The 56,921-nt window shown below is 65.3% G+C and carries 54 protein-coding genes (1 of these 54 running past the window's edge); 24 read left to right on the top strand and 30 right to left on the bottom strand.

Annotation, left to right across the window (positions count from 1 at the left end):
• A protein-coding gene (locus FJY73_00865; protein MBM3319215.1) for a tyrosine--tRNA ligase crosses the window boundary here: on the top strand, positions 1–399 show its final stretch. The gene continues 873 nt to the left of window position 1, outside the view; 399 of the gene's 1,272 nt are visible here — the last part of the coding sequence; the start codon falls outside the window, past its left edge; its stop codon occupies positions 397–399.
• A gap of 69 nt (positions 400–468) precedes the next feature.
• Here the strand turns inward: FJY73_00865 and acpS are convergent, their stop codons facing one another.
• A complete protein-coding gene (gene acpS, locus FJY73_00860) occupies positions 469–864 on the bottom strand; it encodes a holo-ACP synthase (GenBank protein MBM3319214.1) in 396 nt (131 codons plus the stop codon).
• A gap of 56 nt (positions 865–920) precedes the next feature.
• Positions 921–2,228 (bottom strand): DUF5615 family PIN-like protein, encoded by a 1,308-nt coding sequence (locus FJY73_00855; GenBank protein ID MBM3319213.1) that lies wholly within the window; start codon positions 2,226–2,228, stop codon positions 921–923.
• A 106-nt stretch (positions 2,229–2,334) separates the two neighbouring features.
• On the opposite strand from FJY73_00855, the gene sixA reads away from it, so the two are divergent.
• On the top strand, positions 2,335–2,784 hold the full coding sequence (gene sixA, locus FJY73_00850) for a phosphohistidine phosphatase SixA (GenBank protein ID MBM3319212.1): 450 nt from the start codon (positions 2,335–2,337) through the stop codon (positions 2,782–2,784).
• Here the strand turns inward: sixA and FJY73_00845 are convergent.
• Positions 2,781–3,596: a metallopeptidase family protein gene (locus tag FJY73_00845; GenBank protein MBM3319211.1), complete on the bottom strand. Its 816-nt coding sequence runs from the start codon at positions 3,594–3,596 to the stop codon at positions 2,781–2,783. The two genes, sixA and FJY73_00845, sit on opposite strands and share 4 nt — an antisense overlap.
• A 237-nt stretch (positions 3,597–3,833) precedes the next feature.
• Between FJY73_00845 and FJY73_00840 the strand changes: the two genes are divergently transcribed.
• Positions 3,834–4,451: a peptidyl-prolyl cis-trans isomerase gene (locus FJY73_00840; GenBank protein MBM3319210.1), complete on the top strand. Its 618-nt coding sequence runs from the start codon at positions 3,834–3,836 to the stop codon at positions 4,449–4,451.
• Positions 4,452–4,519: 68 nt separating this feature from the next.
• Here FJY73_00840 and FJY73_00835 read toward each other — a convergent pair whose 3' ends face one another.
• Together FJY73_00835 and FJY73_00830 are read right to left on the bottom strand one after the other, a co-directional pair.
• Positions 4,520–5,110 carry a YceI family protein gene (locus FJY73_00835; protein ID MBM3319209.1) on the bottom strand — a complete coding sequence of 197 codons (591 nt, stop codon included), beginning with the start codon at positions 5,108–5,110 and terminating at the stop codon, positions 4,520–4,522.
• Positions 5,107–5,571, bottom strand: coding sequence for a MarR family transcriptional regulator (locus tag FJY73_00830; GenBank protein MBM3319208.1), 465 nt, complete (start codon positions 5,569–5,571; stop codon positions 5,107–5,109). Before FJY73_00830 ends, FJY73_00835 begins: the two co-directional genes overlap by 4 nt.
• Positions 5,572–5,822: 251 nt before the next feature.
• On the opposite strand from FJY73_00830, the gene FJY73_00825 reads away from it, so the two are divergent.
• The gene (locus tag FJY73_00825) at positions 5,823–7,076 is read left to right on the top strand and encodes a Glu/Leu/Phe/Val dehydrogenase (protein MBM3319207.1); all 1,254 of its coding nucleotides are present in this window, start codon (positions 5,823–5,825) and stop codon (positions 7,074–7,076) included.
• Positions 7,077–7,155: 79 nt separating this feature from the next.
• Positions 7,156–9,489: a PEP/pyruvate-binding domain-containing protein gene (locus tag FJY73_00820; GenBank protein ID MBM3319206.1), complete on the top strand. Its 2,334-nt coding sequence runs from the start codon at positions 7,156–7,158 to the stop codon at positions 9,487–9,489.
• A 15-nt stretch (positions 9,490–9,504) separates the two neighbouring features.
• Here FJY73_00820 and FJY73_00815 read toward each other — a convergent pair whose 3' ends face one another.
• Entirely contained in the window at positions 9,505–10,920 is a 1,416-nt protein-coding gene (locus FJY73_00815) for a glycosyltransferase family 39 protein (GenBank protein MBM3319205.1), read from the bottom strand.
• A 10-nt stretch (positions 10,921–10,930) separates the two neighbouring features.
• Positions 10,931–11,434, bottom strand: a complete 504-nt coding sequence (locus tag FJY73_00810; protein ID MBM3319204.1) for a PTS sugar transporter subunit IIA — start codon at positions 11,432–11,434, stop codon at positions 10,931–10,933.
• Between the two features lie 197 nt (positions 11,435–11,631).
• Here FJY73_00810 and FJY73_00805 point away from each other — a divergent pair, with 197 nt between their 5' ends.
• From FJY73_00805 to FJY73_00795, 3 genes are read left to right on the top strand one after another with little or no spacing between them, the layout of a single operon-like run.
• Positions 11,632–12,768, top strand: a complete 1,137-nt coding sequence (locus FJY73_00805) for a glycosyltransferase (GenBank protein MBM3319203.1) — start codon at positions 11,632–11,634, stop codon at positions 12,766–12,768.
• Positions 12,765–14,021, top strand: coding sequence for a glycosyltransferase (locus tag FJY73_00800; protein ID MBM3319202.1), 1,257 nt, complete (start codon positions 12,765–12,767; stop codon positions 14,019–14,021). The genes FJY73_00805 and FJY73_00800 overlap by 4 nt, the downstream gene beginning before the upstream one ends.
• A 60-nt stretch (positions 14,022–14,081) precedes the next feature.
• Positions 14,082–17,516 (top strand): fused MFS/spermidine synthase, encoded by a 3,435-nt coding sequence (locus tag FJY73_00795; GenBank protein ID MBM3319201.1) that lies wholly within the window; start codon positions 14,082–14,084, stop codon positions 17,514–17,516.
• Here FJY73_00795 and FJY73_00790 read toward each other — a convergent pair.
• From FJY73_00790 to FJY73_00770, 5 genes are all read right to left on the bottom strand, one after another.
• The gene (locus FJY73_00790) at positions 17,513–18,499 is read right to left on the bottom strand and encodes a peptidylprolyl isomerase (protein ID MBM3319200.1); all 987 of its coding nucleotides are present in this window, start codon (positions 18,497–18,499) and stop codon (positions 17,513–17,515) included. The two genes, FJY73_00795 and FJY73_00790, sit on opposite strands and share 4 nt — an antisense overlap.
• A gap of 147 nt (positions 18,500–18,646) precedes the next feature.
• Positions 18,647–20,086 (bottom strand): sulfatase, encoded by a 1,440-nt coding sequence (locus FJY73_00785; GenBank protein MBM3319199.1) that lies wholly within the window; start codon positions 20,084–20,086, stop codon positions 18,647–18,649.
• Between the two features lie 314 nt (positions 20,087–20,400).
• Complete coding sequence (locus FJY73_00780; protein MBM3319198.1) at positions 20,401–20,736, bottom strand: protein secretion chaperonin CsaA; 336 nt, start codon at positions 20,734–20,736, stop codon at positions 20,401–20,403.
• A complete protein-coding gene (locus FJY73_00775) occupies positions 20,733–21,839 on the bottom strand; it encodes a sulfatase-like hydrolase/transferase (protein MBM3319197.1) in 1,107 nt (368 codons plus the stop codon). Before FJY73_00775 ends, FJY73_00780 begins: the two co-directional genes overlap by 4 nt.
• On the bottom strand, positions 21,814–22,314 hold the full coding sequence (locus FJY73_00770) for a sulfatase-like hydrolase/transferase (GenBank protein MBM3319196.1): 501 nt from the start codon (positions 22,312–22,314) through the stop codon (positions 21,814–21,816). The genes FJY73_00775 and FJY73_00770 overlap by 26 nt, the downstream gene beginning before the upstream one ends.
• 327 nt (positions 22,315–22,641) lie before the next feature.
• On the opposite strand from FJY73_00770, the gene FJY73_00765 reads away from it, so the two are divergent.
• Positions 22,642–23,295 carry a PorT family protein gene (locus FJY73_00765; GenBank protein MBM3319195.1) on the top strand — a complete coding sequence of 218 codons (654 nt, stop codon included), beginning with the start codon at positions 22,642–22,644 and terminating at the stop codon, positions 23,293–23,295.
• A gap of 37 nt (positions 23,296–23,332) precedes the next feature.
• Complete coding sequence (locus tag FJY73_00760) at positions 23,333–24,127, top strand: inositol monophosphatase family protein (protein MBM3319194.1); 795 nt, start codon at positions 23,333–23,335, stop codon at positions 24,125–24,127.
• Positions 24,128–24,136: 9 nt separating this feature from the next.
• Here the strand turns inward: FJY73_00760 and FJY73_00755 are convergent, their stop codons facing one another.
• Complete coding sequence (locus FJY73_00755) at positions 24,137–24,547, bottom strand: Smr/MutS family protein (GenBank protein ID MBM3319193.1); 411 nt, start codon at positions 24,545–24,547, stop codon at positions 24,137–24,139.
• 185 nt (positions 24,548–24,732) lie between these two features.
• On the opposite strand from FJY73_00755, the gene FJY73_00750 reads away from it, so the two are divergent.
• The 10 genes from FJY73_00750 to FJY73_00705 all read left to right on the top strand — a co-directional run bounded on the left by FJY73_00750 (position 24,733) and on the right by FJY73_00705 (position 36,595).
• Positions 24,733–26,997, top strand: a complete 2,265-nt coding sequence (locus FJY73_00750) for an immune inhibitor A (GenBank protein ID MBM3319192.1) — start codon at positions 24,733–24,735, stop codon at positions 26,995–26,997.
• Between the two features lie 481 nt (positions 26,998–27,478).
• On the top strand, positions 27,479–28,396 hold the full coding sequence (locus FJY73_00745) for a sulfite exporter TauE/SafE family protein (protein ID MBM3319191.1): 918 nt from the start codon (positions 27,479–27,481) through the stop codon (positions 28,394–28,396).
• A gap of 239 nt (positions 28,397–28,635) precedes the next feature.
• Complete coding sequence (locus tag FJY73_00740; protein MBM3319190.1) at positions 28,636–29,004, top strand: hypothetical protein; 369 nt, start codon at positions 28,636–28,638, stop codon at positions 29,002–29,004.
• A gap of 186 nt (positions 29,005–29,190) precedes the next feature.
• Positions 29,191–30,327 (top strand): PQQ-binding-like beta-propeller repeat protein, encoded by a 1,137-nt coding sequence (locus tag FJY73_00735; protein ID MBM3319189.1) that lies wholly within the window; start codon positions 29,191–29,193, stop codon positions 30,325–30,327.
• A gap of 175 nt (positions 30,328–30,502) precedes the next feature.
• Positions 30,503–31,306 (top strand): NYN domain-containing protein, encoded by an 804-nt coding sequence (locus tag FJY73_00730; protein ID MBM3319188.1) that lies wholly within the window; start codon positions 30,503–30,505, stop codon positions 31,304–31,306.
• Between the two features lie 51 nt (positions 31,307–31,357).
• On the top strand, positions 31,358–32,053 hold the full coding sequence (locus FJY73_00725; GenBank protein ID MBM3319187.1) for a class I SAM-dependent methyltransferase: 696 nt from the start codon (positions 31,358–31,360) through the stop codon (positions 32,051–32,053).
• A 79-nt stretch (positions 32,054–32,132) separates the two neighbouring features.
• Entirely contained in the window at positions 32,133–32,480 is a 348-nt protein-coding gene (bamE, locus tag FJY73_00720; protein MBM3319186.1) for an outer membrane protein assembly factor BamE, read from the top strand.
• Between the two features lie 81 nt (positions 32,481–32,561).
• The gene (locus tag FJY73_00715; protein ID MBM3319185.1) at positions 32,562–34,613 is read left to right on the top strand and encodes a hypothetical protein; all 2,052 of its coding nucleotides are present in this window, start codon (positions 32,562–32,564) and stop codon (positions 34,611–34,613) included.
• A 415-nt stretch (positions 34,614–35,028) separates the two neighbouring features.
• Positions 35,029–35,919 carry a phosphate/phosphite/phosphonate ABC transporter substrate-binding protein gene (gene phnD / locus FJY73_00710; GenBank protein ID MBM3319184.1) on the top strand — a complete coding sequence of 297 codons (891 nt, stop codon included), beginning with the start codon at positions 35,029–35,031 and terminating at the stop codon, positions 35,917–35,919.
• 7 nt (positions 35,920–35,926) lie between these two features.
• Positions 35,927–36,595 (top strand): hypothetical protein, encoded by a 669-nt coding sequence (locus FJY73_00705; protein ID MBM3319183.1) that lies wholly within the window; start codon positions 35,927–35,929, stop codon positions 36,593–36,595.
• 182 nt (positions 36,596–36,777) lie between these two features.
• Here the strand turns inward: FJY73_00705 and FJY73_00700 are convergent, their stop codons facing one another.
• The 17 genes from FJY73_00700 to FJY73_00620 form a co-directional block, all read right to left on the bottom strand.
• Entirely contained in the window at positions 36,778–37,935 is a 1,158-nt protein-coding gene (locus FJY73_00700; GenBank protein ID MBM3319182.1) for a DUF819 family protein, read from the bottom strand.
• Positions 37,936–38,025: 90 nt separating this feature from the next.
• Positions 38,026–38,979, bottom strand: a complete 954-nt coding sequence (locus tag FJY73_00695) for a sulfurtransferase (GenBank protein MBM3319181.1) — start codon at positions 38,977–38,979, stop codon at positions 38,026–38,028.
• Between the two features lie 174 nt (positions 38,980–39,153).
• Positions 39,154–39,942 carry a TSUP family transporter gene (locus tag FJY73_00690; GenBank protein ID MBM3319180.1) on the bottom strand — a complete coding sequence of 263 codons (789 nt, stop codon included), beginning with the start codon at positions 39,940–39,942 and terminating at the stop codon, positions 39,154–39,156.
• Positions 39,943–39,951: 9 nt separating this feature from the next.
• Entirely contained in the window at positions 39,952–41,187 is a 1,236-nt protein-coding gene (locus tag FJY73_00685; protein ID MBM3319179.1) for a hypothetical protein, read from the bottom strand.
• 167 nt (positions 41,188–41,354) lie between these two features.
• Positions 41,355–41,528, bottom strand: coding sequence for a hypothetical protein (locus FJY73_00680; GenBank protein ID MBM3319178.1), 174 nt, complete (start codon positions 41,526–41,528; stop codon positions 41,355–41,357).
• A gap of 59 nt (positions 41,529–41,587) precedes the next feature.
• Positions 41,588–42,910 (bottom strand): saccharopine dehydrogenase NADP-binding domain-containing protein, encoded by a 1,323-nt coding sequence (locus FJY73_00675; protein MBM3319177.1) that lies wholly within the window; start codon positions 42,908–42,910, stop codon positions 41,588–41,590.
• Positions 42,911–42,947: 37 nt separating this feature from the next.
• Entirely contained in the window at positions 42,948–44,255 is a 1,308-nt protein-coding gene (locus FJY73_00670; protein MBM3319176.1) for a hypothetical protein, read from the bottom strand.
• 87 nt (positions 44,256–44,342) lie between these two features.
• Positions 44,343–44,987: a tetratricopeptide repeat protein gene (locus FJY73_00665; GenBank protein ID MBM3319175.1), complete on the bottom strand. Its 645-nt coding sequence runs from the start codon at positions 44,985–44,987 to the stop codon at positions 44,343–44,345.
• 18 nt (positions 44,988–45,005) lie between these two features.
• Positions 45,006–46,346: a PLP-dependent aminotransferase family protein gene (locus FJY73_00660; protein ID MBM3319174.1), complete on the bottom strand. Its 1,341-nt coding sequence runs from the start codon at positions 46,344–46,346 to the stop codon at positions 45,006–45,008.
• Positions 46,343–47,017, bottom strand: a complete 675-nt coding sequence (gene hypB / locus FJY73_00655; protein ID MBM3319173.1) for a hydrogenase nickel incorporation protein HypB — start codon at positions 47,015–47,017, stop codon at positions 46,343–46,345. Before hypB ends, FJY73_00660 begins: the two co-directional genes overlap by 4 nt.
• A gap of 53 nt (positions 47,018–47,070) precedes the next feature.
• Positions 47,071–47,424 carry a hydrogenase maturation nickel metallochaperone HypA gene (locus FJY73_00650; GenBank protein MBM3319172.1) on the bottom strand — a complete coding sequence of 118 codons (354 nt, stop codon included), beginning with the start codon at positions 47,422–47,424 and terminating at the stop codon, positions 47,071–47,073.
• Positions 47,425–47,442: 18 nt separating this feature from the next.
• Complete coding sequence (locus FJY73_00645) at positions 47,443–47,892, bottom strand: cyclic nucleotide-binding domain-containing protein (protein MBM3319171.1); 450 nt, start codon at positions 47,890–47,892, stop codon at positions 47,443–47,445.
• A gap of 7 nt (positions 47,893–47,899) precedes the next feature.
• Complete coding sequence (locus FJY73_00640; GenBank protein ID MBM3319170.1) at positions 47,900–48,394, bottom strand: hydrogenase maturation protease; 495 nt, start codon at positions 48,392–48,394, stop codon at positions 47,900–47,902.
• A 13-nt stretch (positions 48,395–48,407) separates the two neighbouring features.
• Complete coding sequence (locus FJY73_00635) at positions 48,408–49,703, bottom strand: Ni/Fe hydrogenase subunit alpha (GenBank protein MBM3319169.1); 1,296 nt, start codon at positions 49,701–49,703, stop codon at positions 48,408–48,410.
• Entirely contained in the window at positions 49,700–50,488 is a 789-nt protein-coding gene (locus FJY73_00630) for an NADH:ubiquinone oxidoreductase (GenBank protein ID MBM3319168.1), read from the bottom strand. Before FJY73_00630 ends, FJY73_00635 begins: the two co-directional genes overlap by 4 nt.
• Before the next feature lie 19 nt (positions 50,489–50,507).
• Positions 50,508–51,350 carry an FAD/NAD(P)-binding protein gene (locus tag FJY73_00625; protein ID MBM3319167.1) on the bottom strand — a complete coding sequence of 281 codons (843 nt, stop codon included), beginning with the start codon at positions 51,348–51,350 and terminating at the stop codon, positions 50,508–50,510.
• Complete coding sequence (locus FJY73_00620) at positions 51,343–52,389, bottom strand: 4Fe-4S dicluster domain-containing protein (GenBank protein ID MBM3319166.1); 1,047 nt, start codon at positions 52,387–52,389, stop codon at positions 51,343–51,345. Before FJY73_00620 ends, FJY73_00625 begins: the two co-directional genes overlap by 8 nt.
• 451 nt (positions 52,390–52,840) lie before the next feature.
• Here FJY73_00620 and FJY73_00615 point away from each other — a divergent pair, with 451 nt between their 5' ends.
• From FJY73_00615 to FJY73_00600, 4 genes are all read left to right on the top strand, one after another.
• Entirely contained in the window at positions 52,841–54,118 is a 1,278-nt protein-coding gene (locus tag FJY73_00615) for a glucose-1-phosphate adenylyltransferase (protein ID MBM3319165.1), read from the top strand.
• Positions 54,115–55,383: an NTP transferase domain-containing protein gene (locus FJY73_00610; GenBank protein MBM3319164.1), complete on the top strand. Its 1,269-nt coding sequence runs from the start codon at positions 54,115–54,117 to the stop codon at positions 55,381–55,383. Before FJY73_00615 ends, FJY73_00610 begins: the two co-directional genes overlap by 4 nt.
• A complete protein-coding gene (locus FJY73_00605; protein MBM3319163.1) occupies positions 55,380–55,853 on the top strand; it encodes a fibronectin type III domain-containing protein in 474 nt (157 codons plus the stop codon). The genes FJY73_00610 and FJY73_00605 overlap by 4 nt, the downstream gene beginning before the upstream one ends.
• A gap of 339 nt (positions 55,854–56,192) precedes the next feature.
• Positions 56,193–56,888: a transposase gene (locus FJY73_00600; protein ID MBM3319162.1), complete on the top strand. Its 696-nt coding sequence runs from the start codon at positions 56,193–56,195 to the stop codon at positions 56,886–56,888.
• The last annotated feature ends 33 nt before the right edge of the window (positions 56,889–56,921 follow it).

Raw genomic sequence — 56,921 nt, 5'->3', positions numbered from 1 at the left:
GCCGCGCAGAAACGCCTCGCCGAGGAGGCGACGCGGCTCGTGCACGGAGACGGGGCGCTTCGCGCGGCGGTCCGCGCCTCGGAGATCTTCTTCGGGGGAACGCTCGATGGGGTGGACGAGCGCACCCTCGCCGACGTCTTCGCGGACGTTCCCTCCGCCGTCCTCCCGCGCGCGCGCCTCGCGGGGGGCCTTGGGATCGTCGACCTTCTCGTCGAGAGCGGTCTTTCGACGGGAAAGGGGGCGGCGCGGAGGCTCATCGAAGGAGGCGGGGTTTATCTCAACAACGTGCGCGTGGAGAGCCCGGACCGCTCCGTCGGGCCGAACGACCTGGCGGCCGGATCGACGCTCGTCCTGAGACAGGGGAAGAAGAACTACCGCCTCGTTCGCTTCGAAGAATAGCCCCGATCCGACCGAGGCACGCCGGGTCTCTTCTCGGCCGGGTCGCGCAAGAAGCATCCCTCCGACGGATCAACGCTCACGCGACGGCTTCTTCATGAGGACGACGAACGCGGCGGCGATGTTCTTCTCATGAGTGAGCGTGAGATGCGAGGCGGCCACGTCGAGAAGGTCGGCCCGGCGCCTCGCCCCCCCGTGGAACAGGACGCGCGGCCCCTCTCCTCTCCGACGTGACACCTCGACGTGCCGGAAGAACACACCCCGCGACACGCCCGTACCGAGAGCCTTCATCGCCGCCTCTTTCGCGGCGAAGCGGGCGGCGAAGGAAGGGACCGGATCGCGCTTCGTGCGGCAGTACGCGATCTCTCCTTCCGTGAACACGCGCCTCAAGAAGCGATCGCCGAAACGATCGATCGCGCGGCGCATCCGCTCGATGAGGACCATGTCCATCCCGATACCGGCGATCATGACGCGATCCTCATTCGGCCCGCCGATCGGAAAACTACACCCGATCCTTCCATCCGTCAAGCGGGTCCGGCGCGCGCGGACGATCCGCCGGCGCGAAAGAGGCCGGGCGCGAGGATCTCCCAATCCTTCGGCGCCTCGCGAAGCCTCTCGTTTCCGCCGACCCAGAGAAAGCCGCCCGGCAGGAGCGTGGAGCGAATCTTCTCGAACACCCGAAGCCGCGCGTCCTCGCCGAGATACGTGAACACCCCGTTCCGCGCGAGGATCCAGTGGAACGGGCCCGGCCAACGGTCGCTTCTCCAATCGAACCGCTCGAAACGGACCGAGTCCGCGAGGGTGCGGTCGAGGATCCAGTTTCCGCCTTCGAGGCGGAAGTAGCGCCGCACGTACGGTTCGGGCACGTTGTGCACCGCGCTCGAGGGGTAAACCGCTTCGCGCGCGCGCCGGAGACACGATTCGGAAACATCCGCCGCGAGGATCTCGATCGGGATCTCGGACACGCTCGATTCATTCCAAAGCATTCGAAGGGTGAAGGGTTCCTCGCCCGACGCGCATCCGAGCGAGAAGACGCGGACCGGCCCCTTCCCCGCCTGTTCGACGAGCCGGGGAAAGAGGATCTCGGGGAGCGAGAGCCAGACGCTTCGATCTCGGAAGAACCGGGAGACGGTCACGTGAAGAAGGGCGCCGAGAAGGAAGCGCTCCTCCGGAGAGCGCGCGAGCGTCTCCCGGTACTCCCAGAGCGTGCGGAGCCCGAGCGCGCGGAGTCTTCTCCGGACGCGCCCCCGAAGCCCGAATCGGACGCGCCGGTAGCCGCGCCACGACAGGTCGAGTCTCGCGAACGCGTCTCGCAGAAAGGCGTCGAAGGCCGCCCGCTCGAACGGGGGAGGCTCCCCGCTCTCTTCCCCGCGACTCGCCTCGTCCAGCCTCCCCGCGATCCGCGCGAGCCGCTCCCGAATGCGCCGCGTGTGCGTCCCGAGCCAGAAGAGCCTCCCGCACTCCGCGCACCGGCGGAACGGCCCCGAGACCCCCGCCGGCCGGGCGGGCGGATCGTTCTCCTCGGCGAGCCGCCCGTTGCACTCCATGCAGCGGGAAAAGGAGCGCGCGAGAGGATCGAACGAGGGGAAATGGCGGAGCACCTCGACGAGCTGCTCGTCGAGATCCGCGCTCTCGAGGACGATTCGCTCTTCTTCTCCGCCGGGAAAGCGCGTGTCCCGCGTGAGGACGACCCGTCCCTCCCTGCGGGCCGATCGGAGAATCTCGTCGTCGGACGCGCCCCGACCGGCGTACGCCACGTCGAGCCCCGCCCCTCGGAGCCAGCGCGCCAGACGCGCGAGCATGTCGTCGGCCAAGAAACACGGATCGCCCATTCGGAATCCCGCCGCGCGGCGCGGCTCTTGCCCCGCCCTCGCCCCTTCGATAGAATCACGCGGGAGCGCCGGAACCAAGCGCCGACTTTCTCGCGAGGTGAATCCTATGCCGGACATCGTCATCATGCGCCACGGGCACGCGATGCCCTCCGACACGGACCCCGACCGGGGCCTCACCGAGACGGGCATCGCCGACTCGATCTACGTCGCCGATCAGCTCGCCGCGGCGGGCATCCGCGTGGAGCGGATCCTCCACAGCGGGAAGACGCGCGCCCGCCAGACCGCGGAGATCCTGACCGACAGGGTCGGGCGCTCGGCCGCGATCGAGGTGAGGAAGGGGCTCGACCCGAACGACGAAATTGACGCGATCGCGCAGGAGCTTTCCTCGATCGAAGAGGACATCGCCGTCGTGGGGCACTTGCCCCACCTCGAGCTTCTCCTCACCCGGCTCGTGGGGAAAGAGTACGCCCTGAAGCTCCCTCCGGCCGCCGCCGTTCACTTGAAGCGTGAAGGGATAGCCTGGAGCTTCCACGGCCGGTACAAACCGCATCGCTAGCCGAGGTCGAGCTCGTCGAGATCCTCTTCGTCCAACCCGAAGAAGTGTCCGAGTTCGTGGTAGACGGTGATCGCGATCTCCTCGACCAGGGTCTCGCGATCCGCGGCCGCCCTCTCGATGTTGTGGCGGAAGAGATGGATCGTGTCCGGGACCCTTTGCGAGCCGGCCTCCCGATCGGGAAGCGGGATCCCCCGATAGAGCCCGAGGATCGAGGGGTCGAAAGGAGGCTCCTCCTCGAGAAGGATCTCCTCCGGAGGAACCGGCTCGACGAGGATGGCGACGTTCTTCTCCCGGACCGCGTCCCGAAACCGCTCCGGAAGCCGGTCGATCGCCTCCTCGACCGCCCGCAGGAAGTCCTTCTCCGGAATTCGGAAGGGCCGCGGGAAGCCCTCCGGGTCGGCGCGGGCCGCGCGTTCCGCGAAGCGGTCCGCATCTTTGAGACGCCCCGCGCGCTCGGCGAGGCGGCTCAGCACGTCGAGCGCCTCCGCCCTCTCCTCGATCTTCAGCGCCTCCTCGGCGCGTCGCCTCGCGCCGAGGAAGTCCCCGAGCGAGAAGCGGATCCGCGCGAGCCCCGCGAGAAGATCCGCCGCGTCGGGGAGCATCTCGACGGCAAGCTCGTAGTCCTCACAGGCCGCGCGCACTCCCCCGAGCGCCCAGAGCGCGTCCCCGCGAAGCGCGAGGAGATCCGGCGCGTCCGGGAACTCCCGGACCGCATGGTCGGCGAGGCGGAGCGCCTCTTCCGCTTCCCCTTCGTCCAGCTTCTCCTCGATCGCCTCGATCTTCTCGGCGATCCTCCGGTCCGTTTCGTCCACGGGCGCACCTCGCGTGTTCGGGCGCGGGGATGAGTTCTCCCGAACGTTCGTTCGCGTCGCTCGACGGCCCCTTCCCCGCGAGGCCGGTCTCCGTTCAGCATAGCAGAGGCCGTGGCGGTGCACACTCCATGAGGGGCCATCCCGAGGATTGCCCCCTCCGGGAACTTCTGATAGTCTCCGGGTTCTAAGACTCGGGAGAAGGAAACGGAGACGAACCGACAAGGAAAGGGACTGCCGATGAGACGACACCTACCGACGATTTCCGCGCTGCTCTTTCTTGCGGCGGGCGCGGGAAGCGCGCAGATTTCGGAAACCGTTCAGCAATCGGTTGCCGAGGAGGTCCGAACGAACCCGATGGTTCTCATGAAGACCACGCTGGGAGACATCCGAATCGAGCTATTCGCCGACAAGGCGCCGATCACCGTAGAGAACTTCCTCTCCTACGCGGACGAGAAGTTTTACGATGGAACGATCTTCCATCGGGTGATCGAGAGCTTCGTCATTCAAGGAGGCGGCTTCACGAAGGATCTCGCGCGCAAGCCGACCAAACCCGCCGTCAAGAACGAAGCGGACAACGGGCTCTCGAACACGCGCGGGACGATCGCGATGGCGCGGCTCCCCGAGCCGCATTCCGCAACCAGCCAGTTCTTCATCAACGTCCAGGACAACACGAACCTCGATCACTTCGACGGCGAAGCTCGTTTCGGCTACTGCGTGTTCGGACGGGTGGTGGAGGGGATGGACGTCGTGGACAAGATCCGCGCCGTGAAGACCGGAGCGATGGGGCAGCTGCCGAAGGATGTCCCTCTCGATCCGATCGAGATCCTCTCGGTGAGGCGCGTATCGACCGAATAGCTCGGTTGGGGACAGGCACCTATTGAGACACGGGTGCCTGTCCCCGGCTTCCCGGCTTCCGGCTTTTCCTATCCGGCCTTCTTGATGAGCTCCAGACTGAACGTCAGCACCACCTCGTTCGCGATGAGCGGAGGCCGGTACTTCGTATCCTTCCAGCCGACGCCGAACTCCTCGCGCGTCAGCTTGAGCCGACCCTCGAACCCGGCGCGCGTCCCGCCCCACGGATCTTGGATCGATCCGAGGTACTCGAAAGGGATCTCGACGGGGCGTTCCATGTCCAGAATACGGAGCATGCCGCGCAGGACGTGACCTTCCTCGCTCTTCGCGACCCCGGTACTCGTGAAGACGATCTCCGGGTAGTTCGCGACATCGAAGAAGTCGGCGCCGCGAAGATGCTCGTCGCGCTTTTCGTTCTGCGTATCGACGCTCCCCGCCTTCACGCGGATCGACACCGATCCGCCCTCGAGCTTCTCCTCGTCGAAAGCCACCGACCCGGTGAAGTCGGTGAACATCCCTTTCACGTTCGAGATCCCGAGATGGCGGATCGTGAACGCGATCCCCGAGTGCGCGCGGTCGATCTCCCATTCCGCGGCCCCGGCCAGCCCCGGGATCAGCGCAAAGACGGCGACGAGCGCGAGCGTTCGACTCTGTGCCTTCATTGCTTCCTCCTTTCGGTCGTTTCGGTGCCCCCGTCCGTTCCAGGAGCGGGGAGCGGTTCTCCGTCCGCGACGAGCGGCCGGCGGATCTTGTCGAGCAGCGCAAGAAGCGTGTCGATCTCCTTCTCATCGAGGCCGCGCACCGCGCGCTCCGTGCTCGCGCCGATCGGGCCGTCCAGATCGGCGAGCACCCGAAGCCCTTCCGGCGTGATCCGGAGGGTGCGGATTCTCCCGTCGCGCGGAGAGCGGTTCCGGCGAACGAGCATCTTCCCCTCGAGCTTCGCGACGAGCCTGGCGATGTTCGGCTCGCGCGAGACCATGCGCGACGCCACGCGATGCGTGGGAAGCCCCTTCCCCCCCGCTCCTCGAAGGATCCGGAGGACGTTGTACTGCTCCCGGGAAAGCCTGAAGAGCCGGAGAGGCCGGTGGGCGACGTCGAGCGCGCGATCAAGCGTAACTTGCAAAGAAACAATCAGTTCCGTCTCCAGGTTTGGGAACGGTTTGGTCTGCTCGATCAGCGCCCGCAGGCTTCCATTCGATTTCATGCCTGTAGACATAAGAAGAAATTGTCAGCCATGGGAGATATTTTTCGCGCCCCCGCGCCCTTGCCGCGGCTTGACGAAAACGCGAATGCAGACCTAGAGTTAGGTGTTTTGCGTCAAGGGCCGGAAACGGCCGGATCCACAACCCACAAGGAACTGGGAGGTAGCTGTCCATGACATCCACCGGTATGAACCCGTTTGCCATCGCCCAGCAGCAGCTGGACGAGGCGGCGGAGAAGCTCGGCCTCGATCAGGCCACGCGGGAGTTTCTCCGCTGGCCCCTCCGGGAGTTCGTCGTCACGATTCCGCTCCGCATGGACGATGGAAGTGTGAAGATCTTCCGCGGGTACCGCGTCCAATACAACAACGCGCGCGGGCCGACCAAGGGCGGTCTTCGCTGGCACCCGGACGAGACGATCGACACGGTGCGGGCGCTCGCCGCGTGGATGACATGGAAGACGTCGGTTGTCGATATTCCGCTCGGCGGCGGCAAAGGTGGCATTACTTGCAACCCGAAGGATCTTTCCGAGGCGGAGAAGGAGCGGCTCGCCCGCGCGTACATCCGCGCCGTCGGCCGAATCCTCGGCGTGACGAAGGACGTGCCGGCTCCGGACGTCTACACCACCCCGCAGATCATGGCGTGGATGATGGACGAGTTCGAGACGATCGAGAAGGAGGCCCATCCGGGCGTCATCACCGGCAAGCCGCTCGCGCTCGGAGGTTCCCAAGGGCGCGGCGATGCGACCGCGCGCGGGGGCGTCTACTGCGTGCGAGAGGCGGCCAAGATGCTCGGCCTCGACCTCAAGGGAAAGACGGCGGCGATTCAAGGCTTCGGCAACGCCGGCCAGTTCGGCGCGATCCTCGGCCAAGAGATCCTCGGCCTCAAGATCGTGGCGGCGAGCGACTCCCGCGGCGGCGTGTACAATCCGGACGGCCTCGACGCGCAAGCCCTGGTCGACTACAAGCTGAGGACCGGCAAGATCGACGGCTTCAAGAACTCGAAGCCGATCTCGAACGAGGAGATTCTGGAGCTCGAAGTCACGGTTCTCTTCCCCTCCGCGCTCGAGAACGTCATCACGGGAAAGAACGCCGGCCGGATCAAGGCGAAGATCTCGTGCGAGCTCGCCAACGGGCCGACGACCCCGGAAGCGGACAAGATCCTTTATGAGAAAGGGGTCTTCGTGCTGCCGGACTTCCTTGCGAACGCGGGCGGCGTCACGGTCAGCTATTTCGAGCAGGTCCAGAACACGTACAACTTCTACTGGCCGCTCGAGGAAGTGCACTCCCGCCTCGACGAGAAGATGACCAAAGCCTTCCACACGGTGTACGAGATGCATAAGAAGGAGAAGGTCCACATGCGTCTGGCCGCATACATGGTGGCCGTCAACCGCGTCGCCGAGGCCTGCAAGCTTCGCGGATGGGTGTAGGCGACCGACGATCGCACAACGAGGCCGAGGGCCGGGCCGCCGCGTCCGGCCCTCGGGCGTCTACGCGAGGAGAGGGCGCATGAAGGAAGAGGCTCCTCCCCCCGCTCGCGGCCGCGCGACCGCCGAGCGGCTTCGCGAGCGGCTCGAGGAAGGCTCGGCGATAGCCGCGCGGATCTACAGAAACCTGCTCATCCTGCTCCACACAAAGGGCTGCGTCACGATCGACACGATCCACGACGAGGCGGGCCGCATGATCGAGGGGGAAGGAATCCCACGGGCCGCAAGCGACGATCCGAACCGCGGTCTCTCGATCCGCTGGGACTCCGGTCTCCGGGACGCCGTGTATGCTCTGGTCGAGCGGTACACCGCGGAGCACCTCACGCCCGAGGATGTGGACAACGCCGTCCATCAGGCGAGGCGCGCCGAGAGAGCACGCACCCTCGAGGAGATCGCGAACGTGCCGGGCGTCTCGTTTCAGCTCCTCGCCGACAAAGTCCGCGAGTATTGCGCTCTCCCCAAAGAGCCGGGATACGACCCGCTGCAAGAGGAGTCAACGGGGGTGCGGGTTGCGCTCATCCGCCACTTCCTGAGTGACCGTCTCGAGTTCATCGGGGTCGCGAAGCGCCATCTCGCGGTCGAGGATATGCTCCCGATCGTCGGAAACGCCATCGGCCCGCGCGCGGGGCTCGGGAAGGTGGGCGGGAAGGCGGCAGGGATGGTCCTCGCGCACAAGATCGTGCGGCGGCATTTCGAGAAGTCGGGGCGCGAGGCTCCCTTCCCGCTCGGCACCCCCGAGTCGTACTACGTGCGCTCGGATCACTTCACCGAGTTCGTGCAGCGGAACGGCCTCATGGATTATTACGACATCAAGTACAAACCGATCTCCGAGATTCGCCGTTCGTATCCCCTGATCCGCGAGATCTTCAAAAACGGACAGTTCGCGCCGTATATCATGCGGGAGCTGCGGGGTCTTCTCGAACGGGTCGGCGACTCTCCCCTCGTGATCCGCTCCTCGAGTCTTCTGGAGGACAACTTCGGCTCCGCGTTCTCCGGAAAGTACGAGTCGATCTTTCTCGGCAACCAGGGGCGGATCGAACGACGGTTGGAGCAGCTGATCGGCGCGATCGCGGAGGTGTACGCCTCGACGCTCGGCCCCGACCCGATCCTCTACCGGCGCGAGAGAAGTCTGATCGACTACGACGAGAAGATGGCGGTCCTCATCCAGAAGGTGGTCGGTTTCCGCCACGGCCGCTACTGGCTCCCCGCGTGGGCCGGGGTCGCTTTTTCTCAAAACGAGTGGCGCTGGAGCCCGCGCATCCGCAGGGAGGAAGGGCTCGCGCGGATCGTCCTCGGTCTTGGGACGCGCGCGGTCGACCGCGTGGGAGACGACTACCCGAGGATGGTCCCCCTCGGGAACCCGACTCTTCGCCCGGAGATCGGGGCGGAGGAGATCATCCGCTATTCGCAAAGAACCGTCGACGCGATCAACCTGGAGACGAACCGCTTCGAGCGGGTTCCTCTCCTCGATCTTCTCGGGGACGAATCCTTTCCCGATCTTCACCGCATCGTTTCGATCGCGGAGCACGGGATGATCGCCGCGCCGGCCTCAAGCCGGTTCGCGGCGAAGAAATCGTCCCTCGTCGTGACCTTCGACGGGCTCCTCTCCGGGCCGTTCCCGTCTTTTCTTCGCGAGATTCTCGAGGTTCTCTCGGCGGCCTACAATTCTCCGATCGACGTCGAGTTCGCGTTCGACGGGCGGACCTTCTTCATCCTTCAAGCACGCCCGCAGGCGGAGCGGATTCAAGCGTCCGAAGTCGCGCTTCCCGAAGACACGCCGGACGAGCAGAAGGTGTTCAGCGCTTCACGCTTCGTTCCGACCGGGAAGATCGTCGACATCGAGTACGTCATCTACATCGATCCTGTCGACTACGGGCGCGTCCCGACGGCGGAGAAGAAGAGCGCGATCGGCCGCCTCGTCGGACGCCTCAACGACCGGCTCGAGCACTCCCGCTTCGTCCTGATGGGGCCGGGGCGCTGGGGGTCGAACAACATCGACCTCGGCGTGCGTGTCCGCTACGCGGACATCCACCGGACGAAGGCGCTCATCGAGATCGCGCGCGCCCGCGGGGGATACACGCCCGAGGTCTCGTTCGGCACGCACTTCTTCCAGGATCTCATCGAGTCCGGGATCTTCTATCTTCCCCTCTATCCGGACGAGAGCGGAAATCTCTTCAACGAGCGTTTCTTCCGAGAGTCCCCAAACATGCTCGTTTCGCTCTTCCCCGAGGCAGCCGAAGAGGCGGAGGCGGTCCGTGTGATCCACGTGCCGAGCGCCAGGGGAGGCCTTTTCCTTCACCTCTATATGAACACGGACAAACAGAAGGCGCTCGCCGTCCTCGGCCCGAAGGTCTGAGGAAAGGGGGCGCGATCAGGGTCCGGCTTCCGGCGGCCCGTTCTTCTCGCTCCGCGGCAAGAAGGCAGGGTTCGCGTAGATCTCGAGGATCGGCCGGCCGTTCGCGAGAAAGCGCTTCTCCAATCGCCAGGTTTCGCGGATCTCGCGCTCGTGAACCTCGCCCCACGCGGCGCCGTCGAACCCGCGACGTTTGTAGTTCTCGAAGACCCAGGGGACGAGAAGTGCGAGGCGCCCCTCCCGATAGCACGCGAACCTCGCATTGCACGTGGACGAGTGCAGATAGAGCGGGCTTTCGAAGGGGAGCGCGTCGACGACCACGATCTCGTCCGGCGAGACGCGTTCGTTCGCGTAGGCGGCCGCCTCGTTGTAGATCCTCTCGGTTTCCCGGTAGATCAGGATCTCCCGCGCGCTCCGGTATCCTCCATAGAGGAGAATCGCCGCTGCGGCGGAGACGGCGAGGAGGGATCTTCGCCCCCCGACCCAAACCGCCGTCGCGTGGCCGGCGAGAGCTGCGAGCGGGACCGCGGCGGGGAGAAGCCAGTTCATCTGCCGGCGCCCCCAGAAAAAGAAGAGAAGCCAGAGAGCGAGAAAGAGAACCGGCCCCCGCATCGCCCGAGAGAAACTCGCGCGAAGGAGCGGCGCGAGGAGGGCGAAAACGAAGAGCGGCGCGGGAACGACGCGAAAGAGATCGGCCCAGTCGAACGGAAGGGATCTCCAGAAAGCCATCGCGCGGAGAAGAGCGCGGTCTTCTTCCCGGAGAAGGAGGAGCGGAAAGAAGGAGAGCGCCGCGAAGAGGACGATCTCGATCGGCGCGCGCCTTCTCACCGAGGCGCCGGATCGCACCCGATCGGCGAGGAGGACGAGCAGGAGCGCCGCGGGAAGCAGAAGAGAAGTGTACTTCGTCGAGACGGCGAGCGCGGCGAGCGTTCCCGCGGGAAATAGACTCCCGCCGCGCGTCTCGGCGCGCACGAAAGCGAGAAGGGCCGCGCCGACGAGCGCCGCCTGGAGGGGATCGACGAGGAGCGCCGAGCCGTAGCGGTGCGCGAGCGGCAGAAGAAGCGCGTAGAGCCCGGCGAGAATCCCGGCGCGCTCCCCGCCCGCCGCCCGCCCGATGAGATAGGCCCACGGAGCGAGAAGCGCGCTCGAAACGATCGACGGCAGCCGAAACACGGCGAACGACTCGCCCAGAAGTCCAACGAGAGTCCCATCGACCCAGAAGAAGAGGGGCGGATACTGCCAGCGCGTCGGATGAAGGAGCGCCGCCCAATCGCGGCTCGCGATCGCCTCCCTCGCGAGGCGCGCCACATCCGGGTGCCAGAGGAATTCGTCCCAGAAGACAAATTTCAGGTTTCGATTGATCGAGTAGGAAATAAGACCGGCCGCGAGAAAGAGAAGGAACGGGAGAACAGGCGCGCGCGCCCGGCCGCCCACCGCCGCCGGGTCAGAAGTTCCCGTCGAAGAGACGAAAGATCTCTCCCTCGGTGCTCGCTTCGAAGAGCCGTTCACGGATCCCATCGTAACGGAACATCCCGCTCACCGCTTTGTAGATTTTCAAATAGCGGTCGGGATCGTAGGCGGGGCCGACGATGACGATGAAGAAGTGGACCTTCTCCCCGTCCGGCGCGGCGAACTCGTAGCCTTCCCGCGAGCGGGCGAAGCCGAGGATGACGTCCTTGACCTGGCGGCTTCGAATGTGGGGGATCGCGATTCCGTGCCCGACCGCCGTCGAGGCCTTCTTCTCACGATTCCAGAGGTCGAGGAAGAGCTTGTTCGCGTTTCCTACGAGCCCGGTCTCCGCGAGAAGACCGGCCAGCTCCCGGATCACCGCCTGCTTGACTCCCGCGACGTACTTCTCCCAATCGAAGTCCTCCTCCTCGGGAGGATCCAATCGGGTCTCCAGCTCGAAGCGGATGAACCCTTGCTGAAGATAAGGTGAGAGCCGCACGTTTCGCGCTCCGCGTCAGCCGCAGTTCCGGTTTCATGTCCCGCAGCGGTCCCGTATTCATACCCTGAACCAGAATATCGGAAATCAGCCGCACTTCTCAAGCCCCCGCGGTTTCCGATAGAATGCCGGCTGCGGCGAGGCTCGCCGGCAACCGACGGACGACCGAGCTTCGGCGCGAACGGAAAGCGGGGCGCCGCATGCCGAGCAGTCTGAACATCCTCCTCCTCGTGAACTCGTTCCACACGGGCGGGTTCGAGCAGCTCATGCAGGAGATCATGCGCTCTCTCCCTCCGTCCGAGATCCGCTTTCGTCTCTGTTGCCTCAAGGAAGAAGGGACTCTCGCGCCCGAAGTCCGAAAGATCGGCGTCCGCGTGGACGGAGGCTTCCTCCGACACCGCTACGACCTCGCCGCCGTCTCCCGCCTGACGCGCGCTCTCCGCGGCGAACGGTTCGACATCCTCTTCGTCGAGCCGGGACGAAACGCCCTTCTCGTGGGCGAATGGCTCGGATGGTCGCTTCGTATTCGCAGGCGGATCTCCGCGATCCACGCGACGCGGCATTGGGGAAGGAAGAGGATGTTCCTCTGGAGTCAGCTCCGCCTCCTCGCGAGGCTCGACGGGATCATCCTCGTCGCGCCGACGCAAAGAGACGCGCTCGTCCGCGAGGAAGGGCTCGACCCCGCGAACCTCGCCGTGATCCTGAACGGAGTCGATCACCGCGCGTTCCGCCCGCGAGACCGCGGCGGGCTTCCTCCTCTCGACGGCGGCCCGCGGCCGGGGGAGAAGGCGGTCGGCATCGTCGCATCCCTCACTCCCGAGAAGGGGCACGGCGTCTTCCTCGAAGCCGCGGCGGCGGTGCGAAGGGAGCTTCCTGATACGCGCTTCTACATCGTCGGCGAGGGCCCCGAGCGTCCGGCGATCGAACGAAAGATCGCCGCGCTCGGCCTCGGGGACGCGGTTCGCCTCACAGGGCGCCGGCGCGATCTCCCGGAGTTCCTGCCGCGGCTCGATCTCCTCGCCCTCTCCTCGCATCCCTATCGCGAGACGTTCCCCATCTCCACGATGGAGGCGATGGCGTGCGGCCTTCCGACCGTCAACACGGACGTCGGGAGCGTCCGCGATCTCGTCTCCCACGAGGAAACCGGGCTTATCGTTCCGGCCGGCGATCCAAGAAGCATGGCGGAGGCGTTCGCGCGCATCCTCCGCGACCCGGACCTCGCCCGCCGCATGGGTGCCGCCGGCAGACGACGAATCGAGGAGCGCTTCACGCTCGAGCGGACGGTCGAGGAATACCGGCGCTACTTCCTCTCGATCGCCGGGAGAACCGGGGCTTGAGAATCCTTCAGATCAATAAGTATCATTACTTGAAAGGCGGAGCCGAAAGGTATTATCTCGAGGTCTCCCGTCTTCTCGAGCGGGCGGGGCACGAGGTGATCCCGCTCGCGATGAGGACCGACCGCGATCTTCCGACGCCGCATCGCGCGCTCTTTCTCTCGGAGACCGATTACCGGAAGCGCGCCCCGTTTCTCCGGCGCGCCGCCGAGGCGGCGAAGGTCTTCTGGAACGAAGAAGCGTTCGCCCGCGTCGGAGAGATCGTCGAGCGGAAGCACCCCGACATCGCGCATCTTCACAACATTGCGCATCAGCTCTCCGGATCGGTGGTCGCCGCGCTCTCGTGGGCGGGCGTGCCGACCGTGCAGACCCTCCACGACTACAAGCTCGTCTGCCCCGCGTACCGGCGCTTCCGCGACGGGAAGCCGTGCGACAGTTGTCTCGGCCATCGCTACTGGGAAGCCGTGCGCCACCGCTGCGTTCTCGGGCGGCGCTCGGCGAGCCTCGTCGCCGCGGTCGAGACGGCGCTCTACAGCGCCTCCGGCCTCTATGAGAAGGGGATCGCGCTCTATCACGCGCCGAGCCGTTTCATCGAGGAGACGATGATTCGCTGGGGGATTCGCAGGGAGCGCATCGAGCATTTCCCTTACACGATCGACCTCGAGGGGTATCGTCCCGCGGCGAGCGCGGACAACGGCTCGTTTCTCTTTCTCGGCCGCCTGTCGCACGAGAAAGGACTGCCGGTGCTCCTCGAGGCGGCCGCGCGCGCGCCCGAGGCGCGCATCGTTATCGCCGGCGAGGGTCCGGAACGCGCCGCGATCGAGCGCGGGGCGGAGACGCGCGGTCTTCGCAACGTGCGATTCGCGGGCTATCTCGAGGGGGAGCCTCTCCTCGAGGCGATTCGATCGTGCCGCGCCCTCCTCCTTCCGTCGGAGTACGACGACAACTCTCCCCTCGTGATCTACGAGGCGTTCGCGCTCGCGAAGCCGGTCATCGCTGCGGAGCGCGGGGGAATCCCCGAGATGGTCCGCCCGGGAGAAACCGGATTCCTCTTCCCTTCGGGCGACGGGGCGGCGCTCGCCGAGGCGATCCGGACGCTCGATCGGGACGCGAGTCTCGCGCGCGATCTCGGGGCAAGCGCGCGCGCCTTCCTCGAGACCGAGTGCGGACCGGAGCGCCATCTCGAGACGCTGATCGGCTTCTATCGCCGCGCCGGGGAGCCCGGTCGCCTTGAGGGGAGAGCGCGGCTCCGGTAAGATCGGACCCTCGGCCCGAACAGGCCGCCGGCCGATCTTTGGGAGAAGGGAGACATCGGGATGAAGCGAAGCGTCGTCGGGACCTTGTTCGTCCTCTCGGGGGCGGCGGGGCTGCTCTATCAGGTCGTGTGGAGCCGCTCGTTGACCCTTCTCTTCGGGTCGACCACCCTCGCGGTCAGCACGGTCATCACGGCGTTCATGGCGGGTCTCGCGGCCGGCAGCTTCCTCTTCGGGCGCGTCGCCGATCGCGGCCGAAAGGCGCTCCTGCTCTACGCCGCGCTCGAGGTCGGAATCGCGGCGACCGCCCTTCTCTTCCCGTTCTTCCTCGAAGCGATGAAGCCCGTGCAGCTCTTCCTGCACAGGAACCTGCACGGCTCCTATCTTCTCTTCCCCGCGAGCCGCTTCCTGCTCTGCTTCGCGGGCCTCATCGTGCCGACCGCCCTCATGGGAGGGACGCTCCCCGTGATCACTCGCTTCTTCGTCAAGGAAAGGGAGACTCTCGGCGGGGACGTCGGCGCGCTCTACTCGCTCAACACGTTCGGCGCGATGGCCGGCTGCGCCGCCGCCGGGTTCTTTCTTATTCCCGCCCTCGGCACCCAAGGGGTCGTTTGGCTCGCGGTCGGCCTCAATCTTCTCGCGGCCCTCGGCGCGCTCGTCGTCTCACGGAGCGAGAAGGAGCGGGAAGCGCAGGTCGGCGAACCCGCAGTCATCGAACGCGCCCCGGCGGAGAACGCGCTCGACCCGCGCGCGGTCCTTGTCCTCTTCGGAGCCGCCGGCTTCGCGTCCCTCGCCTACGAGGTCCTCTGGACGCGCGCCCTTCTCTTCTTTCTCGGGTGGTTTGCCGTTTACGCTTTTACGATCATCCTATCAACCTTTCTCTTCGGCATCGCGCTCGGCAGCGCCCTCTTTCCGGTCGTCTTTCGCGGCGGGCGGCGGCTCGTCGCGGGATTCGCGGTGATCGAGATCGCGATCGGCGTCTTCGGGATGATCTCCGTGCCCGTTTTCGGCCGTCTGTTTGAGGTGATCCGGTCCCTCGAACGAGGTTTCATCGACGACAACTGGTGGAGGTTCATCTTCGCGCGCGCGGGCGGGAGTTTCGCCGTCATGCTCCTCCCCACGCTTCTCATGGGGCTCGCGTTCCCGGTCGCGGCCGCTCTCTACTCGCGCGCCGGTCGGGGCTATGGGCAGACGGTCGGGAACGTCTACGCCTCGAACACGGTCGGCGCGATCCTCGGCTCCCTCCTCGCCGGGTTTCTGCTGCTCCCGGTTCTCGGCGTTTCACGGAGCATCGCGGTGATCTCCCTCGTCAACCTCGCGGTCGGCGGGTTCGTGATCCTTCTCTCCTCGAGGCGGGGCGCCCGCAGGCTCGCGGGGGCTTTCGCTCTCCTCTCCCTCCTCGTTCTCGGAGGAGCCAACCTCTTCCTCTCCCAGTGGAGGCCGATGATCCTCGAGAGCCGGCACTTCAAGAACCCGGACCGCCCGATGGAGCTCCTCTACGCGGACGAGGGAGCCACGGCGTCGCTCGCCGTCCTTCGGGACAAGAAGGCCGGCCATCTCGAGCTCAACATCAACGGCGAATCAACGGCCTACACGACCTACACGGACATGCAGGTCCATCTCATGCTCTCGCACACGCCTCTCCTCCTCGCTGAGGAGCCGGAGAAGGTTCTCGTGATCGGTTTCGGGATGGGCGTGACCTGCTACGGAGCCGTTCTCTATCCTTCCGTCGAGCGGGTCGATTGCGTCGAGCTCGTTCCCAAGGAGGTCGAGACCGCGGCGTTTTTCCGGAGCGTCAACCGCGGGATCCTCGATCACCCGAAGTTCCGGCTGATCATCGACGACGGCCGCACGTTCATCTTCGCCGCCGAGGAGAAGTACGATCTCATTTCCTTCAACGCAATCCACCCGAGCCACAGTCCGGCTCTTTACACATCGGATTTCTATGCCGAATGCAGAGCCCGAATGACCGAGAAGGGGCTCATCTGCGCGTGGGTCCCGACGAACAGCTTCACCGAAAGGCAGTTCCAGATTCTTCTTCGGACGTTTCTCTCGGTGTTCCCGCACTCGTCGCTCTGGTACGTCAACCCGAACCATCTCGTATTGATCGGAGCTCTCGAGCCTCTTCGCATCGACTACGACGACTTCGTGCGCAAAGCGAGCCTTCCGGGAGTCCGCGAGGACCTGGCGCGTTACACGATGGAGGATCCGCTCCGTCTTCTCGCGTTTCACTTGATGGACGAACACGCTCTTGAACGATACACCCGCAGCGTCCCCGTCAACTCGGACGACAAACCCTACCTGGAGTACTCGCGCGAGCTCTACACGCGCCCCGAAATCATCGACGCGATGCTCTTCAATCGGACGAGCATTCTCCCCTATCTCACCATCGCCGAGAAGTTCGAGTCGACCGCGGAGGAGCTGGAGAGATACGAAAAGGCGGCGTTTCACCTTCTCGGATCGCAGGCGATCTCATGGATCGAGGCGTCCGCGCCCGATCCGGCGAGCACATCCTGGCGGGCGGATGCCGAGATCCGCGAGGCGTTCCGCTCCCTGCCGGGCGACGCGAATCTCCGGGTCATCGCGGGGATCACCGAACGGGACGAGAGCATCTATCGAAGCCGAATCGCGGCGAATCCCTTCGATGATGAAGCATGGGATCCCCTTTTTCGTCTCTACCGGCTTCGCGGCGATTGGGAGCGCGCGGCCGATCTCCTCGAGGAGATCCGAGGAACGCCGACCGACGAGGCGCACTTGACGCAGGCTCTTCTTCGTCTTCGGAAGGGCGAGCCCGCGATCGCGGAACAGGACTTCCTCAGGCTCGCAAAGTCCTCCTCGCCGTTTCGACGGGATCTCGGAGCGCGTTTCGCGGAGATCGCGCGCCTGGAGGCGAGGCGGCGCGCGGGCGCGCTCGGCATGGAGGAACTCCTCGCGCTCGCCGATCGGCTTTGGACGGTCGGCGAACGGGAGGCGGGGGAAGAGATCTTCCGCGAGGCGCTCATCCTTCACCCGGACCGGCCGCTCCCGCTGGTCGCCTTCGCTCATGCCCTCGAGCGGAGCATGCGCATCGACGAGGCGGAACCGTTCTACGCGGCCGCTCTCGCTTTCCCGGTCAAGAGAGACGAGTTCCGAGAGGCCGTTGAGCGCGGGCTGGAGAGAACGCGGACGATGCTGGCGCTCCGCGCGCATCCGAACGAGGAGAGCGCGATCGAGGGACCGGACGGATCGAGAATCCCCGTCGACCCGTGGTCGGCCGGAACGCGCGTCCGGCTCGGGGAGATCCTTCTCGCGGAGGGCTTCGGCGACCGAGCGTCGGTCGAGTTCCGCATCGCCGCCGCGCTCGACCCGTCGAACCCGAGCGCCCGCGAGGGGCTCGGCCGAGCCCTCGCCCGCCGGGGTCTCGTCCGCGAGGCGGCCGAAGAGCTTCGCCTCGCGATCCGTCTCGACCCGAGCCGAACCGCCGCGCGCGAAGAGCTGGAAAGAGTGCGGCGCCGCTAGCTCAAGATGCGGATGTCCGCTTTCTCACGAAGCGCGCGAAGGTAGCCCTGAATCGCCTCGCGGTGCGCCTCCCGAGTCACCTCGGCCGCGATCTGCTCGCGAACGTCCTCGAGCGGGATCTTGCGCGCAGCCGTTCGATCCGTCAGCTTGATGATGTGGTAGCCGAACTCGGTCTCCACGATCCCGCTTGTCTTGCCGGCTTCGAGAGCGAACGCGGCGTCCTCAAAAGCCTTCACCATCCGGCCGCGTTCGAACCACCCGAGGTCTCCCCCGCTCGCGGCGCTGGGGCACCCGGAATGCTCGCCCGCAAGAGCGGCGAAGTCGGCCCCCGCGGCAAGCTCCCCGCGGATCCTCTCGATGCGGGCACGCTTTCCTTTCTTGCTCTCCTCGGTGTCGTTTTGCTCGAAGAGGATCAGGATGTGGCTGGCGCGAACCTGCTCGTCCTGATCGAAGAGCCCGGGATTCGCCTCGTAGAAGCTCCGCACCGCCGCCTCGTCGGCGGAGGCGATGCTCTCCGTCCGTCGATCGAGGAGTTTCTCGATTCGGATCTCCTCGCGCACCTCGTCCCGGAACTCCTCGTCGGTCATGCCGAGCCCTTTCAGGTACTCGACGTACGCGCCCGTGTCCGGAAGGCTTCTCCGGAAGCCGGCGATCCTCTCTCCGAGCTCGGAGTCCTCGACGCGGATCTTCTCTTCCTCGGCCTCCTTGGCGAGGAGGATCTTGTGGATGAGGTTCTCGCGAGCCTGTTGCCCGAGCTGATCCTTCATCTGTTCGATTTGCTCGGGCGAGAATCGCTGGCTGAGATTGCGCGTCAGACGGGAAGTCTCGTGGGCGACGTCGACGGTCGTGATCTTGGTTCCATCCACGGTGATGACCGTCTCTCCCTCGGCTCCCTTCTCCCCGCCCTTTCCCCCGCACGAGAAGAGAAATAACGCCGAGGCCAACAGGGCGGGCGCCGCGGCGCAAATTCGTTTACCGTTCATCTTTCCTCCCTTCAACAAGGAAGAGCGCGGGGCGCATCGGCGGATCACCGCGCTCTCGTCACGCGTCCCGAAACCCCTCTGTCCGGCGAATGAGTCTATCTCCGGGATTCGACGTCGTCAAGCCGCGGCGCGACGGGGCCCCAGATCCTACCGCGGACCGCTCTCGATGTAGCCGAGCGCCTCCAGCCTCTGCTTTTCGTCCGCGGAGAGGACGGCGTCCCGCCCGGCTCCGTGCTCGGACGCGATCCGTTCCGCGCGACGCTTCCACTCGGCGAGCTTCTCCCTCCAGACCGCAAGATCGGCCTCGCGCCCCTCCGCGAGATCGAGGGTCTCTCCGGGATCGTCGTCGACTCGGTAAAGCCTCTCTCCCTCCTGCCGCGCTCTCTTCATGTACTTGAACATGCCGTCGGTCCCGGCATGCGAGTCGAAGGTCCTCGTCCCCAAGGACCCTGCCGCGATCGAAGGCCCGTAGTACGTGTGGCGAAGCTCGAAGAAGAGATCGCGGCTCGGCGGCGGATCGACGAGGAGAGAGAGCCCCTCGCGAGCGCCGCGCGGATCCGCCCCGGAGATTTCCGCGATGGTCGGAAAGAGATCCATCAGCGTCGCGAGCCGGTTGTCCGTCCGAGCGGGAACACGCCCGGGAAGCTTCACGAGAAGAGGCACGTGCAACGACTCCCGGTGCAGGTTGTTCTTGTGCCCCTTTTCTCCGTGCTCGAAGAACTCCTCGCCGTGATCGGCCGTCACAAAAATCGCCGTTTCGTCCCAGAGGGATGTCTCGCGAAGAACGCCGAGAATCCGCCCGAGCATCTCGTCGGTGCAGCGGATCTCCCCGTCGTATTGAGAAACCACGTAGCGGAGCCTCTCGTTGCTCATATCGGGGCGGATCTCCGGGTTTCGCTCGAAGCCTCGACAATCGAACCGCTCCATTTCGCGATCGGTGAAGAGCGTGTCGAAAGGAACGGGAGGAATGAAATCGTAGTGAACGTCCCAGAAGTACGCGAAGAGGAAGAACGGCCGCGGGGGAAGGGACCGCAGGAACGCCGAGATCTTCTCTTCCATCTCGGGGTTCGTGAGATCGCCGTGCGCGTTTCCGGTCGAGACCGAGGAGGGGCTGTCGTCGTACCGACTGAAACCTTGATGCAGATTGTACGGCGTGCGGAGGAAGGGACCGCTGACGAAGCCGATGCAGTAGTAACCCTCCTCGGAGAGAAGCTCGGCGAGGGTTTCGTACGAGTCGGCGAGGCGATGGTGCGGCTCGAGAACTTGCGCCGCCGTCGGCGGAAGGCCGGTGAAAAGAGAGGCATGCGAGGGGAGCGTCCAGCTCGTGACCGAGTACGCGCGGTCGAACCGCACGCTCTTCTCCGCCAATCGGTCGAGATTCGGCGTCGTCGGAAGCGGATATCCGTAGCAGCCGACATGGTCGGCGCGAAGCGACTCGATCGTGATGAGGAAGATGTTCGGCTTTCGCTCCTTGCCTCCCCCGCATCCGGAGAAGGCCAGCATCCCTGCGAGAAGAAGCGCGAGTCGGACTAAGCCCGCGGCGCGACGGTTCGCATGCGCGCGTCTCTCCTCGGGCCGACCGCTCATCCTGCTCTCCTTCTCCGCGCCTCGCCCAGCCGGCCTAGATCCGACAGAAACTCGACTGGTGTTTCCTCGGCCGGGCCTCGCAAGGAACACACTTCCGACGTCTCGACACTAACCTTGATCCGACAGAAACTCCACCGGTGTCTTCCCGGCCGGGACCCGGGGCGAGGGGGTGCCGGAAGAGACACCCCGAGCGCGCCGGGCTCACGACACGGTGCCGGGCCGGCAGGGCCCGGTGCGCTCGGGAACTCGCAGGTTCACCCCCTCACCCCGCGCCCCGGCGGCCCTGCAAGGAGCACACTTCTGACGTTTTGACACTAAACGACCGTCGCCCCGAGAGGCACGTCCGATTCGGGGGTCAGGTAGATCGCTTTCCCCTCGGCGTTCACCGCGCCGAGGATGAAGATCTCGGAGAGCTCGGGCCCCATGCGTTTCGGCTCGAAGTTGATCACGGCGACCACGAGCCGGCCGAGAAGCTCCTCTTTCGGGTAGTCCGCGTATCCCGCGACCGAGACCTTCGTCCCGATCTCTCCCCCGAAATCCACGGTCACCCGATAGAGAGGCTTTCTCGTTTCGGCGTTCTCCACGCGCACCACGCGTCCGACGCGCATGTCGAGCGCGGAGAAATGCGCGAAATCGGCTTTGTCCTTCATTCGTCTCGCTCCTCGATCGAGACCGCCGCCTTCCCCCCGTTCCGGTCCCGCTCGTCCGGGGCGGCCGTGTCCTCGGGCACGCCTGCGGTCTCCTCGTCCTCCCGGCCGTCATGAAGATAACCCAGCGCTTCGAGCATGCCGCGCTGCGCCTCGGTGAAGACAGGTCCCGGCCCTTTGGACGGTTCGGCCTCGTCGAGAGCCGCCGCCCACGCGGCGAGCGCCTCTTCCAGCCGGTCCTTCTCTTCCTCCAGCTCCTCGGCGACGTCCTCTTTCTCCTCCGGGTCCTTCTCGATCCGGAACAACCGTTCCTCTCCGTCGGACCAACGGATCAGCTTGAGGCTGTCGAGATAGACCGCGCGGATCTCCCGCTCCCACGGAGTCGGATCCCAGTGCGGACTGACGGCGAGAACCGTAGGGTACGGAGAGGAAAAGACGCCAAGGCACTCGCAGACGCGCTCCCGCTCGACGTCGGGCGCGAGCAAGCTCGTCCCCCTCTCCGCCAGGGCGGCCGGGAGCCCGACTGCGGCCAGCTCGTGCAGAGTTCGAAAAAGATCGTGCGTCATCACGGGGCCGCTCTCCCTCCCGGGATCGATCCGTTTCGGATAGTAGAGGACAAGCGGGACGCGGAGAAGGGGTTCGTAGAGCGAGTACTGATGGTCAAGTAGGTTCTTCTCGCAGAGATGCTCGCCGTGATCCGAGGTCACCACCACGACGGTGTTTTCCAGGAAGCCTTCCGCATCGAGCGTTTCGATCAGATCGCGAAGAAGATCGTCCAATTCCGCGATCGTCGCCTCGTACCTTCCGGCCATGATCTCGAGCTCGTCGTTCGTGTAGCTCTCGACACCGAAAGTATATCTCCAAAGCTTCGTCAACGACCGGTTCACCTCGTACGACCGCTCGACCTCATCCTCGGAAAGGACGCGCCTCCGGTACTCGACGGGCGGGACCCACGGCCGATGCGCCTCCATGTAGTTCAGGAAGGCAAAAAACGGCTTCTCTCGGTCGATTCGGCCAAGCCATTTCAACAAACTCTTCCCGGCCAGCTCTCCGCTCGCCTTGATGTCCCAGGGGCCGATCTTACCCGCTCGAATCTTCGCGGGCAATTCGCTGCTTTGATCGCTCGGAGCAATCTTGCGCTGGACGATCCGATAAGCCTCCGAACGGAGATCGGGACTCCAAGGATGCTTCTTTTCCTGGAACCCCTGGGCGAAACCCGTCTCGGCGGAGATGTGCGGGTTCGCCGAGCACAAGAAGGTCTGATAGCCCGCCTCGGCCAGCGACTCCGCGAGGGTCTTGTGGCACGAGTCGAGCCGGATTCGTCCGTTCTGCGCGCCGTGCTCGGTGGGATAGAGACCCGTGAAGAGCGAGGCGTGCGAAGCGACCGTGTAGTTGGCTGGAGAGACGCAATCCTAGAAAAACGCGGGCATCTTTCGCCCATTCGTCGAGGAAGGGGGTGGTCGGTTTGGCGAAACCGTAGAGGCCGAGGCGGTCCGCGCGAACCGTGTCCCACAGGACGACGAGGATGTTCGGGCGCGAATCCGGTCGGCCCGAGCACGAAGCGAGGAGGGCGACGAGCACGAGAACCGATCGAACAAGAACGCCGCTGGGGGAGCGGTAACGTCCATCGAGCGTGTTTCCTCCCGGTGAAGAGCCCGCGAGACACGCGGTCCGAAACCGCGCGCGCCTCTCTCCCCCGCCGCGCTCGCCGAGCCGCCCGAACTTCCGCGTCGCCAAAGACGCCGGTCCGAGCGTCCGCCCCCGCGTATGCTACCGGCCCCGGCCGGTTCGGTCAACCGTCCCGAACAGTCCCGGGGGTCCTTGCGGGGCCGAATGGGGGCTGGTACGATGAGCGCGCTGGGCGGCATGCGGTCTTCCGACCAAACCGACAAAGGGGAGGAAAACACGATGTCTCAACATTTCGATTGGGCGGCGCGGATCGCGTGCGCGGCCGCGGTTCTCTTCTCAGCGGCGGGCGCCTCGCACGCTGCGGCCTCGTCGGGGATCACGATCGGGCTGAACTACGCATCCCTCGAGGACGTGCGCGTGGACGACGCGGAGACGACCTACGACAACCGGACGGGCACGCACTTCGGCCTGTACGCGATGAGCGCGCTCGGACCGCTCGGCCTCCGGGTGGGGGCGATCTATCTAAACGCGGGGCCGCTCTTCGAGGGTCTTTCGGACGGCCTCGACGATCCCGCGAGCCTCAACGACACGTTCGATGTCCGATACTTCGTCGTTCCGATCGATCTTCAGTACCGCCTCATCACTCCCGCTTTGAAGCCTTACCTCCTCTTCGGTCCGGAGCTCCGGTTCAACGTGACGTCCGCCGGCGACTTCGAGGACAACTTCCGGTCGACCGTTTGGGGGGGAAACGTGGGGATCGGCATCGAGTTCAAGCTCCCGTTCCTCGGTCTCTCTCTCGCTCCCGAGGCACGCTACACGTTCGACTTGACCGACGTGACGGACAAGGAGCTGAAGATCGGAAGCAAGAGCTTGAGCCTCGACGACGCGTACCGGGGCGGGACGTATCATCTCAGGCTGCACGTCGGGTTCTGACAGGGCGTCGCGGGAGGGTCTTGTGACTCGTGAGCTCATCGAGGAAGCGCGCGCGTTCGCGGCGCGCGCGACCGCCGAGGTCGGAGAACGCCTTCTCTCGTTTTTCGGACCCGTCGCGGCGGATCGGAAGGCGGACGGAACGCTGGTGACCGAGGCCGACCGCTGGGCGGACGAAACGCTCGTCTCGCTCGTGCGGCGCGCCTTCCCCGATCACCGGGTTCTCTCCGAGGAGGGGGACGCGACCTTCCGCGGGGGAGAGTGGTGCTGGGTCGTCGATCCCCTCGACGGAACGACGAACTTCGCGCGCGGGATCCCGGTTTGGGCGATCTCCCTCGGCCTCCTCCATCGGGGGACGCCGGTCTTCGGGCACGTGCGGGTTCCTCCGCTCGGGCGTCTCTTCGAGGGCGTGTACGTCGAGGGCGCCGACGGGACGGGAATCAACGGTTCGTATCTCAATCATATCCCGATTCGAACGAGCATGGACGAACCGGACAAGACGCGCTTCTTCACGATCTGCTCGCGGAGCACCGCGCTTCTCCGCAATCCATTCCCGACGAAGATCCGGATGCTGGGGTCCGCGGCGCACAACCTTCTCACGGTCGCCTCGGGGGCGGCCCTCGGAGGGGTCGAGGCGACGCCGAAGGTATGGGATCTCGCGGGGGCGTGGCCGATCCTCCGGGCAGCCGGCGGGGTGTGGACCCCTCTCGCGAACGCTCCCTTCCCTCTCGCCGAGGGGGCGGACTACACGCGCCGGTCTTTCCCCATGCTCGCCCTCGCGCGCGCGGACCTCCGCGATCTCTTCCTCCCTCTCGTCGAGCAGGCGCTCGCCTGAGAAGCGAGGTCACTCCCCCGGCGGCGCCTTCTCTCCATCCACCTCGAGGAGAACGCGTGCGATCGTCGCGCCCCATCCCCCGCGATCGGGCGGCGCCTGGCGGAAGTCAATCACGAATGGATGCTTCTCCAGGAACTCCCAAACCGCGCCGCGGAGAACGCTCTTCCCCTTGCCGTGCGCGATGCGGACCTCGCGGATCCCGAGAGCGCGCGCGTTCCGGAGGAACTCGTCGAGGATCTCCGGAACCTGCTCCGGAAAGAGGCCGTGAAGATCGAGATCGTCCGTGACAACGAAGGGGCCGGAAGGCAGGATCGCATCGTCGTCCGCCGAAGGACGGCCCGCGCGGGCGGGCGCGGAGCCCCGATGGGGGGACATGAACAGGAAAAGACGAGAAAGAAGCGCGCGAATCGACTTGCTCATCGGTTGCCGCCTCCGGTCCGAAGACGCGCCCCTGCGATTCGCGGACCTCTTCCGAATCGCCCGGTGACGGCTCCGGGAGAATCGGGTATAATCGAAGGCGATCCTGCGGGATTCGGCTCCCCCCCGCGCTCCCCGGCACAAGAATCGCTCTCCCGCCCAACGCTTGCAGAAAGGAGCGTAGCACCATGCATCGCCTCTCGCACGTCCTGTTCATCTCGGCGATCGTTCTCTTCGCGCTCGGCGCGCCTCCCGGCGACGCGAGTGCGGAAGGGAGGCGGCTGATCCGCGTGTACGAAGACGGAAGCGGGATCACGAGGGAGATCGTGCGCGAGAGATGGGATGTCGCCTCGTTTCGCCCGGGCGAGTATGCGGATCTCGTGGTCAGTCTCGAGGAGGCGGCCGCAATCGCGGGGCGCGCTGCCGCATTCGAGGTGCTGATCGAGGATCTCTCGGCGGCCTTCGCGCCCCTTCGCGCGGAGCGGGAGTTCGGCGCGTTCCACACCTACGCGGAAGTCGAGAGCGGATTCGACAGCCTCGAGGCGCTCTACCCGACGCTCGCGAAGGCATTCGATCTCGGCGACAGCCACGAAGCGCGCGACATCCTCGCCCTCAAGATCAGCGACAACGTCGAGAACGCCGAGGGGGAGCCGGAAGTTCTCTTCGTCGGGTGCCACCATGCGCGGGAAATCATCAGCGTCGAGATGCCGTATCTCCTCGCCGAGTATCTTCTCGAGAACTACGGAACCGACTCGCTCGTGACGGCCCTCGTCGACAGCCGCGAGATCTGGATCGTTCCGCTCCTCAATCCGGACGGACACCAGCACGTGGTGGATGTCGACGCGGGGTGGAGAAAGAACCGCAGAGACAACGGCGACGGCACGTACGGGGTCGACCTCAACCGGAACTATCCCTACTTGTGGGGCTACGACGACATCGGGTCGAGCCCATACACGGGAGACGGAACGTACCGCGGTCCCTCCGCCGGCTCGGAGCCGGAGCTTCAGGCGCTTCTCGGACTGTTCGAGGCGCATTCCTTCATCTTCGCGCTTTCGTTCCACAGCTACGGGCGGATGTACCTCTACCCGTGGGGTTACGTCCGCCTGCAGACCGAGGACGACGATCTCTTCGCGACGCTCGGGGACAGTCTCGCCGCGGGGAACGGCTATGCGGTCGGGAACGGCTACACCGGCCTCATCTACACGACGAACGGCGGCTCGGACGACTACGCCTACGCGGATCCCTCGAAGCCGAAGTGCTTCTCGATCACGCCGGAGATCGGGGATGAGTTCAACACGCCCGAGGCGATGATCCCGATTCACTTCGCCGAACAGCTTCCCGCGATGCTCCACATGCTGCGCTACGCGGACCGTCCCACCATCTTCGCGCGTCCCGGCGCGCCTTCGATCGCGGCGATTCCGGACGACGACGACGGCCTGTACACGGTCTCCTGGACGCGCGGCGACGGCGACACGAACGTGACGCGCTACGAGCTCGTCGAGGCGACGGGAGAGACGATCGTCCTCGAGGACGCCGAGAGCGGCATCGGCAATTGGATCACGGACACGTGGACCTGGAACAACGAGAAGTCTCATTCGGGGCAGTACAGCTTCTACTCGGGGACCGGGAACAAGTACAACGCCCCTCTCGAGGCGTTGCACCCGCTCGACGTCGCAGCGGGCGACTCGCTCGTCTTCTGGGCGTGGTGGCGCGTCGAGAACCAGTGGGACTACTGGTATGTCGAGGTCTCGATCGACGGCGGCAAGTTCTGGTCGACGATCCCGGGGAGCTTCACGACGAACGACAACCCGAACGGAAACAACATCGGGAACGGAATCACGGGAAACTCGAGCGGCGTGTTCAAGCGGTGCGCGTTCGATCTCTCCGACTCCGACGGCGAGAGCGTACGCATCCGGTGGCGGTACGCGACGGACGAGCTCGAGTACCTCCGCGGCGTGCAGATCGACGACATCGAGAACGTCCGTCTCTTCGCGAACACGGACACGCTCGCGAGCGATATCGAGGAGACTTCGTACCTCGTCGAGGGGCGCCTGAGCGGCGCATATTACTATTGGGTGCGCGGCTTCGATCAAGAGGAGAGCGAAGGCTATTGGAGCGGAATCCGCGCGGTGAACGTGGACATCAGCACGGAGGTCGCATCCGGGAGCGCACCGCTGCGCACGGTCCTCGGCGCGAGCGTTCCGAACCCGTTCAACCCGACGACCACGATTCTCTTCTCGCTCGCCGAGCGCGCGCCGGTCGAGCTCGCGATCTATGACATCTCAGGAAGGCTGATCCGTGTTCTCGCGAGCGGCGCGCGGGACGCGGGGAACCACGCGGTGGTCTGGGACGGAACGAACGCCGAAGGCCGCCAGGTCGCCTCCGGCATCTATCTCTACCGGATGAGCGCCCCGGGCTTCGACGACACAAAGAAGCTCGTGTTGATGAGATAGACCCAGGCGTTCGCGGCGCCGCACGATTCGAGATGCCCGATCTCTTCCGGGGTCGGGCATCTCGCGCGGACTTCCGCGTCGAAGAGAAAGTCGGTTCAGGTCGCCCCCGCTTCGGGCGTCATGGTGAAACAGGCCGCCGGCTTCCCGTCCGCCGGATTGCTCGACTTGCCGTCGTCCCCACAAGCGAGAATGAGGACCATGCAGCCTGAACCGACGAGAACGAGAAGGACTTCCTTCGCGATCGTGGCTCTTCCGTTGGCGTTAGATCATTCATGTATTCTATTACCCGACGGCGCTAGGCCGGAGCAAGGTCCACGCCGCCGTCTGTTTCGGGCCGAAAGATCCGCGTGGCGGCGAAGCCTGTCAAACCCGAAGACCCGGAGAGGCCGTGGGCGAGATTGACACGGAGCCATCGCCCTGCGAGTGTTGAGAGCGCGGGCGATGTGGCGGCACGGGAGAGCCCGAAGCGGCCGGGAGATCGATGGAAGCGCATGTTCCCTTTTCGGGCGCGTGGGGACACATCTGGTTGCCGCCGGCGATCGCGTTTCTCGTCTCGTTCGTGACCTCGATGGCCGGTGTCTCGGGGGCGTTTCTTCTCCTCCCGTTCCAGATGAGCGTCCTCGGTTTCGTCGGTCCCGCGGTGAGCCCGACGAACCTCATCTACAACCTCGTCGCCGTGCCGAGCGGCGTGCTCCGGTACGCGCGCGAAAGACGCGTCGTTTGGCCGCTGGCTTGGGTGCTCATCGGCGGGACGTTGCCTGGCGTCGTCGCGGGCGGATGGATTCGCCTCGCGTATCTCCCGGATCCCGCGCGCTTCAAGATATTCGCGGGGACCGTGCTCCTCCTTCTCGGCGCGCGGCTGCTTCTCGACGTGATCCGCCCGAGGGCGGAGAGTGCGGGAGAATCAGCAAGCATCCGATCGCAAACGATCGAGGAGCGTGCCGTGGGTTCCGTCGAGCTTTCTTGGCGGCGGCTCGCATACAGTTTTCGCGGCCGGACATACGGCTGCGGGACGCCCGGCCTCTTCGTCCTCGCGCTCGTCGTCGGGATCATCGGCGGGATCTACGGAATCGGAGGGGGAGCGATCATCGCCCCGCTCTTGGTCGGGATCTACGGCCTGCCGGTTCACACGGTGGCCGGCGCGACACTCGTCGCCACGTTCGCGACGTCGGCCGTCGGGGTCTCCTTCTACGAGCTCGCCGCTGGACACTACGAGAACCTGGGACTGGCGGTGCGGCCGAATTGGGCGCTCGGTCTTCTCTTCGGAGTGGGCGGAATGGCCGGCATGTACGCGGGAGCGCGGACGCAGAGGTTCGTTCCCGGCCTTTGGCTCAGGCTCCTGCTGATCGCCTTGCTCGCGTTCCTTGCCGCTCGTTACTTGACCGGCTTCCGGACGTGATGCCGGCGAAGCGAACGGATCGGGCTCTCGCTCTCCCGCCGGTTTCGGTGGCGGGCGACGCGCTCAGCGCGAAACCCGCCCCATCTCGTCGCCCGCCCGAAACGCCGGATTGCTGGACTTCTGGAACGAGTTGCGATAGAATGAGATGCAGTCGAAGTGGGGCCTCGTGTCGCCGCGGCGGGGAGCCCCTTTCGCGGGCCGCATCCCACCCCCCCACTCGCGGCCGAGGAGTCCAGTCGATGAACGAACACCCGGCACGAATGAAACGCCTCGCGCTCGCTGCGGCGCTTCTCGCATGCGCCGCAGCGGCGCGCGCGAACCCCGTCTTCGAGTGGCACGACCTCTACGACGGCGGTCTTTCGCAGCCCGACATCGCCGTCGCCGCCGCGACCGACGCGGAGGGGAATCTCGTGATCGCCGGATCGAGCACGGGCCCCGCCGGATCCGTCGACTGGCTCATCCGAAAAATCGATCGCGAGACCGGCGGCGCGATTTGGACCCGGCGCATCCCTTCGATCGACGGGAACAGCATGGTAGTGGGCGGCATGGTGCGCGACGGCGCGGGCGATCTTCTCGTCGGCGGAACGCGCGAAGGATGCTACGGCTGAGGTCAGGGAGACGATGTCGTCGTCTTCAAGCTGGACGACGAGACCGGAGAGGTTCTCTGGTATCGGTTCTACGGAAGCCCGGAAGGATTCAACGAATCGGTCTACGCGATCGCCGCTGACAGCGCGGGGAACGCCTTCGTCACCGGACGTCAGAGGAACGGCGGCGAGGAAGACGACATCCTCACCATGAAGCTCGCCGCCTCGAACGGCGACATTCTCTGGCGTGTCCACGCGGGCGGTCCGGCGGGGCTCGCCGATCGCGGGTGGGATATCGCCGTCGGCCCCGACGGCCATCCGGTCGTCACCGGCGTTCTCACGAACGCCGCCGACCCGGGTTACTTTTGCACCATTAAGTTCAACACATCAAACGGTTCGGAGATCTGGAACCGGAAGATCTTGGGCGCGGTCAACTCGATCAGCGCGAGGGCCGGGTGGCTCGCGGTTTGCGACGACGGCGACATCGTGATGGCGAACCGAACCTGGACGACGAGCACGAGCTACGACGTGGTGCTGCACCGCTACGCTGCGGCCGACGGCGCGACCGCATGGGCGATCCAGCATAACTCCTCGGGAACGAGCCCGGACGATCCTCGCGACATGGTCCGCGACGCGGCCGGGGACATCCTCGTGGCCGGGATCCGAAGCGGCAACTATATGGTTCTCAAGTTCGACCGATCGGACGGACATCTCTTCTGGTCCGGGAGCTACAACGGGCCGATCGGCGGCTACGACGGAGCGTCCGCGATCGTGGAGGGACCGGGCGGCGTGGTCGTCGCCACGGGGTTCAGCGACGGACAGGGAACCAATTGGGACGCGGCGACGGTCGGCTTCGATCCGGAGAGCGGTGCCCAGCTTTGGGCGGAGCGCTTCGACGCGGGCGATGCCCAATCGGACGAGGGTCATGCTCTTGCGGCGAGCGCCCAGGGCGATCTCTACGTCGCCGGATACGGCGATCGCTTCGCGACCGGAAGCGACATGCTGGCGCTCCGCTATCGGATCGAGAACCCGACGGGGATCGACGCGAGACCTCTCGCTGGAGAATCTGGTTCGTCTCTTCGTCTCTCGGCGCACCCGACCCCCTTCGTCGACCGAGTCTTCTTCTCCCTCGAGATGCCGCGCGCCGGGATCGCGCGCGTGGCGGTCTACGACGCGAGAGGGAGGCGAACGGGCGTCCTTTTCGAGGGCGCTCTTCCTCGCGGCGCGCACGACCTCGTATGGGACGGACGAGACGCGGGAGGACGACCGCTCGCCGCGGGGGTCTATTTCGTCCGCTTCGAGACCGAAGACGCTCGCGCCGTCCGGAAGCTGATTCTGAGCCGGTGAGACCTTCTTTTTCGGGGGCCATCTTTTTCGAGGGACGCCAAACCTATTTCCAGTTTTCGGAGACATCCTAGTTGTCTCACGCAACCCCCGGGAAATAGGTATGGTGTCCACGGAATCGAAGTGCAAGAATGGGCCGGGAGGATTCGGGCGACGATCCGGATCCGGGAGGTTCCCGATGGCCCAAACCGCGGCACCTGGCGCCTTGGCGCGCAATCTCGCCGTCTTCATCGACTTCGAAAACCTCGCGCTCGGCTTCACCGGGCGCAAGGGCGCGGCGTTTGACATCCATCGCGTCCTCGATCGGCTCCTCGAAAAGGGGAAGGTGCTCGTCAAGACCGCCTACGCCGACTGGGGAAGCTTCCGCGAGTACACGCACCAACTCCACGAGTCGGGGGTCGAGCTCATCGAGATCCCGAAGCGCTCGATGACCGGGAAGAACTCAGCCGACATCCGCCTCTGCGTCGACGCGATGGACCTGAGCTACAGCAAGGAGCATATCGACACGTTCGTCGTGGTTTCCGGAGACAGCGACTTCGCCCCGCTCGTCGCGAAGCTCAAGGAGAACGGCAAGTACGTCATCGGTCTTGGCATGAAAGGTTCGACCTCAAAGCTTCTCGCCGAGAACTGCGACGAGTTTCTCTACTACGAGGATCTCGGGGCGGCCGAAGAACCCGAACCGGCTCCCGCCGAGAGGAAGAAGATCCCGAAAGAGAAGCGCGAGGTCTTCTTTCTCCTCTTCGACGCCATCCGCGCCCTTCAGCGGGAGAACTACGGCGTGATCTATTCCTCGCTCGTCAAAGACACGATGAAGCGGAAGCGCCCTTCGTTCAATGAGGCGAGCCACGGCTACCGGAGCTTCAGCGATCTTCTCGAGGACGCGGAGAAGGCCGGCTACATCGCGCTGAAGACCGACGAGCGGAGCGGCACTTACGTGGTCACGCGGCTCGACTACGGCGGGGGGCGGAGCAGGCGCTCCTGATCCGCCGGCGGGGCCGCCGCCGGTTCGCCGTTCCCCTTCTGGAGTCCCCGCATGGGCGACCGACCAAACCCCTTCGCCGGCTACTACGCGAAGAAGCTCTCGGGGGAACGCCTCCGCGAGGTCTACTTGACCGCCCCTCCGCGCGCGCGCGCGTACCTCGAGGATGAGATCGCGTTCATCGAGAGGAGCGCCCCGCGCGAGGGCCGGATCCTCGAGCTCGGGTGCGGATACGGGCGGGTGCTTGGCGCCCTCGCGGCGCCGAGGCGCGCGCTCTTCGGGATCGACACATCGATCGAGAGCTTGCTCCTCGCCCGCGAGGTTCTTCGCGGCGAGCGGCGCGCGCGCCTCGCGTGTATGGACGCGGCGGGGCTCGGCTTTCTTGACCGCACGTTCGATCTCACCGTCTCGGCGCAGAACGGGATCGCGGCGTTTCACGTCGACCGAAGAGCGCTCGTCCGGGAAGCCGTGCGCGTCACGAGGCCGGGCGGGCGCGTTCTCTTCTCGAGCTACGCGGAACGCTTCTGGGAAGGGAGGCTCGAGTGGTTTCGCGCGCAAGCTGCGCGCGGGCTCGTCGGAGCGATTGACGAGGAGGCGACGCGGAACGGCGTCATCGCCTGCAAGGACGGCCTCCGCCTCGAGACGGTCGGGGCGGACGCCTTCCGGGACCTCGTCTCCCCTCTCGGTCTTCCGGTCCGCATCGAAGAGGTGGCAAGCTCGAGTCTCTTCTGTATCATCAGCGTCGAATGAGCCCCGAGTGGTTCGCTGCCCGGGATGGACCTTCTTCGACCCTCCCGCCCCGGTGCGGGAGGCATGAGGAGTCGCGTCGATGACGATGAGCCGCGCTCTCTTTCTCTCTCTCCTTGCCGCCTCGTTGATTGGATTGGCCTGCGCCAGCGTGGGCCGCGATTTCCCAAGCGATCGCGTGTGGAAGCTCCGTATCGGCGAGACGACCAGCGAGGAGGTCCGGCAGATGTTCGGCGATCCTTGGCGGACCGGGATCGAGGACGGGAACCCGACGTGGACCTACGGAAAGTACCGCTACTCTCTCTTCGGAGAGGACAGGACCAAAGACCTCGTGGTTCGTTTCGATGAAAACATGATCGTTCGATCGTATACGTTCAATACAACTGAAACCGAGGAGCCCAAGGGCGAATCCCCGCTTCGCAAGCGATAGCCTCGCGGCGTCCTCTTGTGATAGAATAGAGATCGGCTCCCCGACCAGTGACGACCGGTTTCTCCGGGAAAGGAGACCCCCATGAGGCGTCCCGCAGCCGTTCTCTTCGTCGTTCTTCCCGTCGCGCTCGTTCTCCTCGGCGCCGCCCTCGCCGCCGAGTTTGGAGGTCTCCGCCCCAAGGACCGCATCGTCGCGGGCGAGAGCCCGGGCGAAACGGAGAGGCTCTCCGCGCGGCTTGTCGAGGAGCGCGCGCGGGGGAAGGCGCTCCGGACCGAGCCGACCGCCTGCCCGGACTCCTTCGACGTCGTCCACTACGAGCTTCGCCTGAACGTGAACCACGCGGGCGGAACCCTCGCCGGCGACGCGTTCGTCACGATCGCGAGCCGGAAGGAAGCGCTCGAGTCGATTCGTCTCGATCTCAAGGATCTCGTCGTCTCGGGCGTCTTTCTCGGCGCGACGCCCCTCGCGTACACGCACGACGGCGACACCCTTCTCATCGCGTTCGACGAACCGCTTCCCGCGACCGACACGGCGGTCGTCCGAATCGTCTACGGCGGAGCTCCTTGGAACGAGGGGGCGGGCGGGTTCGGGGGCTTCTGGATCTACGACGCGCCGCCGATCACCGACTTCAGCATGGGGGTCGGGCTCTACACCGATCCGCCGTCGATGGGGAGAACGTGGTTCCCGGGCGTCGACCAGCCGTGCGACAAGGCGACCTCGGACATCATCGTCACCACTTCGCTCGCGAAGGTCGGTGTCGCGAACGGCACGCTCGACAGCGTCGTCGTCGACTCCGTCGCCGGAACGAACACCTGGTACTGGAGCGAGGACCATCCGATCGCCACCTACCTCATGGCGGTTTCGATCGCCAAGTACGACGCGATCCCCGACGGCGCCGACCCGCGCATCGTCTACTACGTCCACCGCACGCACGCCCACCTCGCCGGGGGCACGTTCCGGAACGTGGACCTCATGATGGCCGCCTTCGAGGATCTTTTCGGGCCGTATCCGTACCCGGGGGACAAGTTCTCTTTCGTGACGACCCCGATCGGCGACATGGAGCATCAGACGTGCGTCTTCCATAGCATCGCGCTGATGACGGGCGACACGCTCTATGACGACATCCTTTCCCACGAGCTTGCGCACCAGTGGTTCGGCGATTGCGTCACCTACGGCGACTGGCGGGACGTCTGGCTTTCGGAGGGCTTCGCGACCTACTGCGAGGCGCTCTGGCGCGAATGGGCCCACGGCGAGGCGAGCTACCGATCGTACGTCACGAACAGCATCATGCGGCCCTATCTCATGAACGCGCACAACCTGACCTACCCGATCTACGACCCGGATTTCCTGTGGGGGACGGTCTCCTACGAGAAGGGGGGCGCGGTTCTTCACATGCTCCGGCACGTCGTGGGGGATTCTCTCTTTTTCGCATGCCTGAACGCCTACCTCGCCGACCACGCGTACGGCGACGCGAAGACCCACGACTTCGTCGCTTCGTGCGAAGGCGTCTTCGGCGCCGACCTCGATTGGTTCTTCGACCAGTGGATCTATCAGGGCGGGCACCCGGTCTTCGACTGGGGGTGGATCGCCGAGGAAACGTCTCCCGGCGTGTTTCGCGTGACGATCGATACACGCCAGGTGCAGAGCGTCGGCCCGATCTACACGATGCCGGTCGACTTTCGAATCGAGACCGAAGGGGGCGACACGACCGTCGTCGGATGGGTCGACGCCGCCGTCAATCGCTTCATCTTTGAAGTGACCGCCGAGCCGAACGCGGTCCTCTTCGATCCGGAAGATTGGCTCCTCGACCAGGCGAACGAGGTGGCGACCTCCGTCGCCGGAGCGGCTCCTCCCCTCCGCCTCGCGATCAGCGCTCCTCGTCCGAACCCGTTCAACCCGGCCGCGACGATCCCCTTCTCCCTCCCCGAGAGGGCGCGCGTCACGCTCCGGGTCTATTCGCTCGACGGGCGTCTCGTGCGGACGCTCGCCGACGGCGAGCGTTCAGCGGGAGACCACGAGGCGCGTTGGGATGGAACAGACGACCGCTCGCGGCCGGTCGTGAGCGGCACGTACCTCGTCCGTCTTGCCGCCGGCGAGCGGAGCGACACGAGGAAGCTGCATCTCGTGAGGTAAGCCCTCCTCGCGGACACTTGCCGCGGTCACCCGCCGTGGCTCGGTCTTCGGACGGCGGGTCCTGTCGGCCACAGCCCGCTCGCGCTCCGGCCAGTCGCGCCTACGCACTTGGTGGCCTACGCGCGAGCAGGCGCCCGTGGCCGCCACCCGCCGTGGTTGCGTTGGTGGACGGCGGGTCTCACGCGCCCAGGTTTGTCTTGCTCCGGAGACGGGGGCGAGGCAGAGCGGCGAGTTGCCGCGCGCCGCGCGCGGCATGTTTGAGCAAGCGAGCCTCACCCTCGGCTCCGGAGCTTTCCGTTCCCACCCGATCGGATCCGTCCTCTTCTAGAACCGCCCCCCACTCACCGAATCTCGTTTACGAGCACCCCTTGGAGGTCTAGCATTGATCGGGGACCCCGTTGCCTGGAGGTGCACAATGAGAAGGCTCCCGATTCCTCTCTCCCTTGTTCTCAGTCTCGGCATTCTCGCCGCGCTTCCGCTCGACGCGAAGGAGAAGACGACCGTTCGTCTCGGGTTCTATCCGTCGCACAACCGCGAGCAGCTCTCCATCCTCGCAAAGGAGTTCTGCTCGTACATGTCCGAGAAGACCGGCTACGACTTCGAGCCGGTGGTCAGCCGGGATTACGAGGACCTCATCAACGGCATCACGAAGAACGAAGTCCATTTCGCTTGGCTCTCTCCGCTCAGCTTCGTGAAGGCGGAGCAGAAGAAAAACGCACGGGTTCTCCTCAAGTCGGTGCGCGGGGCGAACCCGTTCTATTGGGGCGCGATCATCGTCCGGAAGGGGAGCGGGATCGAGAGCCTCGCGGACCTTCGCGGGAAAAGAATGGGGTGGACCTACCCGAGCAGCACCGCAGGCTACATCTTCACGAAAGCGGCCCTGCACGCGGAGGGGATCGACACGGACACCTACTTCGCGAGCAACTCGTTCATCGGCGGATACGACGAGCTCGTTCGCGCGGTCGTGGACGGCGTGGTGGACGCAGGCGCCGTCTTCGCGAACGACACCGAGAACCAGCGGGGCGCCTGGACGCAATACCTGAACGCCAAGGAACGCCGCCTCGTGAAGGCGATCTTCTACACGAAGCCGATCCCGGGCGACACGATCACCGGATCGAAGGTTTATATCGAAGAGAACCCGAAGGTCACGAACAAGGTACTGGAGATCCTCCTCCGGATGGGCGAGGACGAAAAGGGGCGCAAGCTCCTCACCGATCTCTATCAGGTCGACTACCTCGTGGACGCGGAGAGCGGCGACTACGAGTCGGTCCGCGAGGCAAGCCTCCTCTTCCCCGACCGCCGGTAGGGGCGCGGTGGGTTCTTCAGTCTTCGGAGGGCGCGGGGAGAGCGCCTCCCTGGCGGGCAGCTTTCTTCCTCTCGCCGTTTTCGGAGCCGCGTTCGGTTATCTCGAGGCGGCGGTCGTCGTCTATCTTCGAGAGATCTACTACCCGGACGGCTTCCGCTTCCCGCTCCTTCTCGCATCCCTCGATCACGCGACGGTCGAGATCACGCGCGAGGCGGCGACGCTCGCGATGCTCGCCGCGGTCGCCCACCTCGCGGGAAAGACTCGCTGGGAGCGCTTCGGGCACTTCGCGTTTCTCTTCGGGGTGTGGGATATCGTCTTCTACCTCAGCCTGTTCGTCACGCTCGGTTGGCCGGGGTCGCTCCTCACGTGGGACGTTCTCTTTCTCATCCCGCTCATCTGGACGGGACCGGTTCTCGCACCGGTCCTCGTTTCGGTGTTCCTCATCGCGGCGGGCGCCGCGATCGCCGTTCGAGAGCGACGCGCCGCTCCGATCCGCGTGCGGAAGGTTCACTGGCTTCTCGGCGCCCTCTCGCTCGCCCTTCTCCTCTACGCGTTCATGGCGAACCACCCGCTCATCTACGCGGGTGGCGTCCCGATTTCGTTTCCGTGGATCCCCTTCGCCGCGGGGCTTCTCCTCGGCGCGGGCCTCGCGCTTCACCTGATCGCCGCGAAGTGATTTCCAAGAGACGGGTGACCGGGATTCCCCTCGAACGCCAGAGGCTCCGGAGCCGAGAGGCGGGGCTCATCTGTATTCGGTACCTGATACCCTATTTCCGATGCCCTATTTCCGAGCCATGACTCGACCGTTGGGAATGCTTCCTGGGGGAAATGGGGTATCAGGTACCGAATTCCCCCCGGCTATCCCCTGACCCAGAAGCAGAGCTGCGCGGCGACGATCGCGCAGTAGTTCCCGATCGCGTATCCGATCAGCGCCATCAGGATCGAGACCGGCACGAGCGTCTTCTTGTGGTGCGCCGCGACGATCGGGGCGGACGCGATCCCGCCGATGTTCGCCGCCGAGGAGATCGCCGCGGTGTGCGCGTCGACGCGGAAGATCCGCGCAGCGATCACGATCACGATCCCGTGAACGAGGATCCAGATATAGGCGCCGGCGACGAACCACGGCGCGCGACCGAGCCCCGAAAGCTCCGCCCGCGCCCCCATCGACGCGACGAAGAGATAGACCATCGCCATCGCGAGCGGCTGGCTCCCCGCGATTCTCCTCGCGGGCGTAAACGAGAGAAGGATCCCGAACGTCGTGACGAGAAGAATCTCCCACGTTCCCTTGGAGAGGACCGGCTCGTACGCGGGAACCCGGCCCGCGATCCCCTTCGCCGCCCACGCGACCGCGAAGCCGAGCGTCGCGAGAAGGAGAAGATCCCGCATCCCGAGCGCTCCTTCCTCCCTCTCGATCGACTTCGCCGCCTCCTCCATGCGCGAGAGACGCTCCTCTGGAACGCCGGTGAACCGATTGAAACGATCCGCCCAGTTCTTTGAACCAAGAAGAATCGGCAGCCAGATCACGTAGACGAGGTTGTCCGCGAGGACCGCGAGCCCCATCTCCTCCGGGGGCGTGTCGAGTGCTCCCGCCACCGCCGCGAGGTTCCCCGTTCCGCCGATCCAGCTCCCCGCGAGCGCGCCGAAGCCCTTCCATGCATCCGGAGAGAGACCGCCCTTCACGATCGCGTAGCTGATCGGCGCGCCGATCACGACCCCCGCGCTCCCAAGAAGCATTACGAAGATCCCTCGTCCCATCACGCGCACCGCCTTTCGACAGTCGAGCGAGAGGAGCATGAGCGTGAGGAAGACGGGGAGCATGATCGCGCGCATCCCGGAGTAGACCGGGCTCTCGGTCGGGATCACGCCCGTGTTCGAAAGGACCACCGGGATGCCGTAGATGAAGAGGAGGGGCGGCGCGTATTGAAAGAGACGCCACCTCGTCCGCGCTTCAAGCCAAAAGAAGAACGCCGCGAGCGCGGAAAGAACCGTGAGAACGGCGGCCGGCGACGAGATCACGCGCTTCCCTCCCTCGGGTTTCCGCCGATCTTAGCGGAGGGCGAAGCGGGACGACAAGCGCGATCGCCGCGCGGACCGCCGCGCTTGTTCCTATCCGCCCGCTTTCGAAGCCGTGCGCCTGCGGGCGAGCGAGAGCGCCATGTGGACCATGCCCATGAGCCCGAGGCTCTTGCCCATCGAGAGCTCGCGATCGAAGATCGTGGTAACGATGTCCGGAGAGACGCCGGCGATCGTCTCGGGCGGCTCGCCCGACAAACCCTCGTCGAGGATCACCGCGAGCGCCTTCGCGGAGATTCCCTGCGGGTTCTCCACCGCGAAGATGATGTCGTCCGTCTCCGAAAGACCCTTCTCGTCGACGTAGATCTTCCGGAGCTCCTCTGCGCTCTTGAACGTTCCATCTTCGGGATGAGCCGCGCGGGACCAGGGAATGCTGAACGCTCCCGGGATGTGCCCTCCGCGGAGCGCCCCCTCGTTCGGATAGTCGGGCATGTGAAGACGCTCTCCCGAATACTCTTCGGGGCTCTGCACGTCGACGAGCGCCTTTCCCGCCTCGATGTGCGCGAGCACCTCGTCGCGGAAGGCTCGATGCACGGTATCGTCCCGCTCGGGCGCCTCGTACTTCGCGGGCGCGATCGACGGGATCTCCTTCGTCATCGGACGTCCCTCTCTCTCCCACTTCGGCCTTCCTCCGTCCATGATCCGCGCGGTCGGATGGTTGAAGAGCTTGAAGATCCAGTAGGCGTAGCACGCCCACCAGTTGCTCTTGTCGCCGTAGAAGACCACGGTCGTATCCCGCGTGATTCCGACACGGCCCGCGAGCTTCTCGAAGCCGTCTCGCCTCAGATAGTCGCGAACGATCGGATGGTTGAGATCGCGGGTCCAGTCCACCTCGACCGCGCCGGGGATGTGCTTCGCGCGATAGAGGAGCGGGTCTTCGTTCGATTCCACGATGCGGACTTTCGGGTTGTCCAGGTTCGCGGCAACCCACTCGGTCGAGACGAGAACCTCCGGGAACGCGTAGCCCCGGGTCCAGTGTTCGTTCATGCAGACCTCCGTGTCGATCCATGAGCCGCCGCGCCGCGGGTTCGGCCGGCCATCTCGGAGCGCACGGCCCGCGGCGCCCGCCGGCGGAGGAAGATCGGTTCAGAGGGTATTCGTAATCAATGCAAAGCCGCGCCGCCGGTCGAGCGGGCGCGCCGGGGGAGACGGACCGATCCGTCAGATGATGCCCGAGCCGAGAGCGAGGGCGATGACGAGAAGAAGGATGCCGGTCAGCGTCCGCACCGCACTCATCGTGATCTTCGGCAAGAGGTTCTTTCCGACGAGAACGCCCGCGAAAGCGGCGAGAACGCCGGCGAGAACGAGCGACCGCTCTTCCGGTCCGATCGGGTTCTTCATCCCATTGAGAAGGAAGAGAGCAGCATAGGTCGCGATCCGCATCGCATCGACCAGAAACCCGATGACGGCGTTCGTTCCGACGAAGGCCTGAGTCGAGATCCCTGTCTGCACGAGAAACGCGGAACGAAGCGCGCCCTGATGTCCGGAGAAGCCGCCGAAGAACCCGGAGAGAACGCCGCCGAGCGCGAGGTACTTGCGGCCGAACTCGATCGCTCGAAACCGCGGGAGGAGCTCGAAGAGCGCGAAGACGAGCATGAGGATTCCCATCGCGAGCTTGACCGGAGTGACGATCGCCGTCCGCGCGCCGACCGGGTACTTGGCCAGCTCGCCGAAGCCGGCGACGTATCCAAGAAGCGCGGCGCCGGCGAGCGCGGCCGCGATTGCCGGCAGTCCGAAACGGAGCACGAGATCGCGGTCCGCATGCTTCCCGACGACGGCGATCTTAAGCATGTTGTTCGCCCCGTGCACGACGGCCGTGGCCGCGACGGCGACCTCGACGGGGAAGAAGAGGGCGAAGACGGGAAGGAGGAGCGTCCCAAGACCGAACCCGCTGAAGAAGGCGAGCGCGGAAGCGAAGAGAGCCGCGAACGAGACGATCGCGAAGTCCACCCGGACCTCCTACCGAATCCAGACGGCGAACACGGCCGCGAAGAGAAGGAACGAGATCCCAAGACCGGCGCGAGCGGCGACGAACGAATCGGCCGGCAAGCCGCGGCTCCATCGCGCCGCAATCCACCCTGCGAAAAACACGAGCGCGATCATCGCCCATCCGAGAACGGAGAGCTCGACGAATGACTTGGGAGCGGGAAGACCGCCCCCCGCCAGCCGGGCGAGCGTCTCGGTCCCGCGTGGATCGCGCATCGCGAGCGGGAGGAAGCCGCTCCACGAGGAGACTTTCGCCGCAGCTTTTCCAAGATGCGCGACGGCGACGATCGGGGCGGCGCCGGTGGCCGCCGCGAGAAGGAGGTTCTTGAGTCCCCCGCGATGCCCCGCGACGAACGCGGCGCCCGCGACGACCGCCCATGCCGCGAGCGGGAAGATCGCGAGAAACCAGACGGCCTCGAACCATCCGAACGGGACTCCCGGAGAGAGAGCATTGAGGCGGAGGGGAACTGCATGAAAGATCCGATCCAAATGTTTCACCTCGCCGATGACCTCGTGCGCGACGAAACCGAATGCGACTAATACGAATGCCGCCTCGTAGGGGAGGAGAAGCGCTTTCCGTCGGACGGGCGCGTCCGCCGCGGTCGGTCCGAAATCCATGTTCCCGTGCGGGCAGACCTTCGCGCACTGGAGGCAGAGCACGCATCCATCGGACGCGGCGCGCCGATACGGGACGAGGAGGGATGGACAGCTCCGCTTGTCGAAGCGGTCGCGATTCGCCTCGCGCACGCACTCCTTGGTCTCGCACGCCTCGCAGACGGACGGATCGCGCGCTTCGAGCTGAACCGGAGTGTATCGTCCGTAGGCGGAGAGGAGCGCCGCAGCGGGGCAGAACGCCCTGCAAAAGGACCGGCGCTCGCGGAAGAACACACCGGCCGCGAGCGCGAGCCAGAGAAGCGCGAGGAGCATGACTGCGGTCAGGTGGGGGTTTCGGTGAAGAGAGGCCCCCGCGACGAGGAACTGAAGGACAAGATAGATGAAGACGACGAGCCATCCGGCGCGAAGGATCTTTCCGAGACGAGCGCGCGGCCAGCCCCCGAGACGGGCAAGAGCGTCCCCGGCCCGATTCGCCAGCTCCATCGGACAGACCGTGCACCAAACCCTCCCGAACGCGAGGGCGGCGGCGATCATCCCGGGCCACCAGAGACCCCAGACAAAGAGCGTGGTGAGATTGGTCTTCCGAAGAACCATGAGCTCATCCGGCGTTCGGCCGGCGCCTACGCGCCACCCGTTCGCCGCGAGCGCCGCGACGGCGCCGAGGAAGGCGATCTGAACTCCAACGGGGAAGATGGGTGACCGGACAAGGCAGCGAACGGGTCCCCACGAGAGAAGGCCGGGGGGCACTTGTGCTCTCATTCTCATCGACCGCTTGTTCCCTTCTCTCCGCGCACGATCTCTCGGTGAAGCTCCTCGATCGGGTCGGAGAGGATCGCGAGGACCTTTCGACCCTTGTTCGTGATCGAATACGCCTTGCGAGGGCTTGGGACGCCCTTCGCCCCGCTCGTGCGCTTCAGCCAGCCGCGTTCGACCATCCGCGCGATGAGCGGGTAGAGCGCGCCCGGGCCTCGATCGAGGATGCGATCTCGCCGAACTACCGAAGCGTTTCCGTCCTCTCCACACACTTGATGCCGAGACGATCGAGCTCGCCCAGAACCGGATGGTAGATCTCCGGCGCGACCGGAATGTGCACGCCGCTCCCCTCGATCCTTCCTTCGAGAAGGAAACGGGCCGCGATCGCCGCGGGATAGCCGACCGTCCGGGACATCGCCGAATCGCCTTTCGGGAAGCCGAAGTCGACGAGCGTCGATGCGATCTTCTCCTTCTTGCCGCCGTCGAACTCCCCGACGAACTCGTGATGGAGAACGATCATGTCCCGCTCGCCGGGTTTGTACGACATCTTCTCGAGCATCCGGTGCGTGAGAACGTCGATGAACCCCCCTTTCTTCAGGGGGATCGCATCGTCCTTGAAGAGACCGAGCCATTCGATGTTCCGAATCGCGGTCGAGCCCTCCGCCATCCCTAGTTTCTTCGCCGCGCGGGCGCGCCGGTCCCCGCCTCCGGGAGCGAGCCGATCGATCATTCCGCCATAGGTGAGACCGCCAAGGTCCTTCTCCTCGGTGTCGAGCAAGCCGAGATCGACGATGCACTTTAGCGTCTCGCACCAACCCGGATTCCGTAGCGTCGCTCGGAGGACCGTCGCAGAATCCTTCAGATCGTAAATGTCGATGTAACCGATCGAATCCCGGTTCGGATACGCCTCGAAGTCCCCCGCCCCCGGCACGCCGCGAAGCGGCCACCGATCGAGAAAGAGGTTCTCCGACGGGATCTCGCGCACCTTGCCGTCCTTGAGGTATCTCGCGCTGTTCTTCCCGGCGAGAAGCACCCCGCGCGGCGACCACGAAAACTTGTAGCCGAGCGGGTTGTCGTTCGCTTCCGGCGCGGGGAGCCCGCCGCAGTACGACATGAAGCTCTTGATCTTCCCTCCCCGGCTCCGCACGTCGTTGAAGACCCGCATCGCCGACATGTGGTCGATCCCCGGATCGAGTCCGATCTCATTGAGGAGCATCACGCCGGCCGCGCGCGCCTTCCCATCGAGGGCCTTCATCGCCGGGCTCACGTACGAAGTCGAGACGAACTGCTTCTTGTGCGCGATGCAGAGCTCCGCCACCTGCACGTGAAACGTGTAAGGCACCATGCTGATCACGAGATCGGAATCCGCCACCAGCGACGGAAGCGCCCCCGGATCAGTGAGATCGAGAGGCTTCGTTTCACCCCGCTCATGCCCCCCGATGAGCGCTTCCGCTTTCGACACCGTGCGGCTCGCGCAGATCACGCGAAAACCGCGCTGGTCGAGCAGATAACGAACCAAAGGTTTCGCGACCAGACCCGCGCCGAGGACGAGAACTCGCTTCATGTCTTGCTTCCTCTGTTGATCCTAGGGTTTCTTCAGATCATTCCCGGCCGACGTACGAGGCCAAATAGCGGTAGCCTTCCGTCAGCCTCCCCTTGTGGAGAATGACCGCCTTGCGAATCGGGTCGGGGAGACCCGCGTTTTCGATCTCCTTGGAGAAATCGGCCCGCGCGAGGGCGGGGAGGAACGGCATGAGCGCCCGGCTGAACACGTGCGAGGCGTCCCTCGGCAACTCGGCGGGGAGAATGTCAACCGCCATGATCACCGGCCCCTCCCCTTCCACTCCGTCGAGATGCCGGTTCCGCGCCGGTTCGTAAACATAACAGGGAGCTCCGGGCTCCGTCGGGCGGACGGTGCACTCGATCGATCCGTTGATGTCGCAACTGATGTCGCCGATCACACGGAGCCGCGGCTGTCCCTCCTTCCACGTTCGTCTCACGTGCTCGCACGTGACGAGCCGCGGGTACTTCTCCTCCCAGTAGATCGCGTTCACGAGAACATCGAGACAGGAAAGGTGCTTCTCGAAGACCCCGCGGTACTTCGACGGCTCCCTGTAGTACTCCTGGAGATCGAACGGGCGGCTCTCCTCGATCGGCTCCACCATGTGCCTCTCGTGAAAGACCGTCTTCACGAAAGGATTGGGGCTCGCCGTCTCGGCGCCGATTCTCGGAAGCTCCGCGGGGTCCGCCTCGCGGGGATCGAGGAAGTCGAAGACATACTGCGCTCCCCGGGAGACGTTCCCGTAGCCGGCGAAGCCGACGACGAACGGACGAAGCTCATCCGGCCAGTTCCCCGCCTCGATTTCCCTCGACGCTCTCGCGATCGCCTCCGTCGCGTGGTCGATGGAATCGTACTCGTGGGGGCTCCGGATCGAGGCGAGCGGGGTCTCGTAACCTTCCCAACGGAGCCGGAGCCCGACGGCGGAAAGAGTCTCGACCATCCCCGCGAGGCCCGCGTGATAGCCGAAGAGGACGAGCCGCCTCCCCTCCGCGTCGGTGATCTTCTCGTAGTCGATCAGATGGCATCCGAGCTCCATCATCCGGCGAAGCATCGGCATGTTGTAGCTCTGTCCCTTGATCGTGTGCGAAAAGAAAGCGTACGCCGTCCCTTCCCGAAAGGCGCGCACGGGGATTTCCTTGACTCCAAAAACGATCGAGCACGGAGAGAGATCCTCGTTCACCGTCGCGCCCGCCTGGACGAACTCCTCATTCGGGAAGATCCGGTTGTCCGACGGCTGAACGCGCACGGGGATGCCTTCCCGCACGAGCTTCGCCACCGCTTCGGGAATGATCGGCGTTCTTCGCTCCCAGCGGCTCTTGTCCTCTCTCCGGATCCCGATTGTGTTCATCTCTCTCTCCGTCGAACGCCTCGCGGCCTTCGAGCAGTTCCCCGCGGCCGCTCGAATGGTTCGAACGCCGCCCGAGACGAGCGCCCCTTAAGAAGATTCGGGGGTAACGTAGAACTGCGCGGCCGCCGCCTCCGGGTTCTTCTGCAGAATCTTGCGGAAATGGCCTTCCGCCTCTTCGACGTTTCCGCGCCTCGCGTGGATCACGCCGAGATGGAAGTGCCCGACCATGAAGTTCGGGTAGCGGTCGAGAAGCTCCCCGAAGGCCTCGATCGCCTCGTCGTTCCTTCCGCGATGATAAAGAGCGTTCCCCAGCCAGAAATACGCGAGAAGCAAGTCCGCGTCGCGCACGAGGGCTTCTTGAAAGGCGGCGATCGCGTCGTCGAACTCCGCCCCGTGATACTCCACGACCCCGAGATCGTGCCAGAACGCCGCGTTCCCCGGTTCCATCTCGCACGCGGCCCGCAAGTGCTCCTTCGCGCGCCGGAGATGCCCCATGCGGAAATGCAGGTTCCCGAGGTGCTTTCGTAGGGCGGGGAGCTGCTCGCGCATCACCCCTTTCTCGATCAGCTTTTCGTACTCGGCAATCGCCTCGCCGAACCGTCCTTCCATTTCGAGACGATGCGCATAAGCGAGCTGATAGGCCGGATCGTTCCTTTGCAGGATCGCTCCGCAGTTTTCGCAGAAACGCGCGCTCTCGCTCGGCTGGTGATTGCAGTACGGGCATTTCGTCATCGCACACTCCTTCGCGCGCTACTCGACCACTTCCGACAGTCCGAGGTTCCAGGAAAGCTGTTCGAGCGAGTGGACTCCGTGATGCACGGGGAGAGCGGCCGGGTCTTCCGCGTGCAGGACATCCTCCGCGGAGGATCGCGAGCGGATCATCTTCTCGATCGCGCGCGCGATGCGCCGCAAGCCCTCGACAAGCTGCTCGTTCGCGGAATAGCTGAAGTTGAGGCGAAGCGTGTTCTCCCCGCTCCCGTCGCAGTGGAACGCGCCTCCGCAGACGAACGCCACGTTCTCCTTGAGCGCGAGATCGAGGAGGGCGCGCGCGCTCATCCCCTCGGGGAGAGTCATCCAAAGGAAGAGCCCTCCCTCCGGCCGCGTCCATCGAACGCCCCACGATGGATCGATCTCCTTCTCGATCGTCTCGAGGAAGACCCTTCGCTTCTCGCGGTAGAGATCCTTCGTCCTCTCGATCTGCGCGGGGAGACGGCCTGTCTTCAGGTACTCCCGCGCGAGAAGCTGGGTGAGGGCGCTCGTGCAGAGATCGACCGGCTGCTTCGCCACGACGTAGCGGCTCACGACCTCTTCGTCGGCGACGAGCCACCCGAGCCGGAGCCCCGGGAAGAGGATCTTGCTGAACGTGAAGAGCGAGATGACGCGTCCGTCCCGATCGAGGCTCTTCATGTTCGGCACATGCTCGCCGACATAGCGGAGCTGCCGATAGGGACTATCCTCGAGGACGAGAAGATCGAACTCCGAAGCGATTGAGAGGATGTCCAAGCGACGGGCGAGCGAGAGCGTCACGCCGGAGGGATTCTGGAAATCAGGAACGAGATAGACGAGCTTCGGCCGGATCCCCTGGCGGCGGAGCGCGATCAGGCGCTCCTCGAGCTTGGAGGGGGGCATCCCCTCGTCGTCCTCGACGATCCCCGTCATGCGCGCGCCCGATGCCGCGAATGCGCCGAGAGCGCCGAGGTAGCTCGGAAGTCCGCACACGACCGTGTCCCCCGGCGCGAGGAACACGCGCCCCGTGAGGTCGAGACCTTGCTGGCTCGCGGACGTGACGAGGATCCGGTCGATCGAGAGATCCGGCAGTCCGTCCTCGGCCATCATCTTCTGAAGCTCTTCGCGGAGACCGATGTCCCCCTCGGTCGGCCCGTATTGCAGGGCGGCCGCGCCGTAACGGCGGAGCATCCCCGGAACGAGCTCCGCGATCTCCTCGAGCGGGAACGTTTCGGGAGACGGAAGCCCGCCGGCGAGACTGATGACCTCCGGCCTTGCGGTGAGCTTCAGAAGCTCGCGGATCTCGGAGCGCTTCGCCTTCCTCGCCGAATCGGAGAGAAATTGCTGAAGATACGTCGCGTTCATTCGCATGATTTCTTCTCCCCCGCCCGGGCCGCGAGCCAGTTGCACCAGGCATCCATCCCGTCTCCCTTTACGGCGGAAACCTCGAAGATCACGAGACCGGGGTTGAGCGAGAGGGCGCGCCGTCGAAGCGCCTGCGAGTCGAAACCGACATAGGAAGCTACATCGCTCTTCGTGATGAGAAGAACCTCGGCGCAGGCGAAGATACCCGGGTACTTGTGCGGCTTGTCGTCGCCTTCCGGCGTGCTGAGCGCAAGAACCCGAATCTGCTCGCCGAGATCGTAGCCGGCGGTGCAGATCAGGTTCCCGACATTCTCGATAAAGACGATCGAACCTTCAGCGGGCACGAGCGCGCGCATCGCCTCGCGGACCATCCCCGCGTCGAGATGGCACCCGCCCCCCGTGTTGATCTGGATCGCGGGGAGCCCCTTCCCCGCAAGAAACTCCGCGTCCACGCTCCCGGCCACATCCCCCTCGACGACGGCAATCGGCCGCGCTTGGAGTCGAGCCGCCGTCGCCGCGATGAGGGTCGTCTTCCCGCATCCGGGCGACCCGAGAAGGTTGATCACCGCGAGACCGCGCGCGAGAAACTCGCTCCGGTTCTCCGCCGCGATCACATCGTTCGCCTTGCTGATCTTCTCCAGAATGCGGACCGTGGTCCTCGGCCTTTCCATCTCATCCTCTCGCGCGCGGGAAGAACCGCCGAGTCGCGCCCCTCCCGCCGGTCTCAGGAAGTTCCGTCGTCCACGTCGATCGAGACGACGCGCGAACCTCCGTCGCCGCTCCAATAGACCTCGAAGCTCCCGCACCCCGGGCACGCGTTCTCGGGAGACCCGGCCTCGAAGGAGGTCCCGCACGCCGAGCAACGCCCCTGAAGCCGTTCCCGCTCGATCTCGAGCGCCGCCCCCGACGAGGCCGTCCCTTCCTTCAGCACGTCGAAGGCGAACCGAAGAGCCTCGTCGTCGATGTGGGCGAAAGCTCCCACGCGGACGTTCACCCGCACGATCCGCGCGCCGGGATGGCCGGACGCCGCCAGGCGCGCGATGTCGAGAATCGCCTCCGCAACGCTCGCTTCATGCATGAACCACCAACACGCGATCTATCCGGTCTGCATGTTGGCGATCCGGAGCCGCGCTTCCTCCAAGCGCTCCGCGACGATCCCGAGAAGCCCCCGGCACGTGTAGTAGCCGATTCGCGGATCCGACTCGAACACCTTCGTGAGGCTCTCGGCCGCGATGCGCACGACCTCGACCGTGCCGATCGCGACGGCGGTCGCCGTGTAGGGCTTGCTTCTGCGAACCGAGGACCAGCCGAGCTCCTCGCCCGGCTCCAGCGTTCCGATCGCCAGCGATTTTTGATTCGGAAGGGACATGCGAAGGGAGATCCTCCCGCTCAGGATGAGATACAGGAACAAGGAACGATCTCCCTCGCGGAAGATCGCCTCGCCGTCCGGGAACGAGACCTCTTCACTGATCGCGGCGATCTTCTGCACTTCCTGCGGGGTCAGCCCCGAGAAGATCGGGAATTTCGACAGATCCGCCGTCTTCATCGTTTCTTCATCCCTCCTCACCCGTTTCGGCCGCGATCGCGCGGCTCTTCCGGTTCGCGAAACCGTTGATCCTGCGGGCGGCCGCCTCCGCCATGGCCGGGAGCGCCGATCGGGCGGCTTCGGTCAGTCCTTCGCCGGGGCCGACCTCCCGCACGCGCATCAGGATGAACTCCACGCGCGGGAGATCGAGGTCGAGGGCCCGCGCGAGCTCGAACGCGGTTCCGAGATCGAGATTGTGAAGCGAAAGCCGCGGCCGGAGGAGGAACCGAACGTCCTCGAGACCGGCCTCGACGATCGTACCGACCGGCTCCTCCCTCGCGAGAACCGCGTCCAACACGATTGCACGGTCGTAACCTTCCAAAAGCGAGAGGAGGTCGATCCCCCCGACGCCTCCGTCCACCCAATCGAGCCCGGGCCGCTCCAACCTGCGCCTCTTCAGCTCGTCGAGCGCGGCGAGCCCCACCCCGTCGTCGCGGCGGAGCGGGTTCCCGAAGGCGATCAAGAGGAGACGCTCCTCAGACAATCTCCACCTCCAGGAAGTGCACCGAGCAGGAGATGCACGGATCGTACGCGCGGACGAGCATCTCGCACGCGCGCGTGATCTCGTCCTGGTTCTTTCCTCCTTGCATCAGCGCCGGCACGAACCGATGAAGATCCATCTCGATGTTCGCCTGGTTCTGCCCGGTCGGAATGATGCAGTTCGCGCGGACGACGATCCCGCTGTCGTTTGTCTCGTAGTGATGGAAGAGGATTCCGCGCGGGACCTCGACCGCCGCGGCGCCGCTCCCGGCCTTCTTCTTGAGAGGCGCGTAGACCGGCGGGCTCTTCACCTTCATGAGCCGGCCGATCATCTCGATCCCTTCGTCGACCACATGCAAGCTCTCGACGATCTGCGCCGTGTTGTTGTGGAAGGGATTCGTCGCCTTCGGCGTGAGGCCGAGCTTCTTGGCGGCGTCCGCCGCCCAAGGGGTCAATCGATCGTGGTTCAGCTTGTAGCGCGCGAGCGCGCCGACCGCGTAAGAGCCGCGCTTCGTCGCCACGTGGCGCGCCGAGCTGTGCCCCACGGTCCTTTCGGTGATCAGCTTCGCGTAGTCCCTTTCCTCGACCGACTCGCCGGTCGAGCTCGCCACGCGGCCGTGAACGAACTCGTAGCGATCCCCCTCCGAGCGGAGGGCGACGTACTCGGTCGGGCTTTCCAGGGCGGGGGGCGCGATTCCGGCGAAGAGCTTCACCGTCTCGTCCAGATCGGAACGCGCGCCTTCGAGCAGCTCCTTCACCCTTGAAAGATCCTTCTTCGTCGGCCAGTAGGTGAACCCGCCGACCGCCATCGACACCGGATGGATCTTCCGACCGACGAGGATGTCGCACATCTCGTTGGCGACCTTCTTCAAGCGAAGAGCTCTCTTCACCGCCTCGGGATGCGTGGACGCGAGGGGGATCACGCTCCCGACGTTGAAGAAGTCCGGCGCGACGAGAAAGTAGACGTGCAGGATGTGGCTCTGCAGCGTCTCGCCGTCCATGAGGAGCCGGCGGAGCCACATCACCTCGTCCGGAACTTTCCAGGAGAGCGCGTTCTCCGCGGCGCGGACCGCGGCGGTCGAGTGTCCGAGCGCGCAGATGCCGCAGATCCGCGCAGTAATGTGCGGCACCTCGTCGATGTAGCGTCCCACCAGCATCGATTCGAAAAAACGCGGCGATTCGACGATCTCGAGCCTCAGCTCCTCGATCTTTCCGTTCGACGCGCGCACCTTGATGTTCCCGTGCCCCTCGACCCGGGTCAGATGGTGCACGTTCACCTCGAGCTTCTTCATGCCGCCACCTCCTTGCGAAGCCGCCCCAGCTCGCCGGTGAGCGGTTTGACCTGGTCGTCGCGGCTGTTGAACTGATTCATGCGGACGATGACTTCCTCGCGGGAGTATCCCTTCTTGTCCAGGATCTCGATCAACTCCTCGATCGGCGCGCCGTGTAGGAGCCCGCGGCAGCCGCAGCAGCTCTCGCCGAAGGCAGGACAGATCGCGCGGCAGCCGCTTCGCGTGATCGAACCGAAGCAGTAGATCCCGCGGTCGAGCAAACACGGGTTCCCCGCGCGGCGGCACTCGTCGCAGACCGGCGTCGCGGGAAGACGCGGAACCTGCCCCTGGAGAAGCGTCGTCAGCACATAGAGCAGCTCGCCTCGGTCGATCGGGCATCCCGGGATCTCGAAGTCGACCTTGACCACCTCCGAGACCCGCCTCACCTCCGGGGCGACGTCCGGATCGAAGTCCCGATCCGGATAGACGCGCTTCCACGCCTCCCGTGCCGCGACGGAGTTCCGCATGCCGTTCAGGCCGGTCGTGACCGCGCACGCTCCGATCGTGACGAGAAAGGCCGCGTTCCCCCGGATCTTCCGAACCTCCTCGACGTCGATCTCCGTCACGATCGATCCCTCGACCAGCGCGATCGCGTAGTCGTCGCGCTTCTCGTCCATCGCCTCGCGGAAGTTCACGATCTCGATCCGCCCCAGAAGGTCGAGGAGTTCATCTTCGATGTTCAAGAGTTGTAACTGGCATCCTTCACAGCTCGCGAAGCTGAAGACGCCGACTTTCGGCTTGCTCATGATCGTGTCTCCCCCCCGGCTAGAGCGCTTCCGGAAGCCGCTTGGCGTCCAGGTATCGGAAAACCGGTCCGTTCTTGCAGACGTACACTCCGTTGATCTGGCACTGGCCGCATTTCCCCATCCCGCAGCACATCCGCCTCTCGAGCGACATGTAGATCCGCCCTTCGAGGAAGCCGCGCGAGAGAAGCTCGAGAACGACGAACTTGTACATGACCGGCGGGCCGCACACCGCCGCCACCGTGCTCCGCGGACGGGTTTCCAGGCCCTTGAGGAGCGTCGTGATCACGCCGATGCGGCCGGTCCATGCGTCGTCTCCGACATCGACGGTCTCGAGAAAGCGGATCGTCTTGTCCTTCGCGTACTCCTCCAGCTCCTCGCGGAAGAGCCTTTCGCCCGGGTTCCGCGCGCCGAAGAGAATCGTGAGCCCTCCGAAACGGCTTCTGCGCTCGAGCGCGTGGCGGATCAGGGAGCGGAGCGGCGCGAGGCCGAGCCCTCCGGCGATGAAGAGGATGTCGTTCCCCTCGAGGTCCTCAATGGGGAAGCCGTTGCCGAAAGGACCCCGGATGCCGATCGGGCTCCCCTCGCTCAATGCGTGCATGTGGTGCGTGAGCGATCCCGCGTCGCGCACGCAAAGCTGGAACGAAGGGCTTCCCGGATTGGGAGGCGAGCTCACCGAGATCGGCGCCTCCCCGCTTCCGAAGACGCTGACGACGACGAACTGCCCCGGCTTGTGGTTCAGGGCGAGCCCCCCGGAGAGCTCCACGTCGAAGAGCTTTTCGCGCGCGGTGAGAGTCCGAATCTTCCTCAGCTTCGCCATCACCGGGACATCGATCATCGGCACGGGTGCGAGGACCTCAGGCATAGGTCACCTCCTTCCCCGAGAGCTGACCGAAGATCTCGACCAGACGGATGTCGGCGGGGCAGAAGTGCCCGCACCGCCCGCACCCGACGCAGCCGCTCCGGCCGAAACGATCCATTCCGTAAACTTCCTTCTTGAAGATGCGGTGGCGGAGACGCTGCGACTTCTTCTCGCGGAAGTTCTCCCCGCTCGCCACCTTCGCGAAGCTCTCGAGCTGGCAGCCGGTCCAGTAGCGGCAACGTTCGCCGAGACCGTCCTCGCGGATCGGAAGATGGTCGCGCGTCGTGAAGCAGTGGCAAGTCGGACAGACCACGTTGCACGCCCCGCACGAAATGCAGAGCCTCGACTGCGCGACCCAGAGCAGATCGTCCCAGCTCGCGCGCACGCGCGCCGATAGCTCATCCGGGCGGAGACCGAACTTCGGGCGGAACATCCTCGCCTGCGCCGCGCGGAAGTCGTCGAGAGCGGCGTGGTCCTGGTGCGTGGCCGGGCGGAAGAGACCGCTCTCCTCCGCGACGTCGTTCCCACGATTCGTGCGCCCCCAGACGACGAAACGCTTCTCGTCGACCGGGTGAAGCAGAAGATCGTAGACCCTCTCGGTGTGGTTCGTTCCCTTGTCCGCGCAGAGGTTCTCCTCGACGCACGGGCCCGCGCACTCGATCCCGACGATGAACGCCCCTTCGCGGCGGCGCGCGTACGCGCGATCGATCGGCGCGGCGAGGTAGATCTCGTCCATCACCGAGATCCCCTCCAGGTCGCACGTGTGAACGCCGAAGAGCGCGATCGGTCTCTCTTCCGCCGCGGCGGCCGCCGAGCCCGGGCTGTTCGGCTGAAAGCGATAGAGAACCTCCCCGTCCGGAAGAAAGACGCGCGACGGCGGGAGCATGGTCGTGGGATAGTCGAGACAAAGATCGGCCGGATCCTCGAGCTCGCGAAACTCGTGGATCTCGTTCCGGCGCTGAGGCGCGACCACCTTCCATCTCTTCGACAGGAAGTCGATGAAGGAGGGAAGGCTCGCCCTCTCGAGGACCCAATCCCGCATGATGTTCCTCCTTCGCTCGGAACCCCCGGCCGCGCGGTTTCGCGCGGGCGGGAGGACCGAACTTCCCGAATGGACCGTCCGAATCGAGTGTCCGACCCGCCAGAATCGACTCTGGCGAACGAGAAGTGCCGTGATCGCCGCGGCGCGACGGGCCGCCCTTCGGTCCCTAGGCGCGCCCGCGCCCTCTGCTCTGCAAGTTCCACGGATTGCATCCGTTATGCCAGAGAGCCCGCCCGCGGCTTCACCGCGTATCTTCTTAGGAATGAGAAGAATATCGCGATTCGGGCCTTCCCGTCCACCGGAAACGTCGAAGCGTGTCGGTCGGAATATCCGGGAGCGGCGCTCGTTCCTCGCCATTTTGGCAAAGACGCCCGGCAGGCGCCCCGGGGGTAGGCGAGAGATCCCGTATTTGGTACCATCCGAGCGCCCCTTCCCGGAACGCGAGGTCGCTATGTGCCGTGTGCTCGCGATGATCCTGGCCGGCGGGCGGGTGGACGAGCTTTCCGTCCTCACGCTCGAGCGGCCGAAGTCCGCCCTCCCCTTCGGCGGGATGTACCGCGTGATCGACTTCGCGCTCAGCAACCTCATGCACTCCGAGATCGAACGGGTCGGCATCCTTTCGCAATATCGATCGTCGTCGCTCATCCACCACGTCGGGATCGGCGCCTCCTGGGATCTCGTCGGGCGCGACAGGGGCGCCACGCTTCTCTCTCCGCAAAAGGGGCACGCCGACACCGACTGGTATCGAGGGACCGCCGACGCCGTCTACCAGAACCTCGAGTTCATGGACCAGCACCAGCCGGATCTCGTCCTTATTCTCTCCGGCGATCATGTTTATCATATGAATTATCGTGGTCTCATCCGTTATCACCAGGAGAAGAAAGCGGACATGACGGCCGCCTTCATCGAGGTTCCGAGGGATCAGGCGCACCGATTCGGAATCGGGACGATCGACGAGGAGGACGGCGCGACGGGCGGGCGGCTTCTCGAATACGCCGAGAAGACGGAGGCGCCCTCCGGCAACTGGGCCTCGATGACCGTCTATCTCTTTCGCCCTGATCTTCTCGCGCGCCTCGTCGCGGAGAACGCGCGCCGGGGAAGCTCCTGGGAGTTCGGGCGCGACATCATTCCGGCGATGCTCGGCCGGCACCGCGTGTACGGCTTCCGCCATCGCGGCTACTGGGCGTACGGGCGCACGATCGAGGAGTATTGGCGCGCCCACATGGACCTCGTTGGGGAGAACCCGCGCGTCGATCTCGACGAGTGGCAGGTGCGGACGAACCTCGACGACCGGCATCTCCGCGACCGCCCTCCCTCGCTCTTTCTTCCCGGCGCGCGCGTGTCGGACTCGCGCGTGAGCGCCGGATGCGTGGTCGGCGGCGAGGTCGTCCGGAGCATCCTCTCCCCCGGCTGCCGGATCGCCGAGGGAGCGTCCGTGCGCGATTCGATCCTCTTTCCGGAAGTGAAGGTGGGCCCCGGCGCGCGCCTCGACCGCGTGATCGTCGACGAGAAGGCGGTGATCGAGGGGAACGTCCGCATCGGCGCGGGCGACGACCTGACGCCGAACCGATCGTTCCCGGATCTTCTTTCATCGGGGATCACGCTCGTCGGGAAGAAGGCGCACGTCCCCCAGGGGATTCGGATCGGACGGAACTGCGTCGTCGGGCCGCGCTTCAGCCCCGAGCACTTCCACCGCCCGTCGTACGCGTCGGGAGAGCTGATCACATGAGGGATACGGCCGTCATGCTCCTCGCGGGCGGAGGCGGAACGCGTCTCAGCATCCTCGCGCATCTCCGCGCGAAGCCGGCGGTCCCCTTCGGCGGGATGTACCGCATCATCGATTTCACCCTCTCCAACGTGATGAACTCCGGAATCGGGAGCGTCGGCGTGCTCACCCAGTACAAACCGCTCTCGCTGATGGGGCATCTCGGCACGGGCGAGCCGTGGGACATGGTCGGACGGACGCGCGGGGTCAAGATCCTCCCGCCGCGCACGGGCGAGCAGGATGCGGATTGGTACAAGGGGACGGCCGACGCGATCCGCCAGAACATCGACCACATGCGGCGCGGCGATCCGGACCAGGTGCTTATCCTCTCCGGCGACCACATCTACTCCATGGATTACGGACCGATGCTCCGCTTCCATCGCGAACGCGGGGCGCACCTCACGATCGCCATGCGCGAGGTCCCTTGGGAGGAGACGCGCCACTTCGGCGTCGCCCGCACGGACGCGAGCGGCCGCATCGTCGAGTGGCAGGAGAAACCGGAGAAGGCGTCGAGCAACCTCGCGTCGATGGGAATCTACGCCTTCGACGCGGTGTATCTTCTCGACGCGCTAAGAACGATGAAGGGGAACGACTTCGGCCACGATCTCATCCCGTCGGCGGTCGGAAACGACCGGGTCTATGCGTATCCGTTCGAGGGATACTGGAAAGACGTGGGGACGCTTCAGGCGTATTGGGAAGCCAATCGGGATCTGCTCGACTCTGCGTCGGGCGTCGACCTCCACAAGTGGCGCGTGCGGACGAACCTCGAGGAGATCGGGCGGCTCGGCGATCGTCCTCCCGCGCGGATCGCTCCCGCGGGGAAAGCCGTCGAGTCGCTCCTCTCGCCCGGATGCGTGATCGAGGGGGAGGTCGTCCGCTCGGTCCTTTCGCCGGGCGTGTTCGTCGCGCGCGGGGCGCGGGTCGTCGACTCGGTCTTGATGCACGACACGCGCGTCGGAAAGGACGCGAACGTCACGCGCGCGATCGCCGACAAGAAGGTGACGATCGGCGAGGGAGCCTCGATCGGCGGAGGAGACGACGGCGCGCCCGCGAACCGCGAGTTCCCCGAGCATCTCTTCACGGGGCTCACGGTGATCGGGAAGCACGCGGTCGTTCCGGACCGCGCGATCGTCGGAACGAACGCGATCGTGTTTCCGCACGCGGACGAGGGCCTCTTTCCATCCCGATCGATCGAGGCGGGGAGCACGATCAGGAATCGAGGAGAATGAAGAAGCGATTGATCGAACGGCCGGGCTTCGCGCGCGCGCTTTGTGCGCTCGCGGGCGCTTGGCTCCTGCTCGTGAATCTCTCCTGCGGGCACGAGGAGAACCCCGCTTGGATGCGCGACTCGACCGCGCCCGCGCGGATCGAGGACTTCGCGGTCGCGTCGGTCACCTGCTCGAGCGCGACGCTCCGTTGGACGGCGCCGGGAGACAACGGGATCGAGGGGCGTGCGAGTCAATACGACATCCGCTACTCGTCGGAGTTCGTTCCGCGCGCGTCGAACTGGGTGGACGCGTTTCAGGCGGTCGGCGAGCCGGACCCTGCGAATCCGGGCGAAGCGGATAGCCTCGTCGTGCGGAAGCTCTCCCCCGCGACGAAATACTACTTCGCGATCCGCACCGCCGACGAGAGGCCCAACTGGTCCCCCATCTCCGATCCGGACTCCGCGGTCACGGATTCGCTCGGAAAGAAGTAGCGGTTTCCGCGGAACCGCGCTCTGGATCACGACGGAATTGCATTTCTTTCCACCTGAACGACCGTTCAACACTAAAGGACCCAGCCGTTCACCGATTAGGTTCTGGTGTTAGGTTCTGGTGCAGGTTCTGGTGCCAGGCTACCGAACCTCGGGTTCTGGTGCCAGGTTCTGGGCGGGTTCTGGTGCCACGGGTTCTGGGAGGGAGGTTCTGGTGCCAGGGGTTCTGGTGCCAGGCTACCGAACCTCAGGAAGAACTTCTCCCGGAGGCTCGGTTCCCGTAGAATCTGTTGTTGCTCGCGCGGAAGGGGCTCGCGTGCTTGCGGTGTGGGGAGAGGGTGAATGGGTCGTTTGCCCCGAGTCGTATTGCCGGACCTGCCTTTTCACGTGACCCAGAGAGGAAACCTCCGATCTACCGTTTTCCTGTCCGATGAGGACCGGGAAGCGTATTTGGATTTCTTCCATTGCTATGCTGAAAAGCACCTCTTGGAGGTTTGGGCCTACTGTTTGATGACCAACCATGTGCATCATGTGGTGGTGCCGCGAGCGACGGAGTCCCTGACCCGGACGATTCATGATGCTCATACGAAGTACTCCCGGTACTTCCTTGGCAGGCAGGGACTCCGAGGCCACTTGTGGCAGGGTCGGTTCTTCTCCTGTCCCTTGGACGAGGTGCACCTCTGGAAGGCGGTCCGCTATGTGGAACAGAATCCGGTGCGTGCGGGGATGGTGGAGAAAGCCGAAGACTATCCCTGGTCGAGCGCGGCGTCGCACTGTGGTCTCTGGGCGGATGCGATTCTCTCTTCCGGTTTTCCTCCCCCCGGTGTGATCGAAGACTGGCGCGCGTGGCTGAGCGAGGGCTTGGACGAAAAGGGGGTAGCTGTTCTCCGGCTCAGGACCCGGACCGGACGACCGTGTGGATCGGATCTGTTTCTGAACCATCTGGAGACGGCGCTCGGTCGGGTTCTCCGACCCAAACAACCCGGGCCTCTGCGAGGAAGAGCCCAAGGATCCTCGAAAGCGACCAAGGTTCGGTAGCCTGGCACCGGAACTGTCGAAAGCGACCAAGGT

It is taken from the genome of Candidatus Eisenbacteria bacterium (assembly GCA_016867715.1).
Classification (GTDB): domain Bacteria; phylum Orphanbacterota; class Orphanbacteria; order Orphanbacterales; family Orphanbacteraceae; genus VGIW01.
Note: the sequence above shows the minus strand (reverse complement) of the source record. Positions and strands in the feature narration are given on the sequence as shown.

Coding starts and splice junctions, on each gene's coding strand:
- FJY73_00805 (MBM3319203.1), top strand. CDS start 11,632: ATGCCGAGCAGTCTGAACATCCTCCTCCTCGTGAACTCGTTCCACACG.
- FJY73_00840 (MBM3319210.1), top strand. CDS start 3,834: ATGAGACGACACCTACCGACGATTTCCGCGCTGCTCTTTCTTGCGGCG.
- FJY73_00750 (MBM3319192.1), top strand. CDS start 24,733: ATGCATCGCCTCTCGCACGTCCTGTTCATCTCGGCGATCGTTCTCTTC.
- FJY73_00675 (MBM3319177.1), bottom strand. CDS start 42,910: ATGAAGCGAGTTCTCGTCCTCGGCGCGGGTCTGGTCGCGAAACCTTTG.
- FJY73_00785 (MBM3319199.1), bottom strand. CDS start 20,086: ATGAGCGGTCGGCCCGAGGAGAGACGCGCGCATGCGAACCGTCGCGCC.
- FJY73_00795 (MBM3319201.1), top strand. CDS start 14,082: ATGAAGCGAAGCGTCGTCGGGACCTTGTTCGTCCTCTCGGGGGCGGCG.
- FJY73_00820 (MBM3319206.1), top strand. CDS start 7,156: ATGAAGGAAGAGGCTCCTCCCCCCGCTCGCGGCCGCGCGACCGCCGAG.
- FJY73_00765 (MBM3319195.1), top strand. CDS start 22,642: ATGTCTCAACATTTCGATTGGGCGGCGCGGATCGCGTGCGCGGCCGCG.
- FJY73_00645 (MBM3319171.1), bottom strand. CDS start 47,892: ATGAAGACGGCGGATCTGTCGAAATTCCCGATCTTCTCGGGGCTGACC.
- FJY73_00755 (MBM3319193.1), bottom strand. CDS start 24,547: ATGAGCAAGTCGATTCGCGCGCTTCTTTCTCGTCTTTTCCTGTTCATG.
- FJY73_00625 (MBM3319167.1), bottom strand. CDS start 51,350: ATGCCTGAGGTCCTCGCACCCGTGCCGATGATCGATGTCCCGGTGATG.
- hypB (MBM3319173.1), bottom strand. CDS start 47,017: ATGGAAAGGCCGAGGACCACGGTCCGCATTCTGGAGAAGATCAGCAAG.
- phnD (MBM3319184.1), top strand. CDS start 35,029: ATGAGAAGGCTCCCGATTCCTCTCTCCCTTGTTCTCAGTCTCGGCATT.
- FJY73_00650 (MBM3319172.1), bottom strand. CDS start 47,424: ATGCATGAAGCGAGCGTTGCGGAGGCGATTCTCGACATCGCGCGCCTG.
- FJY73_00740 (MBM3319190.1), top strand. CDS start 28,636: ATGAACGAACACCCGGCACGAATGAAACGCCTCGCGCTCGCTGCGGCG.
- FJY73_00680 (MBM3319178.1), bottom strand. CDS start 41,528: ATGGTCGAACGCGGCTGGCTGAAGCGCACGAGCGGGGCGAAGGGCGTC.
- FJY73_00735 (MBM3319189.1), top strand. CDS start 29,191: ATGAAGCTCGCCGCCTCGAACGGCGACATTCTCTGGCGTGTCCACGCG.
- FJY73_00725 (MBM3319187.1), top strand. CDS start 31,358: ATGGGCGACCGACCAAACCCCTTCGCCGGCTACTACGCGAAGAAGCTC.
- FJY73_00730 (MBM3319188.1), top strand. CDS start 30,503: ATGGCCCAAACCGCGGCACCTGGCGCCTTGGCGCGCAATCTCGCCGTC.
- FJY73_00670 (MBM3319176.1), bottom strand. CDS start 44,255: ATGAACACAATCGGGATCCGGAGAGAGGACAAGAGCCGCTGGGAGCGA.
- FJY73_00835 (MBM3319209.1), bottom strand. CDS start 5,110: ATGAAGGCACAGAGTCGAACGCTCGCGCTCGTCGCCGTCTTTGCGCTG.
- FJY73_00630 (MBM3319168.1), bottom strand. CDS start 50,488: ATGAGCAAGCCGAAAGTCGGCGTCTTCAGCTTCGCGAGCTGTGAAGGA.
- FJY73_00600 (MBM3319162.1), top strand. CDS start 56,193: ATGGGTCGTTTGCCCCGAGTCGTATTGCCGGACCTGCCTTTTCACGTG.
- FJY73_00665 (MBM3319175.1), bottom strand. CDS start 44,987: ATGACGAAATGCCCGTACTGCAATCACCAGCCGAGCGAGAGCGCGCGT.
- FJY73_00695 (MBM3319181.1), bottom strand. CDS start 38,979: ATGAACGAACACTGGACCCGGGGCTACGCGTTCCCGGAGGTTCTCGTC.
- FJY73_00780 (MBM3319198.1), bottom strand. CDS start 20,736: ATGAAGGACAAAGCCGATTTCGCGCATTTCTCCGCGCTCGACATGCGC.
- FJY73_00825 (MBM3319207.1), top strand. CDS start 5,823: ATGACATCCACCGGTATGAACCCGTTTGCCATCGCCCAGCAGCAGCTG.
- FJY73_00615 (MBM3319165.1), top strand. CDS start 52,841: ATGTGCCGTGTGCTCGCGATGATCCTGGCCGGCGGGCGGGTGGACGAG.
- FJY73_00855 (MBM3319213.1), bottom strand. CDS start 2,228: ATGGGCGATCCGTGTTTCTTGGCCGACGACATGCTCGCGCGTCTGGCG.
- FJY73_00620 (MBM3319166.1), bottom strand. CDS start 52,389: ATGCGGGATTGGGTCCTCGAGAGGGCGAGCCTTCCCTCCTTCATCGAC.
- FJY73_00715 (MBM3319185.1), top strand. CDS start 32,562: ATGAGGCGTCCCGCAGCCGTTCTCTTCGTCGTTCTTCCCGTCGCGCTC.
- FJY73_00605 (MBM3319163.1), top strand. CDS start 55,380: ATGAAGAAGCGATTGATCGAACGGCCGGGCTTCGCGCGCGCGCTTTGT.
- FJY73_00790 (MBM3319200.1), bottom strand. CDS start 18,499: ATGAACGGTAAACGAATTTGCGCCGCGGCGCCCGCCCTGTTGGCCTCG.
- FJY73_00660 (MBM3319174.1), bottom strand. CDS start 46,346: ATGAACGCGACGTATCTTCAGCAATTTCTCTCCGATTCGGCGAGGAAG.
- bamE (MBM3319186.1), top strand. CDS start 32,133: ATGACGATGAGCCGCGCTCTCTTTCTCTCTCTCCTTGCCGCCTCGTTG.
- sixA (MBM3319212.1), top strand. CDS start 2,335: ATGCCGGACATCGTCATCATGCGCCACGGGCACGCGATGCCCTCCGAC.
- acpS (MBM3319214.1), bottom strand. CDS start 864: ATGATCGCCGGTATCGGGATGGACATGGTCCTCATCGAGCGGATGCGC.
- FJY73_00685 (MBM3319179.1), bottom strand. CDS start 41,187: ATGGTTCTTCGGAAGACCAATCTCACCACGCTCTTTGTCTGGGGTCTC.
- FJY73_00745 (MBM3319191.1), top strand. CDS start 27,479: ATGGAAGCGCATGTTCCCTTTTCGGGCGCGTGGGGACACATCTGGTTG.
- FJY73_00610 (MBM3319164.1), top strand. CDS start 54,115: ATGAGGGATACGGCCGTCATGCTCCTCGCGGGCGGAGGCGGAACGCGT.
- FJY73_00635 (MBM3319169.1), bottom strand. CDS start 49,703: ATGAAGAAGCTCGAGGTGAACGTGCACCATCTGACCCGGGTCGAGGGG.